Source organism: Roseateles sp. 22389 (assembly GCF_052044995.1).
GTDB lineage: Bacteria > Pseudomonadota > Gammaproteobacteria > Burkholderiales > Burkholderiaceae_C > Roseateles.
In genome coordinates this window covers 240236-297906 of record NZ_JBQEOF010000006.1, presented here as the reverse complement: position 1 = coordinate 297906, position 57671 = coordinate 240236, and the positions used below count along the sequence as shown (strand labels likewise).

The window sequence follows — 57671 nt, the reverse complement described above, 5'->3', positions numbered from 1 at the left end:
GGCCTCGCTGGCCCGCGCACGCTTGAACCTGCAGCGCGCTAAGGCGGAGCTGGACAAGGCCACCGCGGTGCTGGTCCAGACCATGGGCGCGCCGGCCGGCACGGCGCTGCGCCTCCCCGACAAGAGCCCCACCCCGTCACGCGCCGAATTGCCCGACCTGGGCCAGCTGCTGGATGAGGCCAGGACCCACCACCCGGCCATCCTCGCCGCCCGCTATCAGCGCGACGCGAGCCAGGCCGGCGTCGCCGCCGCCCGGGCGGCCGGACGTCCCACCATCGACTTCACCGCGGCCAACTACCGCAATGGTTATCCGAACCAGAGCGTCCAGGCCTCGCGCTCGAGCACCTTCACCGTCGGCGCCACCATCACGATTCCGCTGTTCGATGGTGATTCCCGTCGCAACAAGATCCAGGAAGCCCAGGCGCAAGCGGAGAAATCCGAACTGCAGGTGACGGACACCGAAAACCGTGTCCTGCTGGAGCTGGTCAAAACCCATGCGGAATTGGCGGCCTCGCTGGACAACATCGACGCCGCGAATCAATTGCTCCAGGCCGCGCAATCCGCCATGGATTCCGCGACGAATCGATATGAACGCGGCGTCTCGGACACCCTGGAACTGATTTCCGCCCAAGGCACCCTGGTCGATGCGCTCGATGCACGAGCCCAGTGCGAATACCAGTGGAACGCGGCCCGGCTGAAATTGATGTCGGACCTCGGCGACATGAATAGAGACGGCATCGCCGCGCTCGACGGCCCGCTGCCCACCCCCTGATTCCCCCCAAGCCCACGCGACTCCCGGAAGGACCGAGGAGAAGCGCCCGCTGTTGTCCCGCGGCCGACCTTTTCCGGCCACTCCCTCCCTCGAAAGAGCCACCAGCTCACCACACCATGACCACCCTGAACACCCTGACCAAAACCCAGTTCACCGCCCTGACGGCCGCCCAGATCGCGGCCCTGGCGCCTGCCGACCTCGCCGGCCTGGACATCACCCACTGCCAATGGCTGACCGGCACGCAGGTCGCCGCCTTCACCGGCGCCATGGTGTCCGCGATGAGCGCGGCCCAGTTGAGCGCCATCGCGCCGCTGAACTACCTGAAGGGCGCGGCGGTCCAGGGCATGACGGCCGACCAGGTGCGGGGCCTGAGCCCCGCCCAGGTCGGCAAGCTGATCAACATCCATTGGCTGGGCGACGGGGCCGCCGCGGCGCTGTCGCCGGAGCAGGTCGCCGCGATCGGCATCGACGGCAAGTACCTGTCGGCGCGCTGGGTCAACGCGCTGTCGCCGAAGGCCTTCGCCGCCATCACGCCGGCCAAGGTCGCGCAATTCACCAGCGCCGCGCTGACCGGGCTGAGCGCCTTCCGCGTCTCGGAGCTGAGCGCCGACGCGGTGGCCGCCCTGAGCGTCGAGCAACTCCTCTCGATCGCGTCGCTGGCCTGCCTGGACCGCGGCGCCGCCGGCCTGTCCGCCAGCGCCGTCCGGGCGATGAGCCCGGAACTCATCAGCGGCATGGTCGGCCTGGATGCCCTGCGTCCGGACGCGGTCGCCGCGTTGTCCGTCGCGCAGGTGGCGGGCATCGATGAGGGCGCCTGGAGCGACTTCTCCGCCGACTGGATCAACGCGCTGTCGAAGGATGCCTTCGCCGCCGTGCCGGCCGGCGGCCTCGCGCAACTGGGCACCTCGGCCCTGAGCGGCCTGAGCGCCACCCGCGTCGCGCAGTTGAGCGCCGAGGCCATCGCCGCGATGAGCGTCGAGCAGATCGTTGCCATCACCGCCCTGGGCGCGCTGGACGCGGGCGCGGCCGGCCTGTCCGCCGACGCCATCCGGGCACTGGCCCCGGACGTCATCGGCGGCCTGGCCGGGATCACCGAGCTGCGCCCGGGCGCGATCGGCGCGTTGTCGATCGCGCAGGTCGCTGCGCTGGACAACGAGCGATGGGGCGAACTCACCGCTGGATGGATCAACGCCTTGTCGCGCGAGGTCGTGGGTGGCCTGACGACGGCGCAGATCGCGTCGATCCCGGCCGACGTCGTGCCGGGCCTGAGCACCGCGGTCGTGTCCGCGATGAGCGCGGCCCAGCTGGCCGCGATCCCCTCGCCGTCGCTGCTGTCGCCCGAGGCGGCGGCCATCCGCACTGCGGCGCTGGCGCCCACGGACTGGAGCAAGGTGAACTCGGACTGGCTCAATGCGCTGGCGCCCTCCGATCTCGCGCGCATCGCGCCGGTCGACTTCGGCAAGCTGAGCTCGACGGCCGTCCTGGGACTCCAGCCGGCCTCGATCGCGGCCCTGACCGCCGACCAGGTCCGCACCATCAACTTCAGTTGGGGGGCGATGTCCGTCGCCTGGATGCAGGCGCTGTCGCCGAGCGCCCTGGCGGTGCTCCCGCCGGACAACATCAGGCAGTTCAACAAGGCGGTGGCGCCGGCGCTGTCGCTGGAGGCCCTGCGGGCGCTCTCGCCCCAGCAGCTTGCCGTCCTGCCAGGCCTCTACACGCTGCCCGCCGCGTCCGTCGCCGTCCTGAGCGCGACCCAGGTCGCCGGCATCACGACGCTGAGCGGCGTCACCAAGGCCTGGCTGGACGCGCTGTCGCCCGGCGTGATCGGCGCCCTGCAACCCGGCGCGCTGGCCACGCTGCCCACCGCCGTCGTTCCGACGCTGACCGCCGCGACGCTATCCGGCTTCTCCAGCGATCAACTGGCGGCGATCAACCGTCCCGATCTGCTGAACGCGGCGGCCGCCGAGGTGCGCAACGCCGCCCTAGGCAACTTCGCTTCGACCAACTGGGCCCAGGCCACCGCCGCCTGGCTCAATGGCCTGTCGCCCGCCGAGCTCGCGCAGCTCCCCGCCGGCGGCCTGGCGCTGATGCCCAGCGCCCAGATGGCGGCGCTGCTGCCCGAGACGATCGCCGCCCTGTCGCCCGCCCAGGTCGCGGCGCTCACCCGTCCGGACCTGCTGTCCGCCGAAGCCGCCGCCACGCTGGCACCGGCGCAGGTCGCCGCCCTGCGCAACGGCTGGGCCACCGCGAGCGCCGCCTGGATCAACGCCCTGTCGCCGGCCGCCATCGCGGCCATCACGCCGGGCGCGGTCACCCAGTGGTCCAACTCGGCCCAGCTCGGCCTGAGCGCGACCACCGTGGGCGCGATGACGCCGGCGCAACTGGCCGCGATCTCCAACTACGGCGCGCTCTCGGCCAGTGCCATCGCCGCCATCACGCCCGAGGCGCTGAAAGCCCTCAGTCCGATGGCCATCTCCCGCCTGACCCGCGCCGACTGCCTGAGCATCGAGGCGGTCCGGGAACTGTCCGCCGAGCAGGCCCGCAACCTGTCCGGCGGGCTGTCCACCGTGAGCGCCGACTGGGTGAACGCGCTGCGTCCTGACGCTCTCGCGGCGATGCCGGCGCCGTTGCTGGCCTCGATCTCGCGCCGGGCCGTCGCCGGTCTGAGCCCAGCCACCATCGCCTGCCTGAGGCCGGACCAGATCGTCGGCATTCCCTCACTGGCGCTGCTGAGCGCCGACGCCGTCGCCGCGCTGAGCGCCGCACAGGTCGCCGCGCTGTGCCCGCGCCTGGGCGAGGTGTACTCCGACTGGCTGGACAACCTGTCGCACGACGCGCTGCCGGGCCTCGATGCGGCCGCCATCTCGCGCCTGTCGGCCCGCGTGCTGAACGGGCTGGACGCCGACACGCTGCAGTCGCTGTCGATGCGCCAGCTCGCCGCGATCAGCCAGCCCACCGCCCTGGCGCCGAGCGCGCTGTCCAACCTGTCGGGCGCGCAGATCGCCGCCCTGCCGCTGGACGCCGCCCGCATCGATGCCGCCTGGCTGAACGCCTGCCCGGCCTCGGTCATCGCGCTGCTGCCGGCGACGCTGGTGAGCCAGTTGCCCGACGCCACGCTGCGCGGCCTGAGCGCCACCACGCTGGCGTCGATGACGCCCGCTCAGCTGTCCGCGCTGCCGCATCCCGAGCTGCTGTCCGCGGCCGTCGTCGCCAGCCTGACATCGACCCAGCTGAGCAGCCTGCGCATCGACTGGACCCGTGTCGACGCGGCCTGGATCAACGCGCTGTCCGGCGAGGCGAAAGCCGCGCTGCCCGCCGCGGCGATCGGCGCGCTGAACGCGACCACGGTGGCCGGCCTGTCGGTCGCCACCATCCTCGCGATGAGCCCGCAGCAGCTGGCATCGCTCGCGACGCCTGACGCGCTGAGCGCCGACGCCGCCTCGGTGCGCGGCCTGCTGCTGGCGACGCCGGACTGGTCGACGGTCAGCGCCGCGACCTTCAACGCGCTGGGCCAGGCGGCGATCGCGATCCTGCCGGCCTCGGCCATCGCGCAGTTGCCGAGTGCCACGGTCCAGGGACTGAATGCGGCCACCCTCGCCGCGATGAGCGCCACGCAGCTCTCCGTGCTGCCCACGCCCGAGCAACTGGCGCCGAGCGCGCTCGCCGGCCTGAGCGCCGCGCAAGTCGCCGCGCTGCCCATCGCCTGGAACAACGTGACGGCCGACTGGATCAACGCGCTGCCCGCGAGCGCGATCGCGGCGATCCCGACGGCCTCCATCGGCAAGCTGTCCACCGCCATCGCGCCCGCGCTGGGCGCCGACGCGGTCCGCGCGATGACCCCGGCTCAGGTCGCGGTGCTTCCCGCGCTCAACAGCCTGTCGCTCGCCGCCGTCGCGGCGCTCACCCCGGCGCAGACGGCCGGCCTGACGGTCCGGATGAACGCCTACAGCGCTGACTGGATCAACGCGCTGTCGCCGGCCGCGATCTCGGCACTGCCGCCATCCATCATCGAGCCGCTGTCGCCCACTGAGGTCGCCCGGCTGTCGCCCGCGTCCGCCGCCGCGCTCACGCCCGGCCAGATCAAGGTGATGGACAACGTGTCGCGGTTGTCGCAGGACGCGGTGGCCGCGCTGACGCCGAACCAGACGCCGTGGTTCATGCCCTCGGAATGGAGCACGCTGAGGTTCGACGCGCTGTCGCCGGCCGCGCTGGCCGCGATTCCGCCGAGCATCATCGCGGGCCTGTCCACCTCCATGGCCCCGCGGCTGACCGCGGCGGTGGTGGGCCGCATGACGCTGGCCCAGATCGCGTCCCTGCCGGCCATCGGCACGCTGCCCGCCGCCATCACCGCGACGCTGACGCCGGCTCAAGCGGGCGCGCTGCTCAACCTGGCCAGCGTCACGCCGGCCTGGCTGGCGGCCCTGTCGCCCACGGCCTTCACGGCGCTGGCCCCGGTGGCCCTCGCCACCCTGCCCGCGACGACCGTCGCCGCGCTGACCCCGGCGCAGGTCGCGTCGATGAACGCTGACCAACTGATCGGCCTACCTTTCACCGAGCGGCTGTCGGCCGACGCCTCGGCCGCGCGCACCGCGCTGCTGGGCCAGGCGGCCACGATCAACGGCGCCGCGTTCACCGCGGACCAGCTCAACGCGATGTCGGCCGAGTCGCTGGCCGCATTGCCGGCCGGCGCCTTCGCGCTCGTGCCGCCGACGGTGATCCAGGCGCTGCTGCCGGCCACCGTGGCCGCGATGACGCCCGCGCAGGTCGCGGCGCTGCGCAACCCCGAGATGCTCTCGACCGCCGCCGTCGCGGTGCTGAGCGCCGACCAGGTCAGCGGCATCCGCGCCGGCTGGAACGCCGTCGGCGCGGCCTGGCTGAACGCCTTGTCGCCAGCCGCCGCGGCTGCGCTGCCCGCGATGGGTCTGGCCCGGCTGTCGACCGGCGCCGTGGCGGGCCTGAGCGCCGCCACCGTCAGCGCGCTGAACGCCGACCAGATCGCCGCCATCGCGAACCTGCCGTCGCTGGCTGCCGGCACGACTGGCCTGACCGCGGACACCATCCGCGGACTGGCGCCCGCGCAGATCGCGCGCATCGCCAACCTGCAGGTCCTGACCGACGCGGCGGTCCACGCCCTCTCGCCCGACCAGGTGCGCGCGATCAGCTCCAGCTTCTCCTACATGTGGGGCGCCTGGTTCAACGCGCTGACGCCGGAAGCCCTGGCGGCGGTGCCGGCGGCCGGCATCAAGGCGATGTACACCGGCTCCGTTCCGCAGCTGTCGGCCGCCTGCATCGGTGCGCTGACGCTGGAGCAGTTCGCCGCGCTCGACACCAACCGTCTGTCGGCCGCCGGCGCCAGCGGCCTGCGTCCGGACATGATCCGCACGCTGTCGCCGGCCCGCATCGCGACGCTGCCGGGGCTGGAGGCGCTGTCCCCGGCCGCGGTGGCGGCCCTGTCGGCCGACCAGGTCGGCGCCATCCAGGCCGGCGCGTGGAACAAGCTCAATCCGGGCTGGCTGGGCGCCTTGTCCACCGACGCCTGGGGCTCGGTGCCCACCACCGCCTTCGGTCGGTTCACCGCCGCGACGATGCGCAGCCTGACCGCCGCGTCGGTCTCGGGCTGGACCGCCGAGCAGTTCGCCGCCGTGGCCAACGTCGGCTGGATTCCCGAAGCCGCCGCCAGCGCCATCCGGCCCGAGCAGCTGAGCCGCGTCACCGACTTCGACACGGTCAGCGCCCGCTGGCTCAACGCGCTGTCGGTGGAGGCCTTCGCCGCCATCCCGGCCGACGGCGTCAACCAGATGTCGCTGGCCGCGCTGCAAGGCCTGGACGCGACCCGTCGCGGGATCGCGATGGGCAAGGCCGACAAGACCCACGCCGGCTACCTCGCCGCCGCCTCGCGCGACGCGGGCATCAGCTACGACTCGGTGCTGGCGATGCTCACCGGCATGCAGTCGGGCATCGGCGCGGACGGCCTCTCGGTCGACCAGTTCGCCGCCATCAACGGCATGCTGTCCGGCGCCAAGGCGGTCAACGGCGGCCAGACCTACGTCTCGTCGCTGCTGACCAGCATGATCGGCAAGGACGGCCTGGCCGCCGGCATGAGCGCGGATGCGTTCACCGCTTCGGTCAACAAGTGGTTCCTGGGCACCAACAACCCGAAGGCGGCTTCCTACGTGGATCTGTCGGATTCGGTGTTGTTCAAGGGCGCGACCGGCCAGGCGGCGCTCAGCGTGGCCCAGGGGGGATACGGCAACTGCTGGCTGATCTCCTCCGTCGAAGAGCTCGCCGCGGTGGCTCCTGACCGCCTGTCCGGCCTGATCAGCGCGAACGGCAACGGCACCTTCGCCGTCAAGTTCTACAGCGGCGGCGCCGACAACCCCTTCTTCATCACGGTGGATGGCGTCGCCTCGTCCAAGGGCGCCAGCGTCGCCGGAGGAAGCTGGGTCCGCTTGCTGGAGGACGCGTATGTGGAGGCCATGGCCAGCGGCTACTTCGTCGCCAACGGCCACGCCCAGATCGAGAACGACTACAGCATCGGCATGGGCGGGAACTACGGCCGGATCGCCCAGCGCTCGCTCACCGGCGGCGTGAACAAGATCTACGGCTCCGGCATCGATGCCCGTGAGGCGGTCGTTGCGGCCCTGGAGGACGGCTCCGGCCTGGTCACCCACGGCTCATGGCGCAGCGCCACGGACGAGAACGGCAAGACGACGCTGGTCGGCGGGCACGCCTTCTCGATCATTGGCGTGAACGAGACCAACGGCAAATACATCTTCCGCAATCCGTGGAGCTCCAGCATGGTGTTCGAGATGTCGGCCCAGGAGCTGGACGCCCTGCCGGGCAGCTGCAACTTCTCGGTCACCGAGATGGGCGACGAGTACGGCAGCCAGGCGCTGCGCGACATGACCGCCGCCGACGCGACGGCGATGGCACAGGCGCTCACCGACACGGCCGCGCTGGTTCAGGCGATGGCCGGGTTCGCGCAGGCCTCGGGGGCGATGACGACCGCCTCGCCGGAAGACCGACCCCAGACCGCCGCGCCGCTGCTGGCGACGTCTCGATGACCGGTTGCCGCTGAGGCCTCGCTGAGGCCATCGCACGACCACCGGGCGGCTCCGGCCGCCCGGCCCCCCTTTCACCAGGACTCTCATCATGGACACCCTCCTCGACGCTGCCGTCGTCGCCCCGCCATCGACCCGGCGCATGCCCGGGTCCCCCCAGGCGTCCGACACCGTATCCAGCCCCCCCTGCGCGGCGCCATCCACCGCCGCGTCGGTCGCCGGCCCCACGTCCGGCGCCGCACCGGACCCCGCCCTCGCCTGCCTGCTCTCCATCGCCGCGCTGCACGGCCTGCCCGCCGACGAGGCGCAGCTGCGCCACCAGTTCGGCGGCGAGGCCTTCGATGACCAGACGCTGCAGCTGGCCGCCGGCCACCTCGGCCTGAAGGCCAAGCTGCTGCGCCAGCCCGCGGAGCGCCTGGACAAGGCGCCGCTGCCGGCCATCGGCCGCGACCGCGAGGGCCACTGCTTCCTCCTGGCCCAATGCCGCCAGTCCCCCGATGGCGGCCGCCAGGTGCTGATCCAGTACCCCGGCCAGGCGCCGCGCGTGCTCGGCACCGGCGAGTTCGTCGCCCTGTGGACCGGCACCCTGATGCTGTTCACCAGCAAGGCCAGCTTCGCCGGCGAGATGGCCAAGTTCGACTTCACCTGGTTCATCCCCGCCATCGTCCGCTACCGCCGCATCCTGGGCGAGGTGCTGCTCATCTCGCTCTTCATCCAGCTGATCGGCCTGGTCACGCCGATGTTCTTCCAGGTCGTGATGGACAAGGTGCTCGTCAACCATGCGATGAGCACCCTCAACGTCGTGGCCGTCGGCCTGATCTGCGCCACCGTCTTCGAGGTGGTGCTCACCGGCATCCGCTCCTGGATCTTCTCGCACACCAGCAACAAGCTGGACGTCGAGCTCGGCGCACGCCTGTTCCGCCACCTCGTGGCGCTGCCGCTGTCCTACTTCCACGCGCGCCGCGTCGGCGACTCGGTCGCCCGCATCCGCGAGCTGGAGAACATCCGCTCCTTCCTCACCGGCAACGCGCTGACGCTGGTGCTGGACCTGCTGTTCTCGGTCGTCTTCTTCGGCGTGATGCTCTGGTACAGCCCGGCGCTGACGCTGATCGTGGCGCTCTCCATCCCGCTCTACCTGATCGTGTCGGTGGTCCTGACGCCGGTGCTGCGCGCGCGGCTGGACACCAAGTTCAACAAGGGCGCGGAGAACCAGTCCTTCCTGGTCGAGACCATCAGCGGCATCGACACGGTCAAGGCCATGGCGGTCGAGCCGCGCTGGATCCAGAAGTGGGAGAAGCAGCTCGCCGGCTACGTCACCGCCGGCCAGTCGGTCACCAACATCGCCACCGTCGCCAACGCCGGCATCACGCTGATCAGCAAGCTGGTCACCGCCGCCATCATGTGGCTGGGCGCGCTGCTGGTGATCGACCAGAAGCTGAGCGTGGGCGAGCTGGTCGCCTTCAACATGCTGGCTGGCCAGGTCTCCAGTCCCATCCTGCGCCTGGCGCAGCTGTGGAACGACTTCCAGCAGGTCGGCATCTCGGTGGCGCGGCTGGGCGACGTGCTCAACGCCCGCCCCGAGGTCGCCGGCCAGAAGACCCGCCTGCCGCGCCTGTCCGGCGCGATCGAGTTCGACAACGTCGCCTTCCGCTACCGCCCCGACGCCTCCGACGTGCTGCGCGGCGTGAAGCTGCGCATCGAGCCGGGCCAGGTCATCGGCATCGTGGGCCGCTCCGGTTCCGGCAAGAGCACGCTGACGCGGCTGGTCCAGCGCCTGTACGTGCCCAACCGCGGCCGCGTGCTGATCGACGGCCAGGACATCGCCGTCATCGATACCGCCTCGCTGCGCCAGCAGGTCGGCGTGGTGCTGCAGGACAACGTGCTGTTCAACCGCTCCATCCGCGACAACATCGCGCTGGCCGATCCCACCCTGTCCATCGAGGCCGTCATCCAGGCCGCGAAGCTGGCCGGCGCGCACGACTTCATCTGCGAACTGGCCGACGGCTACGACACCATCGTCGGCGAGAGCGGCACGGGCCTGTCCGGCGGCCAGCGACAGCGCATCGCGATCGCGCGCGCGCTGGTCGGCGATCCGCGCATCCTGATCTTCGACGAGGCCACCAGCGCGCTGGACTACGAGTCCGAGAAGGTCATCCAGGACAACATGCGCTCGATCTGCCAGGGGCGGACGGTGCTGATCATCGCCCACCGCCTCTCGGCGGTCCGCGACGCGCATCGCATCGTGGTCATGGAGCGCGGCGAGGTCGCCGAGTCCGGCACCCACGACGAACTGCTCGCCAACCCCGACGGCATCTACACCCACCTGAACTCGCTGCAGCAGACGCTGCGGGACACCTCCCGGGAGACGCAATCATGAGCCTGCGACACCGATTCCAAGCCGCGGCCGAGCTGCTCGGCCGCTACGCCCAGGTCACCGGGCATGCCTGGCGGCTGCAGTCCGCCCAGGGCACGCCCGACCTGAAGGCCCACGAGGCCGAGTTCCTGCCCGCCGCGCTGGCGCTGCAGGCCAGCCCGGTCTCGCCGGCCGGCCGCTGGGTCGCGCGCGGCCTGGTGCTGATGATCCTGGTCGCGCTGGCCTGGGCCACCTTCAGCCATGTCGACGTGGTCTCGGTCGGCCAGGGCAAGATCGCCGTCACCGGCGAGACCAAGACCATCTCCTCCACCCAGGTCGCCTCGGTGCGCGCCATCCACGTGGTCGAGAACCAGCGGGTGCGCGCCGGCCAGCTGCTCATCGAGCTCGACGGGCGCGAGGCCGGCAGCGAGTTCGACAAGGCCGATGGCGAGCGCCAGACCGCCACCGTGCAGGTGGCCGTCCAGCGCGCGCTGATCGATGCGCTGGGCACCGGCCGCGCGCCGCGGCTCCCGCCGCTGGAGGACATCACGCCCGAGCGACGCCGCGACGGCGAGCTCTTCCTGGTCGACGCCTGGAGCGAGTACACCGCCCGGAGCGACCGCCTGGCCCGCGAGATCGCGCGCTACGCCGCCTCGCTGCCGCTGGCCCAGGACCGCGAGCGGGACTACGAGGCGCTGGCCGCCACGCGCGACGTCTCGCGCGACGCGTGGATGCAGCGCAAGACCGCGCGGCTGGAGCTCGAGGGCCAGATCGCCCTGGCCCGCGCCCAGCAGGCCGAGCTGCGCGCCAGCCTGCGCAAGACGGCGCAGGACCACCTGGCCGAATCGCTGCGCATCGCGCAGGCAGCGGCGCAGGACGTGGCCCGCGCCAGCGCCCATCGCGCGCTGCTGCAGCTGCGCTCGCCGGTCGACGGCACGGTGCACCAGCTGACGGTGCACACCGAGGGCGCCGCCGTGCCCGCCGCGCAGGCGCTGATGCAGATCGTGCCCGCCAGCGACCGCATGCAGTTCGAGGCCTTCATCGAAAACCGCGACGCCGGCTTCGTCCATGCGGGCGACACGGTCGCGGTGAAGATCGACGCCTTCGACTACACCCGCTACGGCACGGTGCCGGGCCGCGTGCTGCACGTCTCGCGCGACGCCGTCCATGACGACAAGCGCGGGCTGCTCTTCGCGGTCACCGTGGAGCTGGCCCGCAACCAGGTCATGGTGGAAGGCAAGCCGGTCCCGATCAGCGCCGGCATGTCGGGCTCGGTGGACATCCGCACCGGCCGCCGCCGCGTCATCGAGTACGTGCTGTCCCCGCTGGTCCAGCACCGCGAGGAGAGCCTGCGAGAGCGCTGAGCGCTGAGCGCTGAGCGCTGAGCGCCGGGCACCGACCCGCGTCGCGCTGGTCAACGCGCTTCGGCGGGCCCGGCCGGCGGCGACGCCTCGCCGGGCGTCTCGGGGTCGGGCAGCTCCGCGAAGAAGGTGGAGCCCCGTCCGACCTCGCTGCTCGCGCCGACGCGGCCGCCCTGGGCCTCGACGATGCGCTTGGTCAGCGCCAGGCCCAGCCCCGTGCCGGGGTACTGGCGGCGGACCGTCGAGGGCAGCTGCGTGAACTCGGTGAACAGCCGGGCCAGGTCCTCCTCGGCGATGCCCGGCCCGGTGTCCTCCACCTCGACCCGGAAGCGCTGGTCGCCGCAAGGCGCCGCCCGCACCGTCAGGTGTCCGCCCTCGGGCGTGAACTTCCAGGCGTTGGACAGGTAGTTGTAGAGCACCTGCCGCAGCCGCAGCGTGTCGGTCCAGACCAGGCCCAGCTGATCGTCGATCTCGATGTCCACCGCCAGCGGCTTGTCGGCGAAGCTGCCGGTCACCACGTCCACCACCTCGCGCGCCACCTCGGCGACGTTGGTCCGGTCGGGATGCAGCTCCAGCCCGACCGCCTCCAGCCGCGCCAGGTCGAGGATGTCGTTGATCAGGTCCAGCAGGTGCCGGCCGCTGGACAGGATGTGGCCCGCGTAGTTGCGCACCCGCTCCGCCGGCAGCGTGGACGCGCCGTCCGCCATCAGCTGCGAGAAGCCGATCACCGCGTTCAGCGGCGTGCGCAGCTCGTGCGACATGTTGGCCAGCAGCCGTCCCTTGTGGCGGCTGACCTCGAGGATGCGCTTGTTCTCCAGTTCCAGTTCGGCGCTGCGCAGGCGCAGGGCCTGGGCCCGCATGCGCACGCGCGCCTCGCGGCTGCGAGCCTCGGCATAGTCGATCGCGCGCACCAGCGTGCGCGGCCGCACGTCCTGCTTGGACAGATAGTCCTGCGCGCCGGCCGTCATGCAGGACATCGCCAGCGCGTCGTCCTCCATGCCGGTGAGCACGACGATGGGCGTGTCGCGCGCCTGCGCGCGCACCGCGCTGACGCACTCGATGCCAGCGGCATCGGGCAGGTGCAGGTCCAGCAGCACCGCCGCGACGCGGTGCCGCTCCAGCAGCGCCACCGCTTCGGACAGCCGCGTCGCCCGCATCACCGGGCGCGGCGCCGCGGGCGTGGCCTCGGCCAGCAGGTCGGTGATCAGGTCGGCGTCGCCGTCGTTGTCCTCCACCAGCAGGATGGGCAGCGGCGCGCGGCGCGGCTCCCGGCCCAGGTCGTCGGGCAGCGCGCTCATGGCAGCTTCACCACCGTGAACCAGAAGCCCTCGATCGCCTGCACGATGGACTGGAAGGCCACCAGCCCCACCGGCTTGGTGACGTAGCAGTTGGCGCCCAGCTGGTAGCTCTTGACGATGTCGTGCTCGGCGTCGGAGGAGGTCAGCACCACCACGGGGATCTCCTTGAGCTCGGGCTCGGCCTTGATCCGCGCCAGCACCTCGCGCCCGCTCAGCTTGGGCAGGTTGAGGTCGAGCAGGATGAGGTCGGGCCGCTCGGCCGCTTCATACGGCGGCTCGCGCAGCAGCCGCGACAGCGCCTGCGCGCCGTCCACCGCGACCGCGATGTCCAGGCGCAGCCGGCTGTGCTCCAACGTCTCGGCCACCAGGTCGGCGTCGCCGGGGTTGTCCTCGATGAGCAGGATGTTCAGCGGTTGGCTCATGGGGCTCAGACTCCTTCGGCGCGCGCCGCCAGCAGGGTGAAGGACACGGTGCTGCCCTGCCCCGGCGCGGAGTCGATCCAGATCGTGCCGCCGTGGCGCTCGACGATGCGCTTGGCGATGGCCAGGCCGATGCCGCTGCCCTCGTAGCGCCCCAGCTCGTGCAGCCGCTGGAACATCTGGAACACGCGCTGCGCGTACTGCATGTCGATGCCGATGCCGTTGTCGCTGACCTGGAACAGCCAGCGATGGCCCTGCGGCCGCGCCGTGATCCGCACCCGCGGCGGCGCCTCCGACCGGAACTTGATCGCGTTGCTGATGAGGTTCTGCAGCAGCTGATGCAACTGGCCCTCGTCGGCCGACACGCGCGGCAGCGGGTCGCTCTCAACGAGGCCGCCCGACTCGCGCAGCAGGCGCTGCAGCGCATGCGTCACCGCCTGCAGCACCTGCTCCGCCTCCACCGGCACCAGCGGCTTGCCCTGCGAGCCCACCCGCGAGTACGCCAGCAGGTCCGCCACCAGACGCTGCATGCGGCGCGCGCCGTCGGAGGCATAACGGATGTACTTGTCGGCGCGGTCGTCGATCTGCCCGGCATAGCGCTGCGCCAGCAGCTCGGTGTAGTTGGCCACCATGCGCAGCGGCTCCTGCAGGTCGTGCGAGGCCACGTAGGCGAACTGCTCCAGCTCGGCATTGCTGCGGCGCAGCTCGTCCTCGCTGCGGCGACGCTCGGTGATGTCGATGATGGAGGCGACGACGTAATGCCCGTCGGGCGCGTCGATCGGCGTCAGGCCGATCTCCACCGGCATCTCCGACCCGTCCTTGCGCAGCCCGAAGAGCTCGCGGCCCGCGCCCATGGGCCGCGCCTCGGGCCGGCTGGAGAAGGACGCCACGTGGCCCGGATGCCCGGCCCGGTAGCGCTCGGGGACCAGCATCTCGATCGGCTGCCCGAGGAATTCCGCCCGCGCGTAGCCGAACATCTCCTCGGCCCGCCGGTTGACCAGCCGGATGCGGCGCGCCGCGTCGATCATGATCATCGCGCTGGGCGAGGCCTCCACCACCAGCTCGAAGCGCTCCTGGGCGCGCTTGCGCTCGGTGATGTCGATGATGGCGGCCAGGGTGCACAGGCCCTCGGCGGTGTCGATGGGGCTCAGGCCGATCTCGATCGGCACTTCCTCGCCGTTCTTGCGCCGGCCGAAAAGGTCGCGGCCCGCGCCCATGGCGCGCGTCTCGGGCCGCATGAAGAAGTCGTCCACCTGGCGGGGATGGCCCTCACGGAAGCGCGTCGGTATCAGGGTCTCGACCGTCGCGCCCAGCAGGTCCTCGCGCGCGTAGCCGAACAGCTCCTCGGCCTTGCGGTTGACCAGCCGGATCCGGCGCTCCCGGTCCACCAGGACGATGGCGTTCGGGATCGCCTCGACGATCGACCGGAACCGGTCGTCGGCGGGGTTGTCTGACACGGTGCCCTCCCTGGGCGTGCGTCTTGCGCACAAGTTGTGCGCGCAGGTGTATCACGGACCCGGGGGACCCGCCAAGGGGGTGCCCGTCCCCAGGAGGGGGGCGATGGGGGCGCGACGTCGGCCCCGGCGGGGGCACCGCTTACACTGGCGGCCCCCATGCGCCACAAGCGCCTGCGGGCCGCACGGCGCCCTCCGCGGCGCCGGTTTCCTTCAAGCATCACAAGTGCAGGTTCACCCATGAACGCCCTGACCGACATCGCCCGCGCGCTGGCCGCCGGCTCGTCCGATTCCCTCCCCTCCTCGCTCTTCGGCCTGCCCGACCAAGCTCCGCACGAACGCGTGCTGCTGGCCGCCGACCCGGTGACCGGCCTGAAGGCGATCCTGGCGGTGCACAGCACCGCGCGCGGCCCGGCCTTCGGCGGCTGCCGCTTCTGGAGCTACGACAACGAGCTGGCCGCGCTGAACGACGCGCTGCGTCTGTCGCAGGGCATGAGCCTGAAGAACGCGCTGGCCAACCTGCCCTTCGGCGGCGGCAAGGCGGTGATCCTGAAGCCGCAGGGCGACTTCGACCGCGCGGCGCTGTTCGCGGCCTTCGGCCGCGCGGTGCAGTCGCTGCAAGGCGCCTACATCACGGCCGAGGACGTCGGCACGACGACGGCCGACATGACCGGCATGATGGCCCACACCTCGTATGTGTCGGGCATTCCGCGTGACGGCGCCTTCGGTGGCGACCCCAGCCCGAAGACCGCCTACGGCGTGTTCGTCTCGATCGACGAAGGCGTCAAGCGCGTGCTGGGCCGCGACTCGCTCGAGGGCGTGCGCGTGGCGCTGCAGGGCCTGGGCGCGGTGGGCTGGCACCTGGCCGAGTACCTGCACCGGGCCGGCGCGAAGCTGGTCGTCGCCGACGTCAATGCCGAGAAGGTCGCGCGCGCGCAGGCCGAGCTCGGCGCGACGGCGGTGAGCGTGACCGAGATCCTGGCGACGGACGTCGACGTGGTCGCGCCCTGCGCGCTGGGCGCGACGCTGAACGCGCAGTCGATCCCGGCGCTGAAGGCCCGGCTGATCGCCGGCGCCGCCAACAACCAGCTGGCCACCGCCGCCGACGGCGATGCGCTGCAGGCCCGCGGCATCACCTACCTGCCGGACTACCTGGTGAATGCCGGCGGCATCATCAGCGTGGCGCGCGAGTACCGCAACGAAGGCGAGGAATCGGCGGTGATGGCCGAGGTCGGCCAGATCCGCGGCCGCGTCGCCGAGCTGCTGGACCGTGTCAAGACGAGCGGTCAGACGCCGGCCCGCGAGGCGGACGCCTGGGCGCGCTCCCTGCTGGTCAAGCCGGCCTGAGCGGACAGCTCATTCGACGCAGCGGCGCCCCGAGGGGCGCCGTTTTTCATTGTGCGGCCGCGCATTCGGTGGCAATGCAGGAGGCAGATCGGGATCAGCGGCTATCCTCTGCCGCATCGTGTTCATTCCATGAAGCGTCCATGATCTTCGTCGATCGCCATCGAGTCCCACCGCCTCCGGAGTTGATCGCATTCCAAAAGAAGGAATTCGAGCGGTTCGGGTCACGGCCCGATCCTGATCACCTCGAACAGGACTTGCGCCGCCCCATGCCGGCAAAGGTGCGCAATGCCGTCGTGACCAGACTGAACGCGCTCTTTCAGGGCAAATGCGCCTTCTGCGAGCGTGCCGGCAGCAACGTCGAGAGGTTTCGCCCTCGCTGGCGTGCCATGCGTATCGGCAAGCGAATCGACGGCGAACACTATTGGTGGTTGGCAAACGAGTGGAGCAATCTCTATCTGAGTTGCCCGGAGTGCAACCTCAACAAGAGAAACCTGTTCCCCATCGAGGGCGATCCGGCGCCAGTCATGACCACCGGGTCGCTGCTCGATGCGGAACGCCCGCTGCTGATCGACCCCTGTCGGGACATTCCGAGAGAGCATCTCCGATTCGAGCCGGACGGGCAGGTCGTGGCCACGTCTTCCCGCGGTGCCGCGACGATCGAGATCCTCAAGCTGAACAGCCCCTACCTCGTGTCCGCGCGCCAGAGCCGCGCTGCGCATGCACAGGCGATCTTCAATTCAGACATGCCTGGAGAGCGCCGCAGCCAGGTGCTACGCGAGCAATTTCCGTCGAGCGGCTATCACCATGCGGTCTTCGAGATGATGGCCGCGAGATTCGAGCAGGCATTGAGTTCGAACGAGGATTCCGAGCCTCCCGAAGTTCCCCCTTCTCCGGCGGTCGCCGCGTTGCCCGATGCGGTCTGGCTCAAGACCATCGAGATCCAGAACTTCAAGTCGATCGACAAACTGAAGCTCGTCTTTCCCGAGCCGCAGAGCCGCGATGACGTCGTCATGCAGCCATGGCTGATGGTGCTGGGCGAGAACGGCGTCGGCAAGAGCACCTTGCTCCAGGCCGTGGCGCTGGCCCTGATGCCCGACAGCGAACGGCAGGACCTGGTGGCCGCGGGCAAGCTCCAACCGGCCGAGGGCTGGCTCAACCGGGCCGGAAGCGGCCGGAAGGGGTGGGTGCGGCTCACTTTCTCCGATGAGAGCGCGCGCACCTTGTCCTTCCAGAGCGGGTCTCCCGCCTTCCAGGTGGAGGGCGATGCACCGCCCCTTCCGGTGCTGGCCTATGGCTCCACCCGGCTGCTCTCCGAAGCAGAGACCGACGACCGCAGCGCGGCCGTGCCTTCCATCAGCGTGCGCAACCTCTTCGATCCCCGCCACCCGCTGACGAATGCCGAGCGCATGCTCTGCGACGAGCAACGCTTGCCGCCAGAAAACTTCAAGCTGCTGGCCGAGGATCTGCAGGGCCTCCTGCCACTGACGGGCAATGCGACGCTGTCCCGCAAGGACGGCCGCATGGAAACCATGCTGCACGGCACTCCCGTCCCGCTCGACGAGCTCAGCGGTGGCTATCAGTCCGTCCTCGCCCTGGCGATGGACATCATGATCCACCTCACCAGCAGCAGCTTCGACATGGAATCGGCCCAAGGCGTGGTCATGATCGACGAGATCGAGCTGCACCTGCATCCCCGCTGGAAAATCCAGGTCGTAGCGCAGTTGCGTCAGCTCTTTCCGCGCGTGCGCTTCATCGTCAGCACCCACGATCCCCTCTGCGTGCAGGGGCTCCACAAGGGCGAACTCTGGGTCATGGCGCGGCATGCCGCGGACCGGCGTCTGGCGGTCGAGCAGATCAATGTGCCTGCGGGCACGCGAGCCGACGAAGTGTTGACCGGCCCCTGGTTCGGCATGCAGGCGACCATCGACGCCGACACGCTGGATCTGATGGCCCGGCACAGCGCCCTGCTCCATGCCAGGAAACGGACGAAGGCGCAGGAGCGGGACCTCGAGCGGATGGCGCTGGAACTGCGCGACCGGATGCACACGTTCGGCCATACGCGCTCGCATCGCGCCGCGCTGGCGGCGGCCGCATCACTGGAGCAGGAACTGTCCCGGGCGGAGGCCGATCCAAGGATCCGAGGCCGGTTGCGACAGATCCTGGATGACGGGGCCGGGGCGAAGGGAATCAGTGATGCATAACTTCCAGCGCCCCGCTGAACCCGAGAACTTTTCTGCCCGGACGAAGGCTGCGCGGGAGAAGGTTGAAGCTCATTTCCTCAAGCCCGCGCCGCCTGCGGCCGTCGTGGCCGTCGATCCGGGCGCCCCGGCCGCGCCCGACTCCGGTGCGACGCAGAAACGAAAGCGCAAGTCGAAGGGTCGGGCCGAAGAGAAGAAGGAAGAGCTATTCCCCAGTCTCTGGTCCAAGCACAAGCACAAGTTCAGCAGGGCTCAGCGCGGCAAGTGTGCGTACTGCGAAGGGCTGATCCTGGGCCTGCAGTATGGGGACGTCGAGCACATCCAACCGAAGGCGGAGATCCATGACCTGCCGGACGATCCCGCCCATTGGGGGCAGGAGGGATTCTGGAGTTCATCGGTGGAGGGACGCAAAGCGGTGGGTCAGCCCATCAAGCCCGGCTACTGGTGGCGGGCCTATGACTGGAACAACTATCTGCTCAGTTGCCAGATCTGCAATCAGCAATGGAAGGCCAACTTCTTTCCCGTGGATGGGGTGCATCCGAAGGGGCCGCCTGTCGAAGGGCACGAAACCGAGCCGGTCTGCACGCCGTGGCTGCTTTCCCCCTTCGATGAAGGTTTCGATCCGTCCCGGCATTTCGACTATGGACGGATCGGCGAGATCCTCGGCTGCTCGGAATGGGGCCGCATGACCATCGCCACCTGCGGCCTGGATCGTCCCAGCCTGCGGCTGGCCCGCTACAAGCTCGCGCGCGCGACTCATGAGCATCTCGACGAGATCGCCCGCGACGTGACGGAGCGGGACGTCCTTCGCGTGCTGACCTACATCGAACGCGACGGCGAGGAGACGCAGGCTTTCTGCGGCATGGTCCGCACCATCTTCACCCGCCGCACTGGTCTCCCATGGAAAAAGCTGGGAGAGCTGACCGAGCAGCTGCGGAATCGCGGAGTGCCCGAACGATCCCTTTGCGACTGCTGAGCGGTGTCCTCCGCCGACGCATCGCCTGTGCGGCGGCCCGCGACTAGCCGACGCGCCGCCGCATTTCGGCCGGGTACTCGACGAAGCCCAGCGATCGATAAAGGCCCTTGCCCTCCGGCGTCGAGCCGAGGTTGAACTCACGCACGCCGAGCGCCTCGCAGGCGGCCATCGCGCGCGCGACGAGGTCGGTCGCGATGCCTCGGCCACGGAACGCCTGGTCGGTGAAGACATTGGCGACTCGCCCCATCTGCGCACCGGGATTGGCCCGCGTCGGCCCCCAGTCCAGCAGCACGACGCCCGCGCCGCCGATCACCCGGCCCTCATGCATGGCGAGAAAGCCGATGTAGCGGCGGCTGCCAATGCGAGGCCGCACCCATTCCGCATAGCCAGCGCGCCGCGCGGCGTCCTCCTCTCGATGACACGCATGCGCGGCGATCTGCTCGGCATCCGAGGGCAGCGCGCGGCGCACCGCCCAAACCTGCTGCTCCACGGCGGAGTCCATCTGAACCGTCATCTCACTCCTTCGGATGCCACCAGTCGAAAAGGCGACGCAGTCTACGCGATTCGGCGCATCGATATTTAACCCATCAATCACCGGCGCAGGCAGTAATCACGACAAGCACTTGACACCGGATATCGCCTTTCCGATTAGCATCCATTCCCAGCGCCGAGCCAGCGATTCAGCAAAGCGATTTCCGAGAGGAAAATGAAAGCGCTTCAACTATCCCTTTTCATGACCGCCCTCTCGATGCTTTCCCCAGGAGTTTCCGCGACGACGGATGAAACAGCGAGGATTCATGTCGGACTCTGTGGTCAGTCTCCACCGACGGATTTCGAAATCGCCAAGAGGATTCACTCCTTCAAGCAATCGGCGGGTGGCACATCGGCCACGCGCGAGTATTTCCAGGCCATTCGTCCGGTCGCCCGCCTGAGCAGCTTCAAGTCCTCAGGAGACGACGTCATCCGTCTCGAAGGCCGAATCGACGCAAGCACTCCGGAGGCATTGACCAATAGAATCCGTAAAGCCCCTGAAATCAAGGTTCTGGAAATCAATAGTTTTGGTGGCGACGCGGCTGCCGCCATGCGCATCGCCCAGATCCTGGAAACTTCTCGGCTCTCGCTACGGATCGCTGGATTCTGCATGTCCGCCTGCGCCAATTACCTGCTGCCGGCGGCCAGGTCGGTTATCCTCGCCAATGCAACCATTGGATTCTACGGCAGCCCATGGGCTTGTTTCCAGCAGTCGTCAGCCATTGACGGCGTCATGCGATGGGGCCTTTCAAATTATTTGGCCCTTTGGCAGGTGGCGCGTCAGGACGAGGAATACATGTCCAAGTATCCGCGCCTCAAGGAAATCATCTTCCGCTCGCAGCGGCCCGACCGCGGCGCCAACGATGGAAAACCCCGGGATTGGTTGCTCGTGAGGCCTGAGGATCTGTCGAGATTCGGTATCCGGCTTCAGGCGTCGACAAACTCAGCGACTTTCGACCGGCTCGCCGCCGACCCCTCGGACGGCCTGCTCGGACCGGTCTTCGTCCCGTAAGGATCGCTTCAGCGCTTGACCCCCGCCGCCAGCGCGCGCTCAGCGCGCCGCGGCGTCGGTGCAGTCCGCGGCGGGCAGGCCGGGCCGTTCCAGGCGGAACTCCCGGCCCTTGTTCCACAAGAGATAGTCGCCGTCCGCGAGCCGGCCGCCGTAGCGCGCGCCCGAGGCGCTGACCTGGTGGTCGAGCACCACGCGGCCCTGCGCGGTCTTGAGCACCGCGGCGCCCGGATCGCTGTTGACGAAGGTGACGGTCACCTCGCCGTCGACAGTGGGGCAGCGCAGCGGCAAGGGCCCGACCGCGAGGCCGCGCCGGTCCTCGCGCCGCGCGTCCGGCAGCGTGCGCAGTTCGGCGATGCGCAGCGCGTATTCATCGCGGACGCAGCGCCGCGGGTCGTCGCGCTTCCAGCAGTCATCGCGGCCCTTGAGCCAACCGCGCTGCATCGCCTTCAACTCCGGATGCCGCCGGGCCTCGGGGCCGGTGCTCGCCAGGCCGTACAGCCGCGCGACCTCCCGGTCGAGCTGGGCGAGCTCGGCGTCCTCACACACCAGGCGCTCGGCCTGGCCGGCCGGCTTGGCGCACGAGAAGCTCGGGCCGGCGGCCCAGGCCGCCGGCGCCGCGGCCAACGCCAGCGCCATCAGCGTCAATCGGAAAGGCATCATCAGGGTCTCCTGTTCCACGGAACTTGATCCGGAGGCCCATTCTCCGCCCCGCCTCAGAGCGAATTGAGGAAGGCCAGCAGGGCTTCCCGGTCCGCGGTGCTGAGCTTGACGAAACGCTGGCGGCTGGCCGCAGCCTCGCCGCCGTGCCAGACGATGGCCTCGGTGAGCGTGCGGGCGCGGCCGTCGTGCAGGTAACCCACCTTCACGGCGGGACCGGCCACCGCCTCGGTGTAGCCGATGCCCCACAGCGGCGAGGTGCGCCACTGGCTGCCGCTGGCCTGGTCTTCCGACAGGCTGTCGGCCAGCTCGCTGCCCATGTCGTGCAGCAGCAGGTCGGTGTAGGGCTTGATCGTCTGGTTGCGCATCTCCGCGAGCTCGCTGGCCAGGCCGGTCTTCATCTCGGCGACGTGGCAGGCGGTGCAGCGGATGCTCGCGAACACCTGCGCGCCCGCCGCGACCTTGACCGGATCCACCGCCAGGTAGGACAGCGGCGTCACGCCCTTCGGGAAGCCGCTGACCAGGCTGCGCTGCGCCGGCACGCCCAGCTGGGCGACGTAGCGCGAGATCAACTGCAGCTCATCCTCGCTCAGGCCCTTCTCCACCTTCTTCTTGTCGCACTGCGCCGGGCCGGCCAGGCAGTCGCGGTTCGGATAGATCGGCGAGGTCACCGACATGTCGAGCAGCGCCGCATTGGCCGTCTGGTGGCGCAGGCTGACCTTGGTCGCCTTCCAGCCGTAGCGGCCCACCCGCACCTGGCCGGTCTCTGGGTCGTAGACCAGGTTGGCCTGGCCCTTCACGCCGTCCTCGTCCGGCGTGCTGCGCACGCGCGCCAGGATGTCCGCGTCGGGGACCGCCTCCAGCAGCCCGAGGCCGATCACCGGCTGCGCGCTGCGCAGCGAATAGGCCGCCGGCGTCGGGCCGTCGAAGCGGATCCGCGGCTTGCTCAGCGTCACCACCGTGCCGTCGGCCAGCGTGACGGTCCGGGTGTCGAAGCCGGCCACGCGCACCGCGTTGCCCCAATCCTGCGCCGCGCCCGTGGTGAGGGAGCGCGCATTCATCTGGACCGCCAGCCCGTAGACCGGATGCGCCTGCTGCTTGCCGTCCGCGCCGATCGCGGCGGTACGCACCGCCATCGTGTCCAGGCGCTGGTTGATCACCTGCGGCGCCAGGCTGCGGCCGTTGTTGATGTGGCAGCCGAAGCAGTTGGTCTGGTTGAAGCGCGGCCCCTGCAGCTTCACCGCGGCGGTGTTGCGGTCGTTGCCCGCCTCGTTGTGGTCGCCGGTCCACATGTTGGTGTGGAACCAGCGCCGGCCCTCGACGAAGCGCTGCATGTTCTGCATCCCGATCTGCGTGTTGGGCTGCTGGAACATGAAGGTCGCGTTGTCGGCGTAGTCGTAGGAGATCGAGCCGGTGCCGCCGAGCAGTGTCTCGGCCGGCAGCGGCGCGTTCAGCAGCCGCGGCTGCACGCCGTACCAGGGGCGCAGGCCGGTGCCCACGACATAGGTCACCTCGTTGGTGTAGTAGCGGAAGTTGCCGTTGTCCCCGATCGCGTCCATCGACGCGCGGCTCGCGAAGAAGGAGCCGGTGAACTCGATCGCGTCGCCGATCTTCAGGTCGCGCGAGGGCACGTTGACGCCGTTGGGCACCAGCACGCCGTTGGCGTTGGCGGCCACGTCCTGGTGACCCGGCACGTTGTCCAGCACCACCGAGCAGCCGTCATTCGCGCCGATGACGCCGGCGAAGCCGGAGGTGGGCTTGAGCAGCGCGCCCTCGGGCGGCTTGGGCACCACCGGGCAGGAGGTCAGGTCCTTGAAGCCGTCGGTGTAGGTGGTGTTGTCCAGCAGCCGGCCCGGCGACATCCAGCCGTAGCCGGTGACGCCGGCGTCGTCGAAGCGGCGGAAGAAGGAATGGCCACCGCCGCGCTGCGCCTGCTGGTAGTACTGGTTGACGATGATGCGGGGCTTGGTGACGCCGGCCACGCGGCTGTTGTCGATGAACTCGACGCCCCAGGTGCGGTTCTTGAAGTAGTTGGAGATGAAGTTCAGGTAGGCGCCCGGGCCCTTGTCCTGCGGCTTGCCGTTGGCGTCCACGGTGTCGTTGGGACCGAAGCCGACCTCGTTCCAGTCCTCGCCGCGCTCGCGCGCATGGCGCGAGCGGCCGACGAAGCCGAAGCGGGTCACCAGCGTGCCGTCCGGCAGCGAGAACTGCACCTGCTCCAGCAGCGCCGGCGCGGCGGGCGTCACCGGCGTCGCGCCCGCGGGCGGCACCGGGAAGGCCGAGGTGCTCAGCGTCGGCAGCGTGTTGTCGCTGCCCGGCGCGGCGAAGCTGACCTCGAACAGCGAGTAGCCGTACTGCGTGGCCCGCGCGACGCCCTGCAGCCGCAGGTAGCGCGCGTTGGCGTTCAGGTTGAAGAACTCCTCGGTGCCGCCCTTGCCGCCGGCCACGTAGCGCAGCTGGTACCAGGTCTCGCCGTCGTCGGACACCTGCAGCGCGTACTCCTTGCCATAGGCGTTCTCCCACACCAGCTTCAGGTAGCCGAGCGGCTTCTTGGCGCCGAAGTCGAACTGGATCCAGGCCTTGTCGTCGGGCTTGCTGGACCAGCGGCTGGCCAGGTTGCCGTCGATCGCCTTGTCCGGGCCGTTGGCGTCGTTCTCGGTCGCACTGGAGCTCGCCTTGACGACCGCGACCGCGGCGCCGGGCTGGCTCAGGTCCAGGCCGGCGGGCAGCTGCAGCGCCGGCGGCAGCGCGGGCGCGGCGTTGTCGGTGCCGGTCGGCAGGGTCGGCGGGGCCGGCGCGGCGGGCGGCAGCTCGGGTTCATCGCTGCCGACGGGCGCGGAAGCCGGCGGCGCGGGCGCTGCCGGCGGCGGTGCGGCGGGCGTGCCCGACACCGGCGGCGTGCCGGTCGAATCCCCGGAAGAGCCGCCTCCCCCGCCGCAGCCCGCCAGCGTGCCGGCGGCGCTGAGCGCGACCACGGCGGTGAATACGAGGCCCCACGGGCGCGGTGGGGGCGGGCAAGCCAACTTCGGGTCAGCCTCTGAAACGGGGTGGCGCATGACGCTCCTGCAGATCCGGAAAACGAAATACCGGAGCGCGGTGCTCCAGCGGACTTTCGCCTCGTTCATGCAGAGAACGTGCCGGTTGCAGACGGTCACAACCGACGTCGAAAAACACATTCATCACCATACGACAACGAAAACGTTAATTCGAAAGAGGTAGCCACCGGCGCTTGCCGCCGGAATGAGGGTCAGGTTTTGTCAGACGGAGGGGACAAATAATGTCACCCCGTGCGAGCCCCGCCCGGCCGGGCCTTCCTCCGCACGGCGTCCGGGAGGCCGCCGCGAGCGCGGCGACGCATCGGTCGAGCCACTCCTCCTTTCGCGACTGCGACGGTACGGCGCCCCACCCGCCCGCTGATGTACGGGGCACGGAAGTTGCCCCAGCGACCGTTATGCTGCGGACCGCGTCGCCGCCCGAGGCGGGAGGCCTCGCCCGTGCCGGCCGTCGCCGGAGGTTCCAGCCCGGAGTCGGTTCCATGGTCATCGAGAGGCACTGGTTGCGCTGGCCCGCCGCCGCGCTCGTCTTCGTCGCGGCGACGTGGCTCAACCTGCAGTTGCAGCCCTATCTCAACGGCCGCGGACCGTTGCTGCCCTATTTCCCTTCCCTGGTCCTGGTGGGCCTGGCCTGCGGCCTCGGGCCGGCGCTGGCCTTCCTCGCCGCCTCGGCGCTGGCCGTCCTCTATTTCTGGATCGAGCCCATCGGCCAGATCTTCCCGGTCAACTCGCTGCCCGACGCCACGCTGGTCGTGCTGTATCTGGCCGCCGGCGCGCTGATCGCCTCGGTCTCCGCCTGGGCCGGGCGGCTGATGCAGAAGGAGCGCAACAGCCGGCGCCGCCTCAACCTCGCGCTGGCCGCCGGCCGCATGGTCACCTGGGACTGGGACATGGTCACCGGCTTCGCCAACACCGCGGGCGGCGCGAAGCAGCTCTTCGGCCGCCATTGGTCGACGATGGAGGACATGCTGGCCGACATGTCGGCCGAGGACGCCGGGCGTTTCCGCGAGCGCTACCGCTACGCGACCGAAAGCGGCGGCCGCTTCAGCCTGGCCTGCCCGATCACGCGGCCGGACAACGCCGAGGTCGTCTGGACGCAGTTCGACGGCTACGTCAGCCTCGACGCCAAGGGCCGCGCGGCGCATGCCTACGGCGTCGCGGTCGACGTGACGGCCCAGCAGGAAGCGCTGCGCGCCAGCCAGGCGGCCGAGGAGCGCTTCCACTTGGCGCTGCACAGCGGCAAGGTGATGGCCTGGGAATGCGACCTGCAGGGCCGCTACACCTGGGCCTTCAACACGCCGATGGGCTTCTCGCGCGAGGCGCTGATCGGCGCCGAGGTCGGCAGCCTGGTCGGCGAGCCGCAGTTCGCCGAGATCGTCCGCGAGGCGGTAGCGACGGCCCGGCCGATGAACCTGGCGCAGCAGGTGTCGCATGGCGGCCGGACCTACCAGCTGCTGACCTCGCTGCGCCCCGTCCAGGCCCACGACGGCCAGGTGCAGCGCGTGATCGGCGCGACGGTCGATGTCTCCGAGCTCTCCGCCGCGCAGGAGGAACTGCGCCGCGAGAGCCAGCGCAAGGACGCCTTCCTGGCCACGCTCGCGCACGAGCTGCGCAACCCGATGGCGCCGATCCGCTATGCGGTGGCGATGCTGCGGCAGTCCGGCACCGAGGCCACGCGCGCCCACGCGACCGACATCATCGCGCGCCAGTCCGCCCACATGGCCCGGCTGCTGGACGACCTGCTCGACATGAGCCGCATCACCCGCAACGTGGTCGAGCTCAAGCGCCAGCTCATCGACCTGCGCACCGTGGTGCGGCAGGCGCTGGAAGCGGTGGAGCCGCTGTACAGCGAGATGAAGCACCGGGTCTCGCTCTCGCTGCCGCCGCGGCCGGTGCTGGTGGACGGCGATCCGACTCGGCTGCAGCAGGTGCTGGGCAACCTGCTGGACAACGCCGCCAAGTACAGCCCCGAGCCCGGCGAGGTGACGGTGCACGTGGCCGCCGAGGCCGACCGGGCCCGCATCACCGTGACCGACCGCGGCATCGGCATCGCGATGGAGATGCAGCCGCGCGTCTTCGAGCTGTTCACGCGGATCGATGCGCGCGGCGCCGCGCCCTCGGGGCTGGGCATCGGGCTGGCCGTGTCGAAGCAGCTGGTGCAGCTGCACGACGGCAGCATCGCCGTGGAGAGTGAAGGCGTCGGCCACGGCAGCCGCTTCATCGTCGAGCTGCCGCTCGCGCCGGGCGGGACGGTGCGCGCCGAGGACCCGGCCGCGCCCGCCGCGGTCGCGGAAACGGCGGAGATCGCGGCCGCCGAGGCGCCCTGCGTGATGGTGGTCGATGACAACGTGGACGGCGCCAACACGCTGGCCGAGGTGCTGCGCGGCGCGCACTACCGCGCCTCGGTGGCCTACAGCGGCGAGGACGCGCTGCGGCACTTCGAGCGCCTGCGCCCGCGGGTGATGCTGCTGGACATCGGCCTGCCGGGCATCTCCGGCACCGAGGTCGCGCGGCGCCTGCGCGCGATGGCGCCCAGGGACGAACTGGCGCTGATCGCCATCACCGGCTGGGGCCAGCGCTCCGACCGCGAGGCGACGGCCGCCGCGGGCTTCGACGCCCACCTGGTCAAGCCGGTGGAGTTCAACGAACTCGAGCGGGTGATGCAGCAGTTGCTGGGCGCGCCGCGCGCCGTCTCCTGAGGGGCGAGGCCTCGGCGCGCCGGCCTCAGGTCGACGCCGGCTCGCCGGCGCCCAGGGCCTGCTTCCATTCACGCGGCGAGCGCCCGACGCGCTGCGTGAACACACGCGACAGCGCCGACGCATTGGCGTAGCCCAGCTGGTCGGCGATCTGCTTGATCGGCCGTCCCAGCCGCAGCTGCTCCTGCGCCAGGCTCAATCGCCAATCGGCGAGGTAAGCCGCCGGCGCCTGCCCCACCAGGTCGCGGAAGCGCGCCGCGAAGGCGCTGCGCGACATGCCCGCCCGTTCCGCCATGCGCGCCAGCGACCAGGCCTGCCCCGGCGCCTCATGCACCGCGGCCAGCGCCAGCGCGATGCGGGGGTCCGACAGGCCCGACACCAGCCCGGGCTGCACGCCGGCCTCGGCGGGATGGTCGATGAGCCAGCGCAGCAGCTGGATCAGCACCACCTCGAAGAGCCGGTCCGCCAGCAGGCGCTGACCGCAGCGCGCGCGCTCGGTCTCCGAGAACAGCAGCTGCAGCGACAGCTCCAGCCCGCTCACCTTCGCCAGCGGCAGCAGCACCAGCGGCGGCAAGGCGCGCACCAGCGGGTTGAGCACGCCGCCGTCGAACTCGAGCTCGGCGCAGGTGAAGTCCGAGCCGTCGCGCGGCGGATTGCGGAACTCATGCGCGACCGGCCGCGGATAGAAGAGCAGCGAGGGCTCGTCCACCCGCAGCTTGCGCGGCAGGCCCGCGCCGGCCGGGTGGCGCAGTTCCATCTCGCCGCGCTGCATCACATGCAGGAAGCCTCGCCCCGGCAAGGGATCGAAGGGGCTGATGCCGCACAGCGGTCCGACATGGAACAGCCGCGCGCGCACCCGGAAGTGCTCCAGCAGCGACGACAGCCGGTCGACCGGCGCGGCGGCGGGGCCGGCGACGACGGCGGCGGTCGCAGGGGCCGGGCTCGGGGTTCGGATCGGGGCGCTCATGGACGTTTGGGTATGTTTATCGGATGAAACGCGGCCAATGCTACGACATCCTCACCCACACTGACGTCCAGCGGCACACGCTGCGAGATCCCCGAAAGGACCGGACCGGTCTCGCCGACGACCTCTTCTCCTACTTCTGAAAGGACTTTCCATGACTGCCACCTCCACCGCCACCTCCACCGTTTCCCGCGTCGCGCTCGTCGATCCCAAGCAGGCCCAGGGCGATGTCAAGGTCGTGCTCGACCAGATCCAGGGTGCCTTCGGCGCGACGCCGGCGATGTTCCGCGCGGTCGCCAATTCCTCGGCCGCCCTCAAGAGCCTGTGGGGCAGCTTCGGCGCGCTGGGCGGCGGCGTGATCCCGGCCCGGCTCGGCGAGCAGATCGCCGTGGCCGTGGCCGACCGCAACGCCTGCGAGTACTGCCTGGCCGCGCACACGATGCTGGGCCGCAAGGCCGGCGCCAGCGCCGAGGAGATGGCCGCGGCTCAGGCCGGCGAGTCCGCCGATCCCAGGACCGCCGCGGCGCTGCGTTTCGCGCTGAAGGTCGTCAACGACCGCGCGCAGGTCACCGACGCCGACGTCCAGTCGCTGCGCGAGGCGGGCTTCGATGACGGCGCCATCGTGGAGATCCTCGCCCACGTCGCGCTGAACCTGTTCACGAACTACGTGAACGTGGCCTTCGCCGTGCCGGTCGACTTTCCGTCGGTGAAGCTGCGCCGCGGCTGATCGACCGGCGCCGACGCGCACGAGCGCGCTCGGGACCCGGGGCCAGGGACTCAGCCGCGCAGCGCCAGCAAGGCGTTGCGCACGCCCTCGCCATAGGCCGGGTCGGCCAGGGTGCAGTGGTCGATGTGGCGCTGCTGCACGTCCGGGCTGGCGCCGTTGATGGCACGGGCGGTGTTGTCGAACAGCGCCTGCCGCTGCGCCGGGTCCATCAGGCGGAACAGCAGGCCCGGCTGGGTGAAGTAGTCGTCGTCCAGCCGGTGGTCCCAGTGCGCGGCGGCGCCGTCGATGGCCAGCGGCGGCTCCTGCAGCTGCGGATGGTCGGCCCAGTCGCCGCGGCTGTTGGGCACGATGGCCGGCGCCGCACCGGCGTTGCCGTCCACCCGCATCGCGCCGTCGCGGTGGTACAGGTGGTAGGGGCACTTCGGCGCGTTGACCGGGATCTGATGGTGATTCACCCCCAGCCGGTAGCGGTGCGCGTCGCCGTAGCTGAACAGCCGCGCCTGCAGCATCTTGTCGGGCGAGAAGCCGATGCCCGGCACCACGTTGGCCGGCGAGAAGGCGGCCAGCTCCACCTCGGCGAAGTAGTTCTCGGGGTTGCGGTTGAGCTCGAGCTCGCCCACCTCGATCAGTGGCGCGTCCGCATGCAGCCAGACCTTGGTCAGGTCGAACGGGTTGTAGGGCAGCGCGCGCGCTGCGGCCTCGCTCAGCACCTGCACGTAGAGCGTCCAGCGCGGGAACTCGCCGCGCTCGATGGCCTCGAAGAGATCGCGCTGCGCGCTCTCGCGGTCGCCGGCGATGAGCTGACCGGCCGCCTCGTCGGTCAGGTTGCGGATGCCCTGCCGCGACTTGAAGGTGAACTTGACCCAGTGGCGCTCGTTGTCGGCGTTGATGAAGCTGAAGGTGTGGCTGCCGAAGCCGTGCATGTGGCGGTAGCCGTCGGGCAGGCCGCGGTCGCTCATCACGATGGTGACCTGGTGCAGCGCCTCGGGCAGCAGCGTCCAGAAGTCCCAGTTGTTCTGCGCGCTGCGCAGGTTGCTGCGGGGATCGCGCTTGACGGCGTGGTTGAGGTCGGGGAAGCGCAGCGGGTCGCGCATGAAGAACACCGGCGTGTTGTTGCCCACCAGGTCCCAGTTGCCTTCCTCGGTATAGAACTTGACGGCGAAACCGCGGATGTCGCGCTCGGCGTCAGCGGCGCCGCGCTCGCCGGCGACGGTGGAGAAGCGCAGGAAGACGTCGGTCGTCTTGCCGATGCGCGAGAACAGCTTGGCGCGCGTGTAGCGGCTGATGTCGTGGGTGACGGTGAAGCGGCCATAGGCGCCGGAGCCCTTGGCGTGCATGCGGCGCTCGGGGATGACCTCGCGGTCGAAGTGGGCGAGCTTCTCCAGCAGCCAGACGTCCTGCAGCAGCGCGGGGCCGCGCGGGCCGGCGGTCTGGATGTTGAGGTTGTCGACCACGGGCGCGCCGTGGGCATGGCTGATCGGTCGGTTCATGAGCGGGGACTCCCTGGCGTGACGGTCCGCGGGCGCGGACGAAGTCGCCACGATGCGGGTGCCGCCTCCCCCTGTCATCCCCCAGGTGGCCGAGTCCGGATCCCTCCGCTGGGCCTACCCGCGCGCCGCGCTCACTCGGCCATCCAGGCGCTGTTGGCCAGCGTGCCGAGCTCGTCGACGAGGCGGTCGAAGTCGCTGGCCTTGTCGTAGAAGCCGTCGGCGCCGCAGGACAGCACCCGCGGCTCGTAGGCGGCGCGGTCCTGCGCGCTCAGCACCAGGATGCGGCCGCGGAAGCGCGCCGCGCGCAGGCGCTCGATCACACCCAGGCCGGAGCCGCCGTCGATGCCCAGGTCCACCAGCACCACATCGGGGGCGCACAGCGCGATGGTGCTCAGCGCGGCGTTCTCGCTACAGGCCTGGCCCACCACGGTGATGGACGCCTCCGCCTGCAGGCGCGTCACCATCAGCCGGCGCAGCAGCGCGTTGTCTTCGATCAGTGCGACTTTCATGGTGATCTCCCTGTTTGAACGAATCATGGGAGATCGATCACGGCCTGGCGAGGCCGGCGCGACGCCAGTGCGGGTGAGCCCGCGCGCCGATCGGCCGTCGGGCGAAGGACTACAGGCGTGGGCGGCCCGCCGCGGGGGCCTCAGGGATCGCCGGCCGCGGCATCCTCAAGATGAATGAGGAAGCCATCCGGCGCGTCGAGCCCTGCGCCCCCGGGGGAAACCTTCACCGCATCCGGACCTGCCCCGTCTCGCCCAGGTCCTTCGGCGGCCGGCCGGTCACCGCCGACTTCGCCATCGCGTACAGCTGCATCAGCTTCGAGGCCTTCACGTCCCAGTAGCTGGCATGGTTGATGCGCACCCGCAGCAGCGCGAGGTCGGGGTCGTCCACGCCCTTGGGGAACCAGGCCTCGGCGGCCGGATTCCAGAGGGCCTGCTTGCGCGCCCTGTCCTCGTCGAGTTCCGCGGTGCCGGACACCGAGACATAGGTGTCGTCGTCGGCATCGGCGAAGGCCACGTTCACCTGCGCGGCGCCGACGATGTCCTCGTAGGCTTCGCCGCCCCGGGACATGAAGAACCACAGCGAATCGCCCTCGTCGACGCCGCGGTTCTGCAGCGTCATCGGACGCGCATGCAGGTGACCGTTGGGGTGCTGCGTCGTCAGCATGCCGAAGCGCATGTCCTTGATGAGGTGCCAGAGTTTTTCGCGTCGTTCGGTGTCGCTCAGCGCTTGATCGCTCATGTCGTGCTCCTTGGCCATGTGCCTCCTCACAGCAAGCCTCGCTCCCGGGCCCGCGCTCGAGCGGTGCGCTCGCCTGTCGCGTCGTCGGGAGCGCGGGTGGCGGAGCGATCGACGCCATCGTCGGCCTGCCGGTTCTTCCGCACGCCGCGCAGGTTGAGCAGGAACAGCCCGACCTGCAGCACGATGAGCGCGTAGGCCTGGGTGTGCAGGCCCCAGGCGCTCCACAGCAGGTTGCTGGCGACGAAGACGCCGAAGCCCCAGCGGCGGCGCGCGGCGCTTCGCGCGGCCACCAGCCAGGCGGCCAGCAGGGTCACGGCCATCGCGGGCCATTGCAGGGCATCGAGGAAGGCGTCCATCGGTCGGGAGCGTTGTCGGCGACGCGGGCGTCGATCCCCGACCAGGGCAAGCCGCTTGCCGGCAGGCGTCCATGTCGCAATCAACGCCCTTGCACATCGGCACCGCGGGCTGGAGCGTGCCCCGCGCCGTCGCCGCCGCCTTCCCGCCGGAGGGCAGCCAGCTCAGCCGCTACGCCGCCGTGCTGAACGCGACCGAGATCAACACCACCTTCAGCCGCACGCACCGGGCGGACACCTTCGCGCGCTGGGCCGAGCAGACGCCGGCGCGCTTCCGCTTCTCGGTCAAGCTGCCGCGGGCGATGACGCACGACGCGCGACTGAAGGTGCCGCGGGCCGAGGTGCGCGCCTTCGTCGACTCGCTGGCCGGGCTGGGCGAACGGCTGGCCGTGCTGCTGGTGCAACTGCCGCCGTCCCTGCCGCTGGAGACACGCACCGCGCGCGCCTTCTTCCGCTCGCTGCACGCGAGCTTCGACGGCGCGATCGTCTGCGAGCCGCGGCACGCCTCGTGGTTCAGCGCGGCGGCGGATCGCCTGCTGGTGGACGAACGCATCGGCCGCGTGGCCGCCGATCCCGCCCGCCCCGCCGGCGCGGACGAACCGGGCGGCTGGCTGGGCGAGCACGGCGACGGGCGTGGCGCCGTCGTCTACTACCGCTGGCATGGCTCGCCGCGCATGTACTGGTCGCGCTACGACGACGCCTTCCTCCAGGCGCGGGCCCAGGCGCTCGCGCGCTGGCCGGCCGGCACCTCGATCTGGTGCGTCTTCGACAACACCGCGTCGGGCGCGGCGGCCGACGATGCGCTGCGATTCAGCGCGCTGCTGCGATGACGTCCGCGGCCGGTCAGGCGTCGGTGTCGAAGCCCTCGGGGTCCAGCGCGAAGCGCCAGGCCGTCGACCGCTGCAGCGCGTCCTTGAGCGCGCGCGAGCGCGGCGGCAACAAGGCCGCCAGTTCCGCGCTGAAGAACTCGCAGCCGAGCGCATGGGCCACGTCGCAGACGACGTCGATGAAGTGGTCGGTCTCGGTGGCGCAGGCGTCCAGCCGCGCATGCAGCTCGTAGTGGCCGTCGGGATCGGACACCATGTCGATGCAGTTGTGTGCCTCGTCGCCGAAGTAGCGCCAGCCCTCCAGCATCGGCGTGCTCGGGCCGACGCGCGACGCGAGGTAATGCATGACGTCGCTGCGCGAGGAGGGATGCCAGGAGGCCTTGGCGCTGCCATGCGCGAAGGCCAGATCGAACTGCCAGACGGCCATGACGGGGACCTGGAGCCGGGGTGAAGCGATGCTACGCCCGCGACTCCCGGCGCGCCACGCGATGTGGCTATCGATGGGATAGCGCCCGTCCACTGGAAACGCGAGCCGTCAGGCATGCTGCAGTGCACCAGCGAAGCCTCGGCTGCTCGCGCCAACGTCGCCTCGCTATGATCCGCCGCGTTGAGCCACGGGAGGTGGTGATTGAGCGCTTCGAAGGGACAGCTGGAACAGCCACGCGGACCCGCCACGCTGGCACGCGCCCATGCCCTCGCCGACCGCGGCGACTGGATCGCCGCCGAGGCCGAGTACCGCGCGCTGGCGCAGGCGGCCGGCGCTGGCGCCGCGCTGCTCTACAACTGGGGCATCGCGCTACGCGAGACCGGCCGGATCGAGGACGCGATCGCGGCGTTCGAGCAGGCCGCCTCGCGGGACCCCGCCTACGCCCGCGCCTTCCATGGCCTGAGCCTGAGCTACCGGGACCTGGGCGCCCGCGACGCGGCGCTGATGGCGATCGAGCTGGCCATCGATGCCGATCCCGCTTGCGACGACTTCCGCTTCGAGCGCGCGGAGCAGCTGATCGACGCGGACCGCTGGCGCGACGCGCTGCCGGCGCTCGCGGTCATCGGTCCCGAGGCGCCGGGCCATGCGGTCGCGCGCAACCTGATGGGCATGGCGCTGCGCCAGGGCGGCCGGGAGGCCGAGGCGCTCGACGCCTTCAGCACCGCGATCCGCCACGATCCGGCTTTCGCCGCGCCGCTGCAGAACCGGGCCAATCTCCATCTGCGCGCGCGCCGGTTCACGCTGGCGGTGGACGATTTCGACGCGGCTTTGCGGCTCACGCCGCACGCCCCTTGGCTCGCCGGACTGAGGCTCTACGCGGCGATGCATGTCTACGACTGGCGCGACTTCGACGCGCGGCGCGATGCGCTGCTCAACCAGGTGGCTCGGGGCGAGGCGGTCGCGCAGCCGCTGGTGGTCCAGAACCTGACGGACGACCCGGCGCTGCAGCAGGCGGCGGCAAGGACCTGGGCGCGGCACGCGTCGCCCCGTGCCGCGACGCCGCCGATGCGGCCGGGCTTCCCGGCCGGACGCAAGATCCGCATCGCCTACGTCTCCCGCGACTTCCATGCCCATCCGGTGGCCTTCCTGCTGGCGGAAACGCTGGAGCTGCATGACCGCGAGGTCTTCGACGTCGCGCTGATCAACCATGGCGAGGCGAGGGACGACCCGATGCAGCAGCGGCTGCGCGCGGCCGCCGATGCCTTCCTCGACGTCGGCGGCTGGAGCGATGAACGGGTGGCGGCGCTGTGCCGCGAGCTGTCCATCGACATCGCGGTCGACCTCACCGGCCACACCGAGGGCGGCCGCGTCGCGCTGTTCGCCGGCCGCGTCGCACCGGTGCAGATGCTCTACCTGGGCTATCTCGGCACTTCAGGCTCGGGCGCCTACGACTACCTCGTCGCGGACCCGCGCCTCATCGACGCCGACACCCGCGCCTGCTTCCACGAACGCCTGCTGGTGCTGCCGTGCTACCAGGCCAACGATCGCCAGCGACCGCGGCCCGCCGCGGCCGACCGGCGCGCGCTCGGCCTGCCGCCGGACGCGGTCGTGCTGTGCTGCTTCAACAACCCGGCCAAGCTGACCCCGGCCATGTTCCGCACCTGGGGCCGGATCCTGTCGCGCGTGCCGCACGCCGTGCTGTGGCTGCTGGCCGAGGAAGACGAGGCCATCCACCGCCTGCGCCGCGAAGCCGCCGCGATCGGCCTCGCGCCGGAGCGGCTGGTCTTCGCGCGGCGCTGCGCGCGCGAGGACTACCTCGCCCGGCTCGCCGCGGCCGACCTGTTCCTGGACACCCTGCCCTACAACGCAGGCACGACGGCCAGCGATGCGCTCTGGATGGGGCTGCCGGTGCTCACGCAGCGGGGGCGCGCCTTCGCCGGCCGCATGGCGGCCAGCCTGCTGCATGCGGTCGGCCTGCCGGAGCTGATCGTCGAGACCACCGAGGACTACGTCGAGCGGGCCGTCGCGCTCGCGGCCGCGCCAGAGCCACTCGCGGCGCTGCGCGACCGGCTGCGCGCGCAACGCGACACCGCGCCGCTGTTCGACACGCCGGCCTTCACGCGCAGCCTGGAGCTGGGCTACCTCGCCGCGCTGTCGGGCTCGGTCGACGGCGACATCGTGATCGACTAGCGATGGATACGCAGGTGCGTTCATGGTGCCGGGCGCTGCGCGCGCTGGCCGTGCTGAACCTGGGCCTGTGGCTCGCCGTCGCGCTCGCCGGCCCCGTCGCCGGCGTTCATGGGCGAGTGCAGCTGGGGCTGTCCGGCGTCTACGTGCTGGTGTGTGCCTATCGCTCCTTGCTGCCGCGGGTGGATCTGGAGCGGCTCGTGGTGGTGGACAGCCACCTGTCCAGCATCTTCCTGGGCCGCACCGCGGCCACGGTGGCCGAGATCTGCTTCGCGTTGCAGCTGGGCCTGTTCGTCCATCAACTGGCCGCCCATGCCGGCCTGCCCGCCGTGCAGGCGGCCGCCTGGGCCGTTCCGATGTTCATGGTGGTGGCGCAGGCCTTCTGCTGGCACAGCGTGCTCACGCTCAACCACATCACGCAGGCCGTGGAATCGGCGCTGTGGGCCGGCGGCTTCACCTGGATGGCCGTGCTGCTGGGCGTGATCGCCCTCGGCAGCGGGGGCTGGGTGCAGGCGCTGTCGGTCGCGGGCATCGTGGGCGCAATGTCCTTCGTCGCTTATGTCGTGACCGTCGACATGCCGATGTACTGGCGCCGCTACCGGCACGGGCGCGCCAGCGGGCAGGTCTACCTGCGCCTGGACGCGGGCGCCCGCGATGCCTGGCATCGGCGCGTGCCCAGCGGCTCCTGGGAGGCCTGGAAGGCCGATGCGCTGTGGCTGACGCCGTATTTCAGCGTCGGCGTGTGGGTCAGCATCGCGATGGCGTGCGTGCCGGCGGCCTGACACGCGTTCCAAGGACGCGAATCCTCCACAGGGGGATTCGGTCGCTCGAACGGGCGGGGTCACTGCGGCGAGAACGTCAGGTTCGCCAGGACATAGCTGATCGGCATGAATACGCCGCCGCCGACGTACTGCAGTTGCAGCGTGTCGCCCTGCCCCCCGGACAGCGAGCCGCTCACCCCCGAGGTGGTGGATGTCCGCCGCGTGCCGGCGTACAGCGCCGCGCCGGACTTGCCGGCCAGCAGGGTCAGGCCGTTCGCGCTGCTGGCCACCGTCGTCCAGGCGCTCGCATCGGCCGTGGACCGCCAGGTCTGGCCACCGTCCGACGACTCGTAGAGCGCGCCGCCATTCGTGGCGGCCACCACATGACGCCCATCCGCCGAAGTCGCAATGCCGCGCCAGTCCCGGCTCACCGTCACGGCTTCCCACGAGGTGCCGAAATCATCGGAGCGCCAGATCGCGCCCGTGTCGACCGTGGCGTACAGGCGCCGTCCATCGGCCGATGCCGCCGACCCCCACCAGAACTGGGCGGAGGCCCGCGCGGTCCAGTTGACGCCGTAGTCCGTCGACACGTACAGCTGCGAGCCGTTGGTGCCCGCGACCTGCACGCGGCCGTCCGCCGAGGCGCTCACGGTGCGCCAGGCGCGATTGCTGTCGCGCGCCGTCCAGCTGCCGCCGCTGTCGGCCGAGGTCCAGATCTGTCCGAGGTAGGCCGTGGCCACCAGGCGCGTGCCGTCGGCCGAACTGGCGACGGCGGTCCACGCCCTGCTGCTGCCGTCGTTGGACCAGTTGTTCCCTCCGTCCGTCGACAGGTAGAGCGCTCCGCCATCGACCGCCGCCAGGATCGTCTGTCCGTCGGAGGACATCGCGACGCTGGACCACGTCTGGCCGGTGAGACGCACGGTCCAGTGCGCGCCGGCGTCCTCGGACGTGTAGAGCTCGCCGGATGCCGCCGCGGCGACCTGGCGTGCGCCGTCAGCCGACATCGCCACGGCGACCCAGGTGCCCGTCGGTGCCTGGGCCGTCCAGGTCACGGTGTTGCCGCCGGGCAATCCGGTCGTCGTGATCCGCTGGCCGGCGTTCTGCGCGATCGTCCAACCGCCGGCGCCCACTCCGGTGACCTTGATCCAGTCGCCCACGGCCGGTGAAGCGGGCAGCGTGAGGACCACGGGCCCGCTCGAATTGGCGAGATAACCGGTGTTCGAGTCGGCCTGCGCGGTGGAGGACGTCACATTCACCCAGCGCGTGTCCGCCGGCGCGGCACTGCAGGCATAGGCCGTGGACGTCACCTCGCCGGCATCCAGCACGCCGTTGCGGTTGGCGTCCTGGCCGGATTGCACGCGCTGGCCGCCATAGGCGCAATTCGCGCCGGCCGACTCCGCGGTGACCGCGACGAGGGCGTCGAGGCCCGAGGCGCCGGTCGGTCCCGTGGGGCCGGCGGAGCCTGGCGTGCCGTTTGAGCCATTCGTGCCGTTTGAGCCGTTGGAGCCGTTCGCGCCATTGCAGACATAGGCCACGCTGCTGACCTCACCCGAGTCCAGCGCGCCGTTGCCGTCGGCATCCAGTCCCGCCATCACCGCCGAGCCGCCTTGCGCGCAGTTGGCGCCGACGGCTTCGGCTCGGACTCGAACCAGCATCGACCGGCCCTCGGCACCCGCGCCGCCGTTCAGACCGTTGCAGACGTACTGCGTGCTGGACACCTCGCCGTCGGCGAGCTGGCCGTTGCCGTCGGCATCCGCGCCGGACTCCACGCGCGTGCCGCCCGCGGCGCAGTGGCTTCCCGCCGCCTCCGCAGCGACGCGCACCAGGGTCACCGCAGTCCGGGGCGCGACCTCAGGCGCGGGGTCGTCGTCCGACGAGCCGCCGCCGCAGGCCGTCAGCGCCGCGGTGGCGACGGCGATGGCCACGAGGTGCCAGGGCCCGGAGGAACGCAGCGACGAAGCGCCGCGGTGGCGATGGTCAAGGACGGATGCAAGCATGGTGGACGCGCTGTGGCCTCGCTCCGCCGCACCGTGCGGCAGCTCCCTCGAGGCGCGACGCGCGGAAGTATCGTCAACCGCCGCGCGGTCCGGTACACGCCTGCGCGAGCAGGTCGCGAAAAATCCAGGAACTGTCCGTCGGCCGCGACGGATGGGGCCAAGCCGTGCGGCGCCATGAAGGGGTTCAGGCCCGCGGCGAGAAACAATCCGGCAGAGCCTGAGGTCGATCAGTCGCCTCGCTTCGCCAACCCTTTCAGCACCACTTCCAGAGCGTCCAGTTGTTCCGGACTCAGCACCTCGAGCAGGGCCAAGAGTCCGGAGCGACGCTCATCCAAGGCGGTGCTCCGCTTTGCGACGCGCTCGCCGGTCAGCAGGTAAGACACATCGATCCCGTATGGAATCAACGCCAACAGGTAGTCCGCGCCCGGGCTGCGCTCGCCCTTCTCATAGTTGATTTGGGCCGACTTGGCCACGCCTCCCAGCGCGCCAAAGTCCGTCTGATTCATTCCCGTCTTCTGGCGCTCTTTGCGCAGCCGGTCTGCAAAGGTGGGCAAACGAACTCCAAGACCGCCGATTGACCGACGTGTGACGGCCATATCGGTGCGAATTTCGGCGCGAATCGAACGCCTATGAACGCCAATTTCCGACGTTCAGACGAGCCCAGCGCCTTTGTCGTTCATTGGCGCTGGGTGTCGAAGATGGTGGAGCCGGCGGGAATTGAACCCGCGTCCGCAAGCCTTCATCGGGCAGTTCTACATGCTTAGCTCTCTGATTTGGTTCTCGCCAACCCCGTCGCGCAGGAGCACGCTGCGGAATCAGCCAGCACCCTAAATCTCGCCGTCACCCAAGGTGCACGAATGACAGCCAGCCAATGTGAATAACCTCTCTGTGTCAGGACTTGCGTCCCTTCACCCGGCCCATCGGCCAACCGGTGAGAGGTCCGCGGGGTTTAAGCCGCGAGAGCGTACGTGTTATCGTTCGCAGTTGGTTTTTTCCAGATGGATTTACGAGGTGCCTGGCCCTCGGCATGCCCTACTCCGAATCCGTACCCACGTCGAAACCAGGTCGGCCCCAGAGAGAGAAGTCGCAGATTATGCCAGTCGCGCGGACTTCAAGCCCCGGGCGGCAGTAATCTTTCTGAAGTTCGATTCGCGGCGACCCTGAACGCTTGAGCCACAGGCTCAGCGCGCGGCTCTCAGCCACTCGACGAGCTGCGATGGGGTGTCGAGAACCACGTCCGCGCCCCAGGCCTCGATCGGTTCGCCATCCCCCAGGTAGCCCCAGCGCACGGCAATCGTCGGCATGCCCGCCGCTCGTCCCGCCAGCACATCGCGCGCGTCATCTCCGACATACACGCACTCGCGCGGCGCGACGCCGGCCCGACGGGCCGCCTCCAGGAGCGGCTCCGGGTGCGGCTTGCTGTGCGGCGTCGTGTCGCCTCCAACCACCGCCGCCGCGCGTTCGGACCAACCGAGCCCCCGCGCCAGCGGCAGCGCAAAGCGCTCCGACTTGTTGGTCACGATGCCCCAGCTCAAGCCGTCGTCGGACAGCGCCTGCAGCATCGCAGCGACACCGTCGAACGGGCGTGTCGCGCGAAGCAGGCGTCGCTCGTAGCGGTCGAAGAACTCGTCGCGGAGCGCGGGGAACGTCATCTCCTTTGGCGACACGCCAAAGGCCACGCCCATCATTCCGCGCGCGCCCGCGCCCACCATCGGACGCAGGCGCTCGAACGGCACCTCGGGCAGGCCGCGCGCGACGAGCATTTCGTTGGTCGCGCCGGCCAGATCCGGGGCGCTGTCCACCAGCGTGCCGTCCAGGTCGAACAACACCGTCCTGATCGCGGCGCGCGTGCCCACGCCGACAGGCGAATTCAGCATCGCCGCGCTCATGCGGGACGGCGGCAAGCCAGCAGGTAGTTGACGTCGGTATCCGCGTTCAAGGCATAGCGCTGGGTGAGCGGGTTGAAGGTCAGGCCCTTCGCGCCTTGCACTTCCAAGCCGGCGTCTCGGCACATCTGCGCCAGCTCCGACGGGCGGATGAAGCGCGCGTATTCGTGGGTTCCGGCGGGCAGCATGCGCAGGACGTACTCCGCGCCGACGATCGCGAAGAGGAAGGACTTGGCGTTGCGATTCAGCGTCGACAGGAACACCCACCCGCCGGGCTTCACGAGTTGCCCCAGCGCGGTGACCACCGACGCAGGGTCCGGCACATGCTCAAGCATCTCCATGCAGGTCACCACATCGAAGGAGGCGGGGCGCTCCCGCGCCAGATCTTCAACGGCGATCTCTTGGTAGGCGACGTTCTCGGTACCCGCCTCCATCGCATGCAATTCGGCCACGCGCAGCGATTTCGTCGCCAGGTCGATGCCCAGCACGTTCGCTCCCTTGCGCGCCATCGCATCGGCCAGGATGCCGCCGCCGCAACCGACGTCCAGCGCCGTCTTGCCTTGCAAGCCGCAGAGGCCGTCGATCCAGTTCAATCGCAAGGGATTGATCTGGTGAAGCGGCTTGAATTCACTTTCGGTATCCCACCAGCGGTGGGCCAGCTCGCTGAACTTCTCGAGCTCTTTTGCATCGACATTCGCCATGGGGCGCAATGGTAGCCGAGCCCACCGGCGGGAGGCTCGATTCCGCGCGCGCCGCGCCGATGACACATCAATGAAAAAACCCCGCGAGCCTGATGGCTGGCGGGGTTTGCGGGATGGCGACCGAAGTCGCCACCGTACCGTTTACTTGACGGCGCGGGTACCGACCACTTCGATTTCGACGCGGCGGTTCTTGGCGCGGCCTTCCGCGGTCTTGTTGTCGGCGATGGGCTGCTTCTTGCCCTTGCCTTCGGTGTAGACGCGGTTCTTTTCCAGACCCTTCGACACCAGATAGGCCTTCACGGCTTCAGCGCGGCGAACCGACAGCTTCTGGTTGTAGGCATCCGTGCCGACGCTGTCGGTGTGGCCGACGGCGATGATCACTTCCAGGTTGATGCCGCCGGTCTTCGAGACCAGGTCATCCAGCTTGGCCTTGGCTTCCGGCTTCAGGACCGACTTGTCGAAGTCGAAGAAGGCGTCAGCGGCGTAGGTGACCTTTTCGCTGGTCGGAGCCACCACCGGCTTGGGCGCCGGGGCCGGGGTCACCGCCGGGGCGGGGGCCGGAGCAGCCGGAGCAGCCACAGGAGCAGCCACCGGCTTCAGGGCGCCGTCGCAGTCCTTGGCGGCCGTGGCCGGGGTCCAGAATGCATCGCGCCAGCACAGCTCGTTGGTGCCGTTCTTCCAAACGGTGCCATCCGTTGCGCGCCAGTTGTCCACGGTTTGGGCCATGACGCCCGAGGTGGCCACAGCGGCGACAGCAAAGAGCGCTGCCACGCGGTTCAGTTTCTTCATGATTCTCCTCTCAAGGAAAGCCGCAGTTGCCCTGCGAAACGTCCAATGTCGGAACTAAAACCTCAGGAGTTCCCTGACCAAGGGTTTCTCCTAGGGACGAACCGATTGTGCCATAGGGCAACAGGACGCCTCCATTCTCGCGGCACGCGCTGCAACTGTTCATGAACGTGTTGCGCAAGCACGACAAGCGCGCGCAATTAGAATCACCGACTTCCGATCTCTCCAGAGGCTGCGCACGCGTGCGCGCGGCCCCCAGCGCATGACCCAGTTCGCCAAGGAAACCCTGCCGATCAGCCTCGAAGAGGAGATGCGCCGCTCCTACTTGGATTACGCGATGAGCGTGATCGTCGGCCGTGCGCTGCCCGACGCCCGCGACGGCCTCAAGCCGGTGCACCGGCGCGTGCTCTTCGCGATGCACGAACTGAACAACGACTGGAACCGGCCCTACAAGAAGTCGGCCCGTATCGTCGGCGACGTCATCGGTAAATACCACCCGCACGGCGACAGCGCCGTGTACGACACCATCGTCCGGATGGCGCAGGACTTCTCGCTGCGCCACATGCTGGTGGACGGACAGGGGAATTTCGGCTCGGTCGACGGCGACAACGCCGCGGCCATGCGATACACCGAAATCCGCTTGTCGAAAATCGCCCACGAAATGCTGGCCGATATCGACAAGGAAACCGTCGACTATGGCCCGAACTACGACGGCAGCGAAAAGGAACCGCTGGTTTTGCCGGCGCGCCTTCCGAATCTGCTGATCAACGGCGCGGCCGGTATCGCGGTCGGCATGGCCACGAATATCCCGCCGCACAACCTCAACGAGGTCGTCGACGCCTGCCTGCACGCGCTGAAGAATCCTGACTGCTCGATCGACGAGCTGATGGAGATCATCCCCGCGCCGGACTTCCCCACCTCCGGGATCATCTACGGCCTGTCGGGCGTGCGCGAGGGCTACCGCACCGGCCGCGGCAAGGTCGTGATGCGCGCCAAGGTCCATTTCGAGGACATCGACCGCGGCCAGCGCCAGGCGATCATCGTCGACGAGATCCCCTATCAGGTGAACAAGAAGACCCTGCTCGAGCGCATCGCCGAGCTGGTCCAGGAAAAGAAGATCGAGGGCATCAGCCACATCCAGGACGAGTCCGACAAGTCCGGGATGCGCGTGGTGATCGAGCTCAAGCGCGGCGAGGTCCCGGAAGTCGTCCTGAACAACCTGTACAAGCAGACCCAGCTGCAGGACAGCTTCGGCATGAACATGGTGGCGCTGGTCGACGGCCAGCCCAAGCTGTGCAACCTGAAGGACCTGATCACGGTCTTCCTGGAGCACCGCCGCGAGGTCGTCACCCGCCGCACCGTGTTCGAACTGCGCAAGGCGCGCGAGCGCGGCCATGTGCTGGAAGGCCTGGCGGTGGCGCTGGCCAACATCGACGACTTCATCGAGATCATCAAGCGCAGCCCGACCCCGCCGGTGGCCAAGGCCGAGCTGATGGCGCGGGCCTGGGATTCCTCGCTGGTGCGGGAGATGCTGTCGCGCGCCGAGGGCGAGACCGCCGGCGGCCGCAACGCCTACCGTCCCGAAGGCCTGCCGGCGCAATACGGCATGCAGGAGGACGGGCTCTACAAGCTGTCCGACGACCAGGCCGGCGAGATCCTGCAGATGCGCCTGCAGCGCCTGACCGGGCTGGAGCAGGACAAGATCGTCGGCGAATACCGCGACGTGATGGCGCAGATCGCCGACCTGCTGGACATCCTTGCCACGCCCGCGCGCGTGACGACGATCATCGGCGACGAACTGGCGTCGGTGCGCCAGGAGTTCGGCCAGACCAAGCTGGGCGCGCGCCGCAGCGTGATCGAGCACAACGCCCAGGAACTCGGCACCGAGGACCTGATCACGCCGACCGATATGGTCGTGACGCTGTCCCACACCGGCTACATCAAGAGCCAGGCGCTGAGCGAGTACCGCGCCCAGCGCCGCGGCGGCCGCGGCAAGCAGGCCACGGCCACCAAGGACGACGACTGGATCGACCAGCTTTTCATCGCCAATACGCATGACTGGATGCTGTGCTTCAGCAACCGCGGTCGCGTGTACTGGCTGAAGGTCTGGGAAGTGCCGCAGGGCTCGCGCAACGCGCGCGGCAAGCCGATCGTCAACATGTTCCCGCTGCAGCCCGAAGAGAAGATCAACGTCGTGCTGCCGCTGACAGGCGAATTCCGCTCGTTCCCGGAAGACCACTTCATCTTCTTCGCCACCGCGCTGGGCACCGTCAAGAAGACCTCGCTGAAGGACTTCAGCAACCCGCGCAAGGCCGGCATCATCGCCGTCGACCTGGACGAGGGCGACTACCTGATCGGCGCCGCGCTGACCGACGGCCAGCATGACGTCATGCTGTTCTCCGACGGCGGCAAGGCCGTGCGCTTCGACGAGGACGACGTCCGCCCGATGGGCCGCCAGGCCCGCGGCGTGCGCGGCATGATGCTCGAACCCGACCAGCGCCTGATCGCGATGCTGGTGGCCGAGGACGAGACGCAGAGCGTGCTGACCGCCACCGAGAACGGCTACGGCAAGCGCACCAGCATCGTGGAATACACGCGCCACGGCCGCGGCACGAAGGGCATGATCGCCATCCAGCAGAGCGAGCGCAACGGCAAGGTCGTCGCGGCGACGCTGGTCCGCCCCGAGGATGAGATCATGCTGATCACCGACACTGGCGTGCTGGTACGCACGCGGGTGGCCGAGATCCGCGAACTGGGTCGCGCCACGCAGGGCGTGACGCTGATTTCGCTGGACGAGGGCGCCAAGCTCTCGGGCCTGCAGCGCATCGTCGAGAACGATGCGAACGAGACGACAGAATCGACCGACGACGCCGCGGGCGGCGCCGGTTCCGATGCCGGCGACGCCACGAGCGCCGCGGGCGACTCCACCCCCGACGTGAAGGAATGACCTTGTTGCTGAAGTCCATCCAAGCCGGCGCCATCGCCGCCTCGCTGCTGGCGAGCCCCGTCGTCTTCGCGCAGAAGGCTGACAGCCCGCAGTCCAAGAAGGACGTCATCGCGAAGATCCTGAAGATCCAGCAGCCCGCGATCGAGGCCCTGACCATGGGCGTGCTGAGCCGCCCGGTCAATGAACTGGCCGCCAAGGCCGCGCCGGCCCTGCGCAACGTGCCCGAAGCCAAGCGCGAAGCCACCGCCAAGCAGATCGATGCCGACCTGCGCAAGTTCCTGGAAGACAACGCCAAGCCGCTGGTCGACAAGGGCATGAAGCTGGCCCCGTCGACCATGGGCGTGGCGCTGGACGAGAAGTTCACCGAGGACGAGCTCAAGCAGCTGCTGGCCTGGCTGGAATCGCCGGTGAGCAAGAAGTTCGCCGAGTCCTCGCAGGAGCTGCAGAGCCTCTACACGAAGAAGCTGATCGACGACAACGGCAAGCAGCTGGACGAGAAGTTCACCGCGCTGCAGCAGAGCGTCGCCAAGCAGCTCGGCCTGGAAGCGGGTCCGGCGCCGGCGGCCTCGGCCCCGAAGCCGGCCGCCAAGCCCGCGCCGACGCCGAAGAAGTAAGTCCGCCACCGCGGCCCGGTGCCGGCCCCAGGCCGGCATCGCTCCGCCCGGGGCGCCCCGCCGCGTCGATCCAGTCGACCGGCATCGGCGCCCCGGCTGTCGTCCCGTTCTCACCGCGCCTTCCCCATGCCAGCCGTCCGCCCCTTCAACTTCTCCGCCGGTCCCGCCGCCCTCCCCCCCGAGGTCCTGAGCCAGGTGGCCGAGGAGATGCTGGACTGGCACGGCTCCGGCATGAGCGTGATGGAGATGAGCCACCGCGGCCGCGAGTTCATCTCGATCTACGAAGCCGCCGAGGCCGACCTGCGCGAGCTGCTGCAGGTGCCCGAAAACTTCCGCATCCTGTTCATGCAAGGGGGCGGGCTCGGCGAGAACGCGATCCTGCCGCTGAACCTGTCGCGCGGCGGCGCGGTCGACGTCGTCGTCACCGGCTCCTGGTCGAAGAAGAGCGCCGCCGAAGCCAGGCGTTATGCCGACGTTCGCATCGCCGCCAATGCCGCCGAGCTCCCCGGCGCCGACGGCCGCTACCTCGACATTCCCGCACCCTCGACCTGGCAGCTGCGCCGGGACGCCTCGTACGTGCACGTCTGCACCAACGAGACCATCGACGGCATCGAATTCCAGGCCCTGCCCGACCTCCAGGCGCTGGGCCATGACGCGCCGCTGGCGATCGACTTCTCCTCCCACGTGGCGTCGCGCCCGGTGGACTGGTCCAAGGTCGGGCTCGCCTTCGCCGGCGCGCAGAAGAACATCGGTCCGGCCGGCCTGACGCTGGTGATCGTCCGCGAGGACCTGCTGGGCCACGCGCTGCCGATCTGCCCCTCCGCCTTCGACTACAAGATCGTGGCCGAGGCGCAGTCGATGTACAACACGCCGCCGACCTTCGGCATCTACGTCGCCGGCCTGGTGTTCCAGTGGCTCAAGCGCTTCGCCTACGGCGGCAAGACCGGCCTGGCCGCGATCGAGCAGCGCAACATCGACAAGGCCGCCCTGCTCTACGCGGCGCTGGACGGCTCCTCCCTGTATGAAAACCGCGTGGCGGCGTCGTGCCGCTCGCGGATGAACGTCCCGTTCTTCCTCCGCGACGAGCGTCTGAACGACGCCTTCCTGGCTGGCGCCAAGGAGCGGGGGCTGCTGCAACTCAAAGGCCACAAGTCGGTGGGCGGCATGCGGGCATCGATCTACAACGCGATGCCGCTGGAGGGCGTCCAGGCTCTGGTGAGCTACCTGAAAGACTTCGAAACCCGACATGGCTGACACGCCGAACACCTCCCTGCCCGAGGCGCCCGGCGACGCCCCGATCCCGCCGGCCCCGGTGGCCGACCCCGAACTGCTCGCGCTGCGCGACCAGATCGACGCGCTCGACTCGCAACTGCTGACGCTGCTGAACCAGCGCGCCCATGTCGCCGAGCAGGTCGGCGAGATCAAGCGCCGCGACGGCACGCCCTTCTTCCGCCCCGACCGGGTCGCCCAGGTCATCGCCAAGATCAAGGCAGCCAACCAGGGCCCGCTCAAGGGCGAACACGTCGCCGCCATCTGGCGCGAGATCATGTCCGCCTGCCTCGCGCTCGAGTCGCCGCAGCGGGTCGCCGTGCTGGGCCCCTTCGGCACCTTCTGCGAGCAGGCCGCGATCGAATACTTCGGCGGCGCCGCCGACCTGATCTACTGCAACAGCTTCGACGAGGTCTTCCACGCGACCGCCTCCGGCAGCGCGCAGTACGGCGTGGTCGGCGTCGAGAACATGACCGAGGGCGTGGTGACGCGCTCGCTCGACCTGTTCCTGCACACGCCCACGCATGTGGTCGGCGAGGTCAGCCTGCTGATCCGCCACAACCTGCTGCGCAAGGAGAACTCGCTGGAAGGCGTCGAGGCGGTGCTGGCGCACCCCCAGGCGCTCGCGCAGTGCCAGAACTGGCTGTCCAAGCACCTGCCGAACGCCGAGCGCCGCGCCGTGTCCAGCAACGCCGAAGGCGCGCGGCTGGCGGCCGAGAACCCGGCCTACGCCGCGATCGCCAGCGAGCGCGCGGCGACGCTGTTCGGCCTGCACATCACCGCGCACGCGGTGCAGGACGAGGCCTACAACCGCACCCGTTTCGCCGTGATCTGCCTGCCGCAGACCATGGCCACCCCCCCGGCCACGGGGCGCGACTGCACCAGCCTCATCGTCTCCGTGGCGAACCGCCCGGGCGCGATGCATGATCTGCTGGTGCCGTTGAAGAAGCACGGCGTGTCCATGACCCGCCTGGAGTCGCGTCCGGCCCGCACCGGTCAGTGGGAGTACTACTTCTACATCGACCTGGACGGCCACCCGTCGCAGCCGCACGTCGCCTCGGCGCTGGCGGAGCTGCGGGAGCTGTGCGCGTTCTACAAGGTCATCGGCGCCTACCCGCTGAAGTCCTGACGCTGAAGTCTTGAGCGAAAGAGGTTCCTCGCGATGTACAACCAACTCGGCGTGATCGGTTGCGGCCTGATGGGCGGCTCGTTCGCGCTGGCCATGAAGAAAGCCGGCCTGGTGCGCCGGGTAGTGGGCTACAGCAAGAGCCCGTCGACGACCGACACCGCCCGTCGCATGGGCGTGATCGACATCGCCGCCGAATCGGCGCTGCTGGCCGTGTCCGGTTCGGACATCGTGCTGGTGGCGGTGCCGGTCGCCGCGACCGAGTCCACGCTCAAGGCCATCCGCCACCTGGTGCGGGCCGACGTGCTGCTGATGGACGTGGGCTCGACCAAGAGCGATGTCGTCGACGCGGCCAAGCGCGCGCTCGGCAAGCAGTTCCCGAGCTTCGTGCCCGCGCATCCGATCGCCGGCAAGGAAACTGCCGGCGTGCAGCATGCCGATGCCGCGCTCTACCAGGGTCGCCAGGTCATCCTGACGCCGCTGGAGCAGACCCGGCCGGAGATGGTGCAGAAGGCGACCGACGTCTGGTCGGCGCTGGGGTCGCAGGTGCTCAAGATGGCGCCGCACCACCATGACGAAGCCTTCGCCGCGGTCAGTCACCTGCCGCACCTGCTGGCCTACGCCTACTTCAGCTCGGTCGCCAGACAGCCCTCGGGCCGCGACTTCCTGAGCCTGGCCGGTTCCGGCTTCCGCGACTTCACCCGGATCGCCGCCAGCGATCCGACGGTCTGGCGCGACATCCTGATGGCCAACCGGCAGGACCTGCTGACGCAGTCGCAGCGCTTCCGCGAGGTGCTGGACCAGATGGAGCAGGCGATCCGCCAGGGTGACGCGCACGCGCTCGAGACGATGATCCGGCAGGCCTCCGAAGGCCGCGCGCAATGGCAGCTCGGCGCCCCGGCCGCGCCGCCGTCGAAGTCCAAGTAACCCCTTTCCGTGTGCGCGGCGCGCCGCGCGCCCACCGCGCCATGTACAAGATTCCCTTCCTGGACCTGCCCCCGCTGCGCGGCGCCGCGGGCACCGTGTCCCTGCCCGGCTCCAAGAGCATCTCCAACCGGGTGCTGCTGCTGGCCGGCCTGTCCGAGGGCGTGACCCGGGTCCACGACCTGCTGGCCTCGGACGACACCAAGGTCATGCTGGCCGCACTGCGCGAGCTGGGCTGCCAGCTCGAGACCGGCGCGGACGGCGTGCTGTCGGTGACCGGCATCGGCGGCCGGTTGACTACCCGGCAGGCCAAGCTTTTCCTGGGCAACGCCGGCACGGCGATGCGCCCCCTGACCGCTGCGCTCGCGCTGCTGGCGGCCACGCAGGGCGGCCAGTTCGAACTCTCCGGCGTGCCCCGCATGCATGAGCGCCCGATCGGCGACCTGGTCGACGCGCTGCGCGCGCTGGGCTGCCCGATCGACTGCCTCGGCCAGGAGGGTTATCCGCCGCTGCGGCTCAACGGGCCGGCAGCGCTGACGCTGGACGCGCCGGTGCGCGTGCGCGGCGACGTCTCGAGCCAGTTCCTCACCGCCCTGCTGCTCGCCCTGCCCCTGGTCGCGCAGCGGGATCTCGTCATCGAGGTCACCGGCGAGCTGATCTCCAAGCCCTACGTCCACATCACGCTGGAGTTGCTGGCGCGCTTCGGCGTCCAGGTCCAGCGCGACGACGACTGGCAGCGTTTCGTGATTCCCGCCGGCAGCCGCTACCGCTCGCCCGGCGAGGTGCACGTCGAGGGCGATGCGTCGTCGGCGTCCTACTTCGTCGCGCTCGGCGCGATCGCCGCCACCGACGCGCCGGTGCGCATCGAGGGCGTGGGCTCGAGCTCGGTGCAGGGCGACGTCCGTTTCGTCGAGGCCGCGCAGGCGATGGGCGCCCAGGTCGACATCGGCCCCAACTGGCTGGAGGTGCGCCGCGGCGCCTGGCCGCTCAAGGCGCTGGACCTGGACTGCAACCACATCCCGGACGCCGCGATGACGCTGGCCGTGATGGCGCTGTACGCCGACGGCCCGACGACGCTGCGCAACATCGCCTCCTGGCGCGTGAAGGAGACCGACCGCATCGCCGCGATGGCGACCGAGCTGCGCAAGCTCGGCGCGCGGGTCGAGGAAGGCCCGGACTGGCTGCGCGTGCATCCGCTCAAGGCCTGGAAGCCGGCGGCCATCCATACCTACGACGACCACCGCGTCGCGATGTGCTTCTCGCTGGCAGCCTTCAACGGCCTGCAGGACGACCGCCAGGGACCCGCCGTGCCGGTGCGCATCCTGGATCCGCAATGCGTCGCCAAGACCTTCCCCGACTACTTCGAGACACTGTTCGGCGTCGTCCGCGCCGACGTCGAGGACATTCCCGTCATCACGATCGACGGCCCCACCGCCTCGGGCAAAGGCACCTTGACCGACGAGGTCGCCCAGGCGCTGGGCTACGACGTGCTGGATTCCGGCGCGCTGTACCGGGTGACCGGGCTGGCCGCCTCGCGCCACCATGTCGACCTGGCCGATGGCGAGGCGGTCGCGGCGCTGGTGCCGACGCTGGACCTGAAGTTCGAGTCCGGCCGGGTGCTGCTGGACGAGGAGGACGTCTCGGCCGAGCTGCGCCAGGAAGCGACCGGGCTGATGGCCTCGCAGGTCGGCGCCCATCCGGCGGTGCGTCGCGCGCTGCATCAGCTGCAGCTGAATTTCCGCCGCCTGCCCGGCCTGGTGGCCGACGGGCGCGACATGGGCACGGCGATCTTCCCCGACGCGGCGCTCAAGGTCTTCCTGACCGCCAGTGCCGCCACGCGAGCCGAGCGGCGTCACAAGCAATTGATTTCCAAGGGAATTCCGGCTAATATCGACAGCTTGCGCGCTGATCTGGAAGCGCGGGACGCTCGCGACAAGGGTCGCAGCGCGTCTCCGCTGCAGGCCGCCGCGGACGCGATCGAGCTGGACAACTCGCAGCAGACCATCGGGGAATCCCGTGATCTGGTGTTGAGCTGGTGGCAGGAACGCGGTCCGTTCAAGGCCTGAGGCGTTTTCAGGTCGACACGCAAAAGGAGCGTCACCCCTCCCTCCGGACGCCAGTCCACTGGGGGTGACGTATTCGACAACCTAACCCGCAAGTCCGCTTGCAACACAAGCCTTCGCACCTCTCGGATCAGGCCGCTTGACGCATCAAGCCGCCGGACGCTCTGTGCCTGGCAAGGAAATCTCACATGTCCCAAATGGAATCTTTCGCCGCCCTCTTCGAGGAATCGCTGCAGAAGTCGAACATGCGCGCCGGCGAGGTCATCTCGGCTGAAGTCGTCCGCATCGAGCACAACTTCGTGGTCGTCAACGCCGGCCTGAAGTCCGAAGCCTACGTGCCCGTCGACGAATTCAAGAACGACCAGGGCGAAGTCGAAGTCCAAGTCGGTGATTTCATCTCGGTCGCCATCGACGCGATCGAAAACGGCTACGGCGACACCATCCTGTCGCGCGACAAGGCCAAGCGCCTGGCCTCGTGGCTGTCGCTGGAAACCGCCCTGGAATCGGGCGATTTCGTGACCGGCACCGTCTCCGGCAAGGTCAAGGGCGGCCTGACCGTCCTGGTCAACGGCATCCGCGCCTTCCTGCCCGGTTCGCTGCTGGACACCCGCCCGGTGAAGGACATGAGCCCGTTCGAGGGCAAGACCATGGAATTCAAGGTCATCAAGCTGGACCGCAAGCGCAACAACGTTGTGCTGTCGCGTCGCGCGGTGGTCGAGGCTTCGATGGGTGAAGAGCGCGCCAAGCTGCTGGAGACGCTGACCGAAGGCGCCATCGTCAACGGCGTGGTCAAGAACATCACCGAATACGGTGCGTTCGTCGACCTGGGCGGCATCGACGGCCTGCTGCACATCACCGACATGGCCTGGCGCCGCGTCCGTCACCCGAGCGAAGTGGTGACGGTCGGCCAGGAACTGACGGCCAAGGTCCTGAAGTTCGACGCCGAGAAGAACCGCGTCTCGCTGGGCCTGAAGCAGCTGGGCGACGACCCGTGGTTCGGCGTGTCGCGCCGCTACCCGGCCAACACCCGCCTGTTCGGCAAGGTCACCAACATCGCCGACTACGGCGCGTTCGTCGAGATCGAGCCGGGCATCGAAGGCCTGGTGCACGTCTCCGAAATGGACTGGACCAACAAGAACGTGGCTCCTTCCAAGGTCGTCTCGCTGGGCGACGAAGTGGAAGTCATGGTCCTGGAGATCGACGAAGACAAGCGTCGCATCTCGCTGGGCATGAAGCAGTGCCGCGCCAACCCGTGGGAAGAGTTCGCCGAGAACGTCAAGCGTGGCGACCGCGTCAAGGGCCCGATCAAGTCGATCACCGACTTCGGCGTGTTCGTGGGCCTGGCCCAGGGCATCGACGGCCTGGTGCACCTGTCCGACCTGTCGTGGAACGAGCCGGGTGAAACCGCCGTCCGCAACTACAAGAAGGGCCAGGAAGTCGAAGCCATCGTGCTGGCCGTGGACGTCGAGCGCGAGCGCATCTCGCTGGGCATCAAGCAGCTGGACGGCGACCCGTTCTCGACCTTCGTGTCGGTGAACGACCGCGGCATGACCGTGACCGGCAAGGTCAAGACCGTCGACGCGCGTGGCGCCGAGATCGATCTGGGCGAGGACGTCACCGGCTACCTGCGCGCTTCGGAAATCGCCCGCGACCGCGTGGAAGATGCCCGCAACGTGCTGAAGGAAGGCGACGAAGTCTCGGCCGTGATCATCAACGTCGACCGCAAGTCGCGCAGCATCCAGCTGTCGATCAAGGCCAAGGACAACGCCGACGAACAGCAAGCCATGCAGCGCCTGTCGCAGTCGAACGAGCGTGAGAACGCCGGCACGACGAGCCTGGGCGCCCTGCTGCGCGCCAAGCTGGACAACCAGAACAACGGCTGATCCCTCGCGGGACCTGGGCGCCACGCGCAGCGTGGTGTCCGGGGCTCAAGAGAATCCCTTGTTCTGGTCGGCGGCGGGCTGAGTTAGCCTGACCGCCGCAGACACGCCCAACCGACGCTCAAGCGCTTCGACAGGCTCGCTCCGCAGCGAGCCTGTTTTTTCTTCAGATGCTGACGACCATGACCCGATCCGACCTGGTGGCCCACTTGTCCGAGCGCTTCGGCCAGCTCACGCAGCGAGACACCGAGTTCGCGGTCAAGACCATCCTGGACGCGATGTCCGACGCGCTGGCCCGCGGCCACCGCATCGAGATCCGCGGTTTCGGCAGCTTCTCGATCAACCGCCGCCCGCCACGCATGGGCCGCAACCCGCGCAGCGGCGAGCAGGTGCTGATCCCCGAGAAGCTGGTGCCGCACTTCAAGCCGGGCAAGGCCCTGCGCGAAGCCGTCGACGCGCAGCTGCCCGTCACCGACGAGGACCAGCAGGCCGCCTGAGCCCCTCGCCCCAAGGCAGGAGCGCCGCGCATCGCGGCGCTTTTTTTTCGCCCGTTGGAGGGTGTCCCGCCCCTGACGGGGGACTCGCCCTGCCGAACGTCATGCACCGGGCTTGGCGATCCTCGCACGCGCCTAGAATCGCCCCCCATGCGAATCCTGGTCTGGCTCTTCCGCGCCTTCCTGTTCTTCTGCCTGTTCGCCTTCGCGCTGAACAACAGCCAGGAGATCGTCGTGCACTGGTTCTTCGGCCAGGCATGGCGTGCTCCGCTGGTAATCGTGGTGCTGCTGACCTTCGGGCTGGGCTGCGCCTTCGGTGTGCTGGCGATGATTCCGGCCTGGTGGCGCCACAAGCGCGCCGCCGCGCGCTCGCTCCCTCCGGCGGACGACCTGCCGCCTTCGGCGGCGACCGTCTCCGCCAACGACCCCAAGATCCCCGATGGAATTTGATCTGAGCTGGCTGCTGATCGGCGTCCCCCTGGTCTTCGGCCTGGGCTGGCTCGCCTCCAAGCTGGACTCGCGCCAGTGGAAGCGTGAACAGCGCGACGCCCCGCGCGCCTACTTCAAGGGGCTGAACCTCCTGCTCAACGAGCAGCAGGACAAGGCCATCGACGCCTTCATCGAGGCGGTGCAGGCCGATCCCGACACCTCCGAGCTGCACTTCGCGTTGGGCAACCTGTTCCGGCGCCGCGGCGAATACGAACGCGCCGTGCGGGTGCACCAGCACCTGCTCTCGCGCGGCGACCTGCCCAAGTCCGAACGTGACCGCGCGCAGTACGCGCTGGCCCAGGACTTCTTCAAGGCCGGCCTGTTCGACCGCGCCGAGACCGCCTACGAGGCCCTCAAGGGCACCGCCTTCGACCACGAGGCGGCGCTGGCGCTGCTGTCGCTGTACGAGCGCTCGCGCGAATGGGCCAAGGCGGCGGAGGTCTCCGAGCAGCTCGAGGCCGCGGGCACCGGCAGCTTCGCCAGCCGCATCGCCAACTACTGGTGCGAACTGGCCCTGGAGGCGCAGGCCCGCCAGGACGTGACGGAGGCCCGCCGCTGGCTGGACCAGGCCCGCGCCCGCGCGCCGCAGTCGGCCCGCGCCTACGTGCTGCTGGGCCAGATGCTCGCGCGCCAGGGCGACCAGACCGGCGCGATGGCGCTGTACGCCGAGCTGCTGAGAGCCAATCCCGACGCCTTCAACCTGGTCGCGCGCGACTACGCCCAGGCGGCGCAATCCACCGGCACCGCCGCGCAGGCGCTGGCGCTGATCGAGGCCCAGTACCGCCGCCATCCGAGCATGGCGCTGCTGCAGGCGATCGCGCTGCTCGAACCAGCGCCCGAGGCGCAGCGCCGTCGCCTGGCCGAGCACCTGCGGGTCGAGCCGGCGCTGTCCGCCGCGACGCAGCTGCTGCAGCAGAGCCAGGCGCGCCAGCAGCCGCTGGACGACGACGAGGCCCAGCTCGTCGGCGCCGCGCTGCAGCGCGCGGTGCGGCCGCTGCAGCGCTACCGCTGCGCCGCGTGCGGCTTCGAGTCGCAGCACTATTTCTGGCAATGCCCCGGCTGCCTCAGCTGGGACAGCTACCCGCCCCGTCACGTCGAAGAGCTCTGAGCCCGATGACCACACCGATGAGCTCCCCCGCGACCACCCCGCCGCCTGCCGCGGCCCCGGGCGGCGACCGCGTCATCCTCTGCATGAAGTGGGGCACCAAGTACGGTCCCGAGTACGTCAACCGCCTGTACGCGATGGTGCGCCGGCACCTGCGCGGCGACTTCCGCTTCGTCTGCCTGACCGATCGCACCGACGGCATCCGGCCGGAGGTCGAGTGCCGGCCCATCCCGCCGCTGGACCTGCCGCCCGGCAGTCCGGAACGCGGGTGGACCAAGCTGACCACCTTCAGCGATGACCTGGTCGCCCAGTACGGCCTGAGCGGCACCGCCCTCTTCCTCGACCTGGACGTGGTGATCGTCGACGACATCACGCCCTTCTTCGAGGTGCCCGGCGAGTTCCTGATCATTCACGACTGGAAGCGCCCCTGGCGCATCACCGGCAACTCGTCGGTCTACCGCTTCACCCTGGGCGCTCATCCGGAGGTGCTGGCGACCTTCCGTCGCGACTTCGATGCGATCCGCGCGAAGTTCCGCAACGAACAGGCCTACCTCTCGGACGAGATGCACAAGAAGGGCCTGCTGAGCTATTGGGACGCGGACTGGTGCGCGAGCTTCAAGTACCACAGCATCCCGCGCTGGCCGATGAACTACTTCCGGGCGCCGTTCATCCCGGACGGCGCGCGGATCCTGATCTTCCACGGCGTCATGAATCCGCCCGACGCGCTGGCCGGCCGCAGCAACGGCAACTGGCGGCGCCCGAAACCCGCGGCGTGGATCGCCGACCACTGGCATGAGTGAGGCGCCGATGAGCAGCCCATCCGACCTGTCGTCCCCGGGCGTCAACGAGGACGCCGGCACCACCGCGCCGTGGCTGTCGGTGCTGATTCCCGTCCACAACGTCAAGGACTACCTGCGCGAGTGCCTGGATTCAGTGCTGGCCCAGGCCGACGACGGCGTCGAGGTGCTGATGGTGGACGACTGCTCCACCGACGGCTCCGACGCGCTGGTGCGCGAACTGGTGGCGGCGCACGCGTCCGGGCCGGTGCGCGTGCGGGGGCTGTTCCACGCGCAGAACCAGGGGCTCTCCGGCGCGCGCAACACGACGCTGCAGGCGGCGCGCGGGGACTACGTCTGGTTCCTGGACTCCGACGACTACCTGATGCCCGGCGCCATCCCGCGCCTGCGCGCGGTGGTCCGGGAGCACGCGCCGGCGCTGGTGCTGTGCGACTTCTTCATGCTGCGCGAGCGGGTCAAGCTCAAGCACAAGCTGCGCGGCGAGATGCACCGGCGCACCTTCTTCGGCCCGGAGCGCCAGCTGCTGCGCGACCCGTCGCGGCTGCTGCGCGGCCTCTTCGAGGCCGGCCAGATGCACAGCTGGTCCAAGATCGCGCGCCGCAGCCTCTGGGGCGAGCAGCTGCGATTCCCGGTCGGCCGCTACTTCGAGGACATGGCCACCACGCCCTTCCTGGCGCTGCTGGCCGACACCGCGTGGTACGAGCCCGCGGTCTGGGTCGCCTACCGCCAGCGCCAGGGCTCGATCCTGGCCACCCCCAACCTCACCAAGGCCGAGCACCTGGCCCACGCGCTCGCCAACCTGCGCGACGCGGCGGTCGGCAAGGGGCTGGACGACGACGCCCTGTTCGCCTGGGCCCACTTTGCCGCGCGCAACTTCATCGGCGCCTCGCGCATGGCGGACAAGGCGCTGCCCGAGGGCTGCACCAGCGCGGTCGCCATGTTCCGGCAGGCCTTCGAGGAAGCGTCGCCGATCGCGCTGCGCGAGCTCGACCGGGCCTACAAGCGGCGCGGCTGGTTCGTCCGCGCGCTGCGCCTGCGCTACTGGCTGCGCCGCGCCGAAGGGCCGCGCACCGCCGCGGCGACCTGAACCGCCGCGTCGGGAGCAGCTCCGCCCGCAGGCCTCGCGGCACGCCTCACAGCGACAGCAGCAGCGCCTCGTAGCGACGCATCATCAGATCGACCCCGTGCTCCTCGATGGCGCGCGCCCGCGCGGCAGCGCCCAGGCGGCCGGCCAGTTCCGGGTCCCGCAGCAGGCGTTCCAGCGCGTCGGCAAGCGCGACCGGGTCCGCCTCGGGCACCAGCAACCCGGTGCGTCCTTCCTCCAGCACGCCTTCCACACCGGGCACCAGGGAGGCCACGCAGGCGCACCCCGCTGCCATCGCTTCCAGCAGCGCCAGCGGCATGCCCTCCCAGTGGGTCGACAGCACGAAGATCCGCTGGCTCATCAGCAGGCCCGGGACATCGCCGTGATGGCCGAGGAAGCGCACCTGTCCGTCCAGGCCCAGTCGGCGGGTCAGCCGCTCGGTGGCGCGTCGATAGGAGGCCTTGCCGCCGCCGGCGAGCTGCAGCACCGGCTGCAGGCCGCGCTCGCGCAGCACGGCGAGCGCGCGGATCAGCGTCTGCGGATCCTTCTGACGGGCGAAGCGGGCCGACATCACGATGCCGGGTTCGCGACCGCTGGCCGGATGGGCGTCCGCGGCGGCGAAGCGCTCGAGGCGGATGCCGTTCGGGATGGCGACGGTCTTCTCTTCCGGCATGCCCAGTTCAACGAGGCGTCGACGCACGCCTTCCGACACCCCGACCAGGCGCGCGCTCACGGCGCTGAGACGGCGCGCCTGCGCGCGTCGGCAGGGGGTGTAGCGCTCGCGCGAGTTGTGCTCGACCTGCACCAGGGCCGGCACGCCGGCCAGGCGCCCGGCACGGCGGCCGAGCAGGTGTTCGGGGAAGCCGTGCGCCACCACGACATCGGGCCGCAGGCGTTCGCACAGGCGACGCAGGGCCCAGACGGTGACCAGATGGGCCCAGCCCGGCACGAGGTAGACGGGCAGCCCCTGGTCGCGCAGGGCCTGGATGCGGTCGAGCTTGGTGGGGTTCTCGGTGCGCTGCTTGCGACGCAGCACGAGGATGGGTTCGATGCGCTCGCTGTGCAGCTGCGCCAGGCACAGGTCGACGGCCACCTGCGTGGCGCCCGAGAAGCCGCCGGTGACGAAGTGCAGCACGCGGCGGCGTGAGGGCGTTGCCGTCGTGCTCGGGGAGGAAGGGAGCATCGCGGCAGTGTATCGGCGCACGTTCGGTTACCGACCCGCAAGTCCCACAGCCACTCCACCACCGACACGGTGATGAGCCCCGTGGCAGGTGGTGGTGTGGCGGGAACGGCTTGTGCTGGAGCCCGGCGGCGGAGCCGGTGCCCCTTGGAGCGAA

The 57671-nt window shown here is 69.8% G+C and carries 43 protein-coding genes and 1 other RNA gene (1 of these 44 cut by a window edge); 25 read left to right on the top strand and 19 right to left on the bottom strand.

The genetic code is table 11. The annotated features are described in order from the left end of the window. The 4 genes from ACTJKJ_RS11355 to ACTJKJ_RS11340 form a co-directional block, all read left to right on the top strand. Positions 1-772, top strand: the 3' portion of a protein-coding gene (locus ACTJKJ_RS11355; protein WP_440820492.1) for a TolC family protein. It extends 611 nt beyond the left edge of the window; the window shows 772 of its 1383 coding nt (coding positions 612-1383); its start codon lies off the left edge, out of view; its stop codon occupies positions 770-772. Between the two features lie 116 nt (positions 773-888). Then, on the top strand, positions 889-7836 hold the full coding sequence (locus tag ACTJKJ_RS11350; RefSeq protein WP_440820491.1) for a C2 family cysteine protease: 6948 nt from the start codon (positions 889-891) through the stop codon (positions 7834-7836). An 88-nt stretch (positions 7837-7924) separates the two neighbouring features. Continuing rightward, complete coding sequence (locus tag ACTJKJ_RS11345) at positions 7925-10210, top strand: type I secretion system permease/ATPase (RefSeq protein ID WP_297381802.1); 2286 nt, start codon at positions 7925-7927, stop codon at positions 10208-10210. Then, positions 10207-11550: an HlyD family efflux transporter periplasmic adaptor subunit gene (locus tag ACTJKJ_RS11340; RefSeq protein WP_297381804.1), complete on the top strand. Its 1344-nt coding sequence runs from the start codon at positions 10207-10209 to the stop codon at positions 11548-11550. Before ACTJKJ_RS11345 ends, ACTJKJ_RS11340 begins: the two co-directional genes overlap by 4 nt. 50 nt (positions 11551-11600) lie before the next feature. Here ACTJKJ_RS11340 and ACTJKJ_RS11335 read toward each other — a convergent pair whose 3' ends face one another. From ACTJKJ_RS11335 to ACTJKJ_RS11325, 3 genes are read right to left on the bottom strand one after another with little or no spacing between them, the layout of a single operon-like run. Beyond that, a complete protein-coding gene (locus tag ACTJKJ_RS11335; protein ID WP_297381806.1) occupies positions 11601-12845 on the bottom strand; it encodes a hybrid sensor histidine kinase/response regulator in 1245 nt (414 codons plus the stop codon). Continuing rightward, on the bottom strand, positions 12842-13267 hold the full coding sequence (locus tag ACTJKJ_RS11330) for a response regulator (protein WP_091733268.1): 426 nt from the start codon (positions 13265-13267) through the stop codon (positions 12842-12844). Before ACTJKJ_RS11330 ends, ACTJKJ_RS11335 begins: the two co-directional genes overlap by 4 nt. 5 nt (positions 13268-13272) lie before the next feature. Then, positions 13273-14721, bottom strand: a complete 1449-nt coding sequence (locus tag ACTJKJ_RS11325; protein ID WP_440820490.1) for a sensor histidine kinase — start codon at positions 14719-14721, stop codon at positions 13273-13275. Between the two features lie 237 nt (positions 14722-14958). On the opposite strand from ACTJKJ_RS11325, the gene ACTJKJ_RS11320 reads away from it, so the two are divergent. The 3 genes from ACTJKJ_RS11320 to ACTJKJ_RS11310 all read left to right on the top strand — a co-directional run bounded on the left by ACTJKJ_RS11320 (position 14959) and on the right by ACTJKJ_RS11310 (position 19239). Then, on the top strand, positions 14959-16065 hold the full coding sequence (locus tag ACTJKJ_RS11320; RefSeq protein WP_440820489.1) for a Leu/Phe/Val dehydrogenase: 1107 nt from the start codon (positions 14959-14961) through the stop codon (positions 16063-16065). A gap of 140 nt (positions 16066-16205) precedes the next feature. Further along, complete coding sequence (locus ACTJKJ_RS11315) at positions 16206-18266, top strand: AAA family ATPase (RefSeq protein WP_440820488.1); 2061 nt, start codon at positions 16206-16208, stop codon at positions 18264-18266. Beyond that, the gene (locus ACTJKJ_RS11310; protein WP_440820487.1) at positions 18259-19239 is read left to right on the top strand and encodes a hypothetical protein; all 981 of its coding nucleotides are present in this window, start codon (positions 18259-18261) and stop codon (positions 19237-19239) included. Before ACTJKJ_RS11315 ends, ACTJKJ_RS11310 begins: the two co-directional genes overlap by 8 nt. A gap of 43 nt (positions 19240-19282) precedes the next feature. On the opposite strand, the gene ACTJKJ_RS11305 is transcribed toward ACTJKJ_RS11310, so the two are convergent. Then, positions 19283-19753, bottom strand: a complete 471-nt coding sequence (locus ACTJKJ_RS11305) for a GNAT family N-acetyltransferase (RefSeq protein ID WP_440820486.1) — start codon at positions 19751-19753, stop codon at positions 19283-19285. A 192-nt stretch (positions 19754-19945) separates the two neighbouring features. Here ACTJKJ_RS11305 and ACTJKJ_RS11300 point away from each other — a divergent pair, with 192 nt between their 5' ends. Continuing rightward, positions 19946-20782 (top strand): hypothetical protein, encoded by an 837-nt coding sequence (locus ACTJKJ_RS11300; RefSeq protein ID WP_440820485.1) that lies wholly within the window; start codon positions 19946-19948, stop codon positions 20780-20782. 39 nt (positions 20783-20821) lie between these two features. On the opposite strand, the gene ACTJKJ_RS11295 is transcribed toward ACTJKJ_RS11300, so the two are convergent. Together ACTJKJ_RS11295 and ACTJKJ_RS11290 are read right to left on the bottom strand one after the other, a co-directional pair. Continuing rightward, a complete protein-coding gene (locus tag ACTJKJ_RS11295; protein ID WP_297381816.1) occupies positions 20822-21442 on the bottom strand; it encodes an MliC family protein in 621 nt (206 codons plus the stop codon). Between the two features lie 53 nt (positions 21443-21495). Further along, the gene (locus ACTJKJ_RS11290) at positions 21496-24414 is read right to left on the bottom strand and encodes a di-heme oxidoredictase family protein (RefSeq protein WP_440820484.1); all 2919 of its coding nucleotides are present in this window, start codon (positions 24412-24414) and stop codon (positions 21496-21498) included. A 560-nt stretch (positions 24415-24974) separates the two neighbouring features. Here ACTJKJ_RS11290 and ACTJKJ_RS11285 point away from each other — a divergent pair. Next, complete coding sequence (locus ACTJKJ_RS11285) at positions 24975-27191, top strand: hybrid sensor histidine kinase/response regulator (RefSeq protein WP_440820483.1); 2217 nt, start codon at positions 24975-24977, stop codon at positions 27189-27191. Positions 27192-27216: 25 nt separating this feature from the next. Here the strand turns inward: ACTJKJ_RS11285 and ACTJKJ_RS11280 are convergent, their stop codons facing one another. After that, positions 27217-28155: a cupin domain-containing protein gene (locus ACTJKJ_RS11280; protein WP_440820482.1), complete on the bottom strand. Its 939-nt coding sequence runs from the start codon at positions 28153-28155 to the stop codon at positions 27217-27219. Between the two features lie 151 nt (positions 28156-28306). On the opposite strand from ACTJKJ_RS11280, the gene ACTJKJ_RS11275 reads away from it, so the two are divergent. Continuing rightward, on the top strand, positions 28307-28879 hold the full coding sequence (locus ACTJKJ_RS11275) for a carboxymuconolactone decarboxylase family protein (protein WP_440820481.1): 573 nt from the start codon (positions 28307-28309) through the stop codon (positions 28877-28879). A 50-nt stretch (positions 28880-28929) separates the two neighbouring features. Here ACTJKJ_RS11275 and ACTJKJ_RS11270 read toward each other — a convergent pair whose 3' ends face one another. The 4 genes from ACTJKJ_RS11270 to ACTJKJ_RS11255 all read right to left on the bottom strand — a co-directional run bounded on the left by ACTJKJ_RS11270 (position 28930) and on the right by ACTJKJ_RS11255 (position 31973). Next, positions 28930-30369 (bottom strand): catalase, encoded by a 1440-nt coding sequence (locus ACTJKJ_RS11270; protein ID WP_440820480.1) that lies wholly within the window; start codon positions 30367-30369, stop codon positions 28930-28932. Positions 30370-30500: 131 nt separating this feature from the next. Next, positions 30501-30878, bottom strand: a complete 378-nt coding sequence (locus tag ACTJKJ_RS11265; RefSeq protein ID WP_175538467.1) for a response regulator — start codon at positions 30876-30878, stop codon at positions 30501-30503. A gap of 223 nt (positions 30879-31101) precedes the next feature. Next, a complete protein-coding gene (locus ACTJKJ_RS11260) occupies positions 31102-31617 on the bottom strand; it encodes a pyridoxamine 5'-phosphate oxidase family protein (protein ID WP_297381828.1) in 516 nt (171 codons plus the stop codon). A gap of 26 nt (positions 31618-31643) precedes the next feature. After that, entirely contained in the window at positions 31644-31973 is a 330-nt protein-coding gene (locus ACTJKJ_RS11255; protein ID WP_255488676.1) for a hypothetical protein, read from the bottom strand. Between the two features lie 71 nt (positions 31974-32044). Between ACTJKJ_RS11255 and ACTJKJ_RS11250 the strand changes: the two genes are divergently transcribed. After that, a complete protein-coding gene (locus ACTJKJ_RS11250) occupies positions 32045-32800 on the top strand; it encodes a DUF72 domain-containing protein (protein WP_440820479.1) in 756 nt (251 codons plus the stop codon). Between the two features lie 13 nt (positions 32801-32813). Here the strand turns inward: ACTJKJ_RS11250 and ACTJKJ_RS11245 are convergent, their stop codons facing one another. Then, a complete protein-coding gene (locus ACTJKJ_RS11245; protein ID WP_091733240.1) occupies positions 32814-33224 on the bottom strand; it encodes a hypothetical protein in 411 nt (136 codons plus the stop codon). Positions 33225-33425: 201 nt separating this feature from the next. On the opposite strand from ACTJKJ_RS11245, the gene ACTJKJ_RS11240 reads away from it, so the two are divergent. After that, on the top strand, positions 33426-35414 hold the full coding sequence (locus ACTJKJ_RS11240) for an O-linked N-acetylglucosamine transferase, SPINDLY family protein (RefSeq protein WP_440820478.1): 1989 nt from the start codon (positions 33426-33428) through the stop codon (positions 35412-35414). A 14-nt stretch (positions 35415-35428) separates the two neighbouring features. Beyond that, a complete protein-coding gene (locus tag ACTJKJ_RS11235) occupies positions 35429-36193 on the top strand; it encodes a hypothetical protein (protein ID WP_440820477.1) in 765 nt (254 codons plus the stop codon). A gap of 59 nt (positions 36194-36252) precedes the next feature. Here ACTJKJ_RS11235 and ACTJKJ_RS11230 read toward each other — a convergent pair whose 3' ends face one another. From ACTJKJ_RS11230 to ompA, 6 genes are all read right to left on the bottom strand, one after another. Then, the gene (locus ACTJKJ_RS11230; RefSeq protein WP_440820476.1) at positions 36253-38169 is read right to left on the bottom strand and encodes a DUF7151 family protein; all 1917 of its coding nucleotides are present in this window, start codon (positions 38167-38169) and stop codon (positions 36253-36255) included. A 227-nt stretch (positions 38170-38396) separates the two neighbouring features. Continuing rightward, a complete protein-coding gene (locus ACTJKJ_RS11225) occupies positions 38397-38765 on the bottom strand; it encodes a helix-turn-helix domain-containing protein (RefSeq protein ID WP_440820475.1) in 369 nt (122 codons plus the stop codon). A gap of 103 nt (positions 38766-38868) precedes the next feature. Further along, positions 38869-39242, bottom strand: a transfer-messenger RNA (tmRNA) gene (gene ssrA, locus ACTJKJ_RS11220). A gap of 108 nt (positions 39243-39350) precedes the next feature. After that, entirely contained in the window at positions 39351-40046 is a 696-nt protein-coding gene (gene gph / locus ACTJKJ_RS11215; protein WP_440820474.1) for a phosphoglycolate phosphatase, read from the bottom strand. Between the two features lie 8 nt (positions 40047-40054). Further along, positions 40055-40756 (bottom strand): bifunctional 2-polyprenyl-6-hydroxyphenol methylase/3-demethylubiquinol 3-O-methyltransferase UbiG, encoded by a 702-nt coding sequence (gene ubiG, locus ACTJKJ_RS11210; RefSeq protein ID WP_147240644.1) that lies wholly within the window; start codon positions 40754-40756, stop codon positions 40055-40057. A gap of 141 nt (positions 40757-40897) precedes the next feature. Then, positions 40898-41545: an outer membrane protein OmpA gene (ompA, locus tag ACTJKJ_RS11205; RefSeq protein WP_091733232.1), complete on the bottom strand. Its 648-nt coding sequence runs from the start codon at positions 41543-41545 to the stop codon at positions 40898-40900. Positions 41546-41804: 259 nt separating this feature from the next. On the opposite strand from ompA, the gene gyrA reads away from it, so the two are divergent. From gyrA to ACTJKJ_RS11145, 12 genes are all read left to right on the top strand, one after another. Further along, positions 41805-44489, top strand: coding sequence for a DNA gyrase subunit A (gene gyrA, locus ACTJKJ_RS11200; RefSeq protein ID WP_091733230.1), 2685 nt, complete (start codon positions 41805-41807; stop codon positions 44487-44489). 5 nt (positions 44490-44494) lie between these two features. Further along, positions 44495-45103, top strand: coding sequence for a DUF2059 domain-containing protein (locus tag ACTJKJ_RS11195; protein WP_297381850.1), 609 nt, complete (start codon positions 44495-44497; stop codon positions 45101-45103). A gap of 126 nt (positions 45104-45229) precedes the next feature. Next, positions 45230-46357 (top strand): 3-phosphoserine/phosphohydroxythreonine transaminase, encoded by a 1128-nt coding sequence (serC, locus tag ACTJKJ_RS11190; protein WP_297381852.1) that lies wholly within the window; start codon positions 45230-45232, stop codon positions 46355-46357. Beyond that, positions 46350-47501 carry a prephenate dehydratase gene (gene pheA / locus ACTJKJ_RS11185; RefSeq protein WP_440820473.1) on the top strand — a complete coding sequence of 384 codons (1152 nt, stop codon included), beginning with the start codon at positions 46350-46352 and terminating at the stop codon, positions 47499-47501. The genes serC and pheA overlap by 8 nt, the downstream gene beginning before the upstream one ends. A 33-nt stretch (positions 47502-47534) precedes the next feature. Further along, positions 47535-48425 carry a prephenate dehydrogenase gene (locus tag ACTJKJ_RS11180; protein ID WP_183480418.1) on the top strand — a complete coding sequence of 297 codons (891 nt, stop codon included), beginning with the start codon at positions 47535-47537 and terminating at the stop codon, positions 48423-48425. A gap of 41 nt (positions 48426-48466) precedes the next feature. Then, positions 48467-50488, top strand: coding sequence for a bifunctional 3-phosphoshikimate 1-carboxyvinyltransferase/cytidylate kinase (locus ACTJKJ_RS11175; RefSeq protein ID WP_440820472.1), 2022 nt, complete (start codon positions 48467-48469; stop codon positions 50486-50488). A gap of 194 nt (positions 50489-50682) precedes the next feature. Continuing rightward, positions 50683-52368: a 30S ribosomal protein S1 gene (gene rpsA, locus ACTJKJ_RS11170; RefSeq protein ID WP_067063579.1), complete on the top strand. Its 1686-nt coding sequence runs from the start codon at positions 50683-50685 to the stop codon at positions 52366-52368. A 179-nt stretch (positions 52369-52547) separates the two neighbouring features. After that, a complete protein-coding gene (locus ACTJKJ_RS11165; protein ID WP_088403971.1) occupies positions 52548-52862 on the top strand; it encodes an integration host factor subunit beta in 315 nt (104 codons plus the stop codon). A gap of 147 nt (positions 52863-53009) precedes the next feature. Beyond that, positions 53010-53309 (top strand): LapA family protein, encoded by a 300-nt coding sequence (locus ACTJKJ_RS11160; protein ID WP_440820471.1) that lies wholly within the window; start codon positions 53010-53012, stop codon positions 53307-53309. Beyond that, positions 53299-54456 carry a lipopolysaccharide assembly protein LapB gene (lapB, locus tag ACTJKJ_RS11155; protein WP_440820470.1) on the top strand — a complete coding sequence of 386 codons (1158 nt, stop codon included), beginning with the start codon at positions 53299-53301 and terminating at the stop codon, positions 54454-54456. Before ACTJKJ_RS11160 ends, lapB begins: the two co-directional genes overlap by 11 nt. A gap of 17 nt (positions 54457-54473) precedes the next feature. Then, on the top strand, positions 54474-55253 hold the full coding sequence (locus tag ACTJKJ_RS11150; RefSeq protein ID WP_440820469.1) for a glycosyltransferase: 780 nt from the start codon (positions 54474-54476) through the stop codon (positions 55251-55253). Positions 55254-55260: 7 nt separating this feature from the next. Beyond that, positions 55261-56337, top strand: a complete 1077-nt coding sequence (locus tag ACTJKJ_RS11145; RefSeq protein WP_440820468.1) for a glycosyltransferase family 2 protein — start codon at positions 55261-55263, stop codon at positions 56335-56337. Positions 56338-56383: 46 nt separating this feature from the next. On the opposite strand, the gene ACTJKJ_RS11140 is transcribed toward ACTJKJ_RS11145, so the two are convergent. Then, complete coding sequence (locus tag ACTJKJ_RS11140; protein ID WP_440820467.1) at positions 56384-57517, bottom strand: glycosyltransferase; 1134 nt, start codon at positions 57515-57517, stop codon at positions 56384-56386. Positions 57518-57671 lie beyond the last annotated feature (154 nt).

What these genes read in the sequence shown, in the direction of transcription:
- ACTJKJ_RS11320 (WP_440820489.1), top strand. Translation starts at nt 14,959, where the DNA reads ATGAACGCCCTGACCGACATCGCCCGCGCGCTGGCCGCCGGCTCGTCC.
- ACTJKJ_RS11285 (WP_440820483.1), top strand. Translation starts at nt 24,975, where the DNA reads ATGGTCATCGAGAGGCACTGGTTGCGCTGGCCCGCCGCCGCGCTCGTC.
- ACTJKJ_RS11160 (WP_440820471.1), top strand. Translation starts at nt 53,010, where the DNA reads ATGCGAATCCTGGTCTGGCTCTTCCGCGCCTTCCTGTTCTTCTGCCTG.
- ACTJKJ_RS11295 (WP_297381816.1), bottom strand. Translation starts at nt 21,442, where the DNA reads ATGATGCCTTTCCGATTGACGCTGATGGCGCTGGCGTTGGCCGCGGCG.
- pheA (WP_440820473.1), top strand. Translation starts at nt 46,350, where the DNA reads ATGGCTGACACGCCGAACACCTCCCTGCCCGAGGCGCCCGGCGACGCC.
- ACTJKJ_RS11175 (WP_440820472.1), top strand. Translation starts at nt 48,467, where the DNA reads ATGTACAAGATTCCCTTCCTGGACCTGCCCCCGCTGCGCGGCGCCGCG.
- ACTJKJ_RS11270 (WP_440820480.1), bottom strand. Translation starts at nt 30,369, where the DNA reads ATGAACCGACCGATCAGCCATGCCCACGGCGCGCCCGTGGTCGACAAC.
- ACTJKJ_RS11265 (WP_175538467.1), bottom strand. Translation starts at nt 30,878, where the DNA reads ATGAAAGTCGCACTGATCGAAGACAACGCGCTGCTGCGCCGGCTGATG.
- ACTJKJ_RS11225 (WP_440820475.1), bottom strand. Translation starts at nt 38,765, where the DNA reads ATGGCCGTCACACGTCGGTCAATCGGCGGTCTTGGAGTTCGTTTGCCC.
- ACTJKJ_RS11150 (WP_440820469.1), top strand. Translation starts at nt 54,474, where the DNA reads ATGAGCTCCCCCGCGACCACCCCGCCGCCTGCCGCGGCCCCGGGCGGC.
- lapB (WP_440820470.1), top strand. Translation starts at nt 53,299, where the DNA reads ATGGAATTTGATCTGAGCTGGCTGCTGATCGGCGTCCCCCTGGTCTTC.
- serC (WP_297381852.1), top strand. Translation starts at nt 45,230, where the DNA reads ATGCCAGCCGTCCGCCCCTTCAACTTCTCCGCCGGTCCCGCCGCCCTC.
- ACTJKJ_RS11250 (WP_440820479.1), top strand. Translation starts at nt 32,045, where the DNA reads ATGTCGCAATCAACGCCCTTGCACATCGGCACCGCGGGCTGGAGCGTG.
- gyrA (WP_091733230.1), top strand. Translation starts at nt 41,805, where the DNA reads ATGACCCAGTTCGCCAAGGAAACCCTGCCGATCAGCCTCGAAGAGGAG.
- ompA (WP_091733232.1), bottom strand. Translation starts at nt 41,545, where the DNA reads ATGAAGAAACTGAACCGCGTGGCAGCGCTCTTTGCTGTCGCCGCTGTG.
- ACTJKJ_RS11230 (WP_440820476.1), bottom strand. Translation starts at nt 38,169, where the DNA reads ATGCTTGCATCCGTCCTTGACCATCGCCACCGCGGCGCTTCGTCGCTG.
- ACTJKJ_RS11315 (WP_440820488.1), top strand. Translation starts at nt 16,206, where the DNA reads ATGATCTTCGTCGATCGCCATCGAGTCCCACCGCCTCCGGAGTTGATC.
- ACTJKJ_RS11340 (WP_297381804.1), top strand. Translation starts at nt 10,207, where the DNA reads ATGAGCCTGCGACACCGATTCCAAGCCGCGGCCGAGCTGCTCGGCCGC.
- ACTJKJ_RS11245 (WP_091733240.1), bottom strand. Translation starts at nt 33,224, where the DNA reads ATGGCCGTCTGGCAGTTCGATCTGGCCTTCGCGCATGGCAGCGCCAAG.
- gph (WP_440820474.1), bottom strand. Translation starts at nt 40,046, where the DNA reads ATGCTGAATTCGCCTGTCGGCGTGGGCACGCGCGCCGCGATCAGGACG.
- ACTJKJ_RS11280 (WP_440820482.1), bottom strand. Translation starts at nt 28,155, where the DNA reads ATGAGCGCCCCGATCCGAACCCCGAGCCCGGCCCCTGCGACCGCCGCC.
- ACTJKJ_RS11145 (WP_440820468.1), top strand. Translation starts at nt 55,261, where the DNA reads ATGAGCAGCCCATCCGACCTGTCGTCCCCGGGCGTCAACGAGGACGCC.
- ACTJKJ_RS11255 (WP_255488676.1), bottom strand. Translation starts at nt 31,973, where the DNA reads ATGGACGCCTTCCTCGATGCCCTGCAATGGCCCGCGATGGCCGTGACC.
- ACTJKJ_RS11180 (WP_183480418.1), top strand. Translation starts at nt 47,535, where the DNA reads ATGTACAACCAACTCGGCGTGATCGGTTGCGGCCTGATGGGCGGCTCG.
- ACTJKJ_RS11310 (WP_440820487.1), top strand. Translation starts at nt 18,259, where the DNA reads ATGCATAACTTCCAGCGCCCCGCTGAACCCGAGAACTTTTCTGCCCGG.
- ACTJKJ_RS11260 (WP_297381828.1), bottom strand. Translation starts at nt 31,617, where the DNA reads ATGAGCGATCAAGCGCTGAGCGACACCGAACGACGCGAAAAACTCTGG.
- ACTJKJ_RS11140 (WP_440820467.1), bottom strand. Translation starts at nt 57,517, where the DNA reads ATGCTCCCTTCCTCCCCGAGCACGACGGCAACGCCCTCACGCCGCCGC.
- ACTJKJ_RS11300 (WP_440820485.1), top strand. Translation starts at nt 19,946, where the DNA reads ATGAAAGCGCTTCAACTATCCCTTTTCATGACCGCCCTCTCGATGCTT.
- rpsA (WP_067063579.1), top strand. Translation starts at nt 50,683, where the DNA reads ATGGAATCTTTCGCCGCCCTCTTCGAGGAATCGCTGCAGAAGTCGAAC.
- ubiG (WP_147240644.1), bottom strand. Translation starts at nt 40,756, where the DNA reads ATGGCGAATGTCGATGCAAAAGAGCTCGAGAAGTTCAGCGAGCTGGCC.
- ACTJKJ_RS11165 (WP_088403971.1), top strand. Translation starts at nt 52,548, where the DNA reads ATGACCCGATCCGACCTGGTGGCCCACTTGTCCGAGCGCTTCGGCCAG.
- ACTJKJ_RS11350 (WP_440820491.1), top strand. Translation starts at nt 889, where the DNA reads ATGACCACCCTGAACACCCTGACCAAAACCCAGTTCACCGCCCTGACG.
- ACTJKJ_RS11335 (WP_297381806.1), bottom strand. Translation starts at nt 12,845, where the DNA reads ATGAGCGCGCTGCCCGACGACCTGGGCCGGGAGCCGCGCCGCGCGCCG.
- ACTJKJ_RS11275 (WP_440820481.1), top strand. Translation starts at nt 28,307, where the DNA reads ATGACTGCCACCTCCACCGCCACCTCCACCGTTTCCCGCGTCGCGCTC.
- ACTJKJ_RS11345 (WP_297381802.1), top strand. Translation starts at nt 7,925, where the DNA reads ATGGACACCCTCCTCGACGCTGCCGTCGTCGCCCCGCCATCGACCCGG.
- ACTJKJ_RS11305 (WP_440820486.1), bottom strand. Translation starts at nt 19,753, where the DNA reads ATGACGGTTCAGATGGACTCCGCCGTGGAGCAGCAGGTTTGGGCGGTG.
- ACTJKJ_RS11330 (WP_091733268.1), bottom strand. Translation starts at nt 13,267, where the DNA reads ATGAGCCAACCGCTGAACATCCTGCTCATCGAGGACAACCCCGGCGAC.